Genomic DNA, 50751 nt, shown 5'->3' with positions numbered 1-50751 from the left:
CTGGCCCGGCAGTCCGGGGGAAACGGCGATCGTCTGGCAGCCCGGTCGACCGGGCTGCCAGACGATCGCCGTTTCCCCCGGACTGCCGGGCCAGGTCGGCCCGATCAGCAGCGGCTGATCGTGGAGTTGCTCAGGCCCACGTTGCCGACGGTCAGGTCGTCCGCGCAGGGGTTCTCCACGATCCGGCTGTTCACCAGAGTGAAGCTGCGCAGGGTGATGTCCCGGTTGCCGGGGAAGCCCAGGAGTTGTCGATGACGACGGCGCCCGTGGCGGCGACCCGTGGCGCGAGTTCCTTCGCGCTGCCCTGCCGGTCAGCCGCACCTCGCCGCCGCCGCTGATGGTGCCGCCGCCGGCCGCGATGTCGACCCCCCCTTGGCAGTTCTCGAATCAGGATCGCGTTGCTGCCGGTGTCGGCGATGCCCACCCGGTCGAAGGCGGCGCCGCCGGACTCCGAGACGCAGAAGATCCCCCGGCCGCCGCCGCGCGCCCGGGCGGTGCCCACCCGGACGTTGGTCGGGTAGCCGGAGCCGACCCGCCCGTTGCGTCCGTGGCGTTGCGCAGGAAGATCCCGTAGAGCGGGGTGCCGGTGAGGTGCCCGACCTCGACGTGACCGGTGCCGCGGGAGTAGATCGGCGCCTGGTCGCCGCCGCCCGAGCCGGTGACGTCGATGGTGCCGCACACGTCGATCGCGGTATGGCTCGGTAGGGAGATCCGCGAGCCGGCGCTGATCGAGCCGGAGCCCCGTACGACGACGCGCTGCCTGCTGGTCCGCCCGGCGGCGAGGTAATGGTAAGCGCTTTCCGGTGCCGTACGGAAGACCGCTTCGCTGTCGGGCCCCGGCCGCCGGGTCGTCGAGGGGGCTGCCAGGCCGCGCTGGCGGCCGAGGTCGGGGGGCGTCGGCCGATCGGGGGAGAGCGGGTAACGGTCAGGTCACGAGGGATTCCCAAGGGGTTCGCCACCTGCTTAGTCTTCGAGGCAGGAGGTCTGACCTCCATCCTCATACCTTTGAGCTGGCCAGGTGAGCTGCACGTGCAGGAAGTTGCCCCCCGCTACGACGGATACCGGTCGTTCGACTACCTGGAGCCCCAGGTCGACTACAAGGTCTTCGAGCTGGCGCCACAGCTCGGCCGGGTACCCGAACACGACCTCGGCCTGACCGACGAACAGCGCGCCCGGGCCTCCCGGCTGCTGCGCGAGCATGTGGCCATCTCGCTGCACGAGCACCCGAAGATCCTCCCGGCGGATGTCTCGCAGCTGCGCGACTACAACCGCACCGGCCGCAACTCCTTCGGGTTCGAAGGGCTCGCGCGCTCCGGGATGACCGCGGTGTTCGACAACTTCATGAACGGCACGGGCTGCGTCACCAGCGAGCACGCCTGGAAGTGGGACGACGTCATCTACGACATCGGCCTGCGTTTCGCCGACGTCGCCAAGCAGGACTACGTGGTGGTGGCGACCACCCTGGAGCAGATCCTCGCGGCCAAGCGGGAGGGCCGGCTCGCGCTGGTCGCCGGCCTGGAAGCGGCCACGATGATCGAGAACGAGCTGGACCGCATCGACATCCTGTACGGCTTCGGCGTCCGCCAGATGGGCATCGCCTACAGCCAGGCGAACATGCTCGGCAGCGGGCTCTCCGAGCGGGTCGACGGTGGGCTGACCCACTTCGGTCGGCGCGCGGTGGACCGGATGAACAAGCTCGGCATCGCCATCGACGTGTCGCACTCGGGCGACCGGACGTCGCTGGAGGTCGTCGAGGCGAGCCGCGTGCCGGTGTTCATCACCCACGCGGGGGCCCGGGCGGTCTGGGACACGCCGCGGATGAAGTCGGACGAGGTGATCCGGGCCTGCGCCGAGCGCGGCGGGGTGATCGGCATCGAGGCGGCACCGCACACCACCCTGTCCGCCGCGCACCCGCACCACTCGATCGAGTCGGTGATGGACCACTTCACCTACTGCGTCGACCTGGTCGGCATCGACCACGTCGCCTTCGGCCCGGACACCAACTTCGGTGACCACGTCGGGCTGCACGACAGTTTCACCCAGCACCTGGCGATCGGACAGGCACACGGCGCGGTGGACCACCCCCGGGTGCCCTACGTCTCCGGCATGGAGAACCCAGCGGAGTGCTTCAGCAACATCGCCGGCTGGCTGGTCAAGCACGGCTACTCCGATGACGAGATCGCCAAGGTCATCGGCGGCAACATCATTCGGGTTCTTCAGGAGGTCTGGTGAGCACGTCCCACACCCGCCGCCCCGGCCGCTGGCGCATCGCCGCCGCGATCGGCGTGGTGGCCGCGATCGGCCTGTCCGGCTGCGGCCTCAACGAGGACAACGCGTCCTCCACCAACACGTCCGGTGACGCCTCGGTGCTGCGTATCGGCACCACCACCGACGTCTCCAACTTCAATCCGCTCCAGTCGCTGAGCAAGACCGACTCCTGGATCCTCAACGCCATGTATCCGCACCTGCTGCGGATCGACGAGAACGCCAAGAAGGCGCCGGAGCTGGCCGAGGAGTACACCTACGAGGACGGCGGGAAGACCGCGGTCTTCAAGCTGCGTGACGACTTCACCTGGACCGACGGCAAGCCGGTGGTCGCGGAGGACGTCAAGTTCAGCGCCGAAATGATCATGAAGTACAAGCTGGGCAACGTCGCCGCCAAGCTGACCTGGGTCGAGTCGATCGAGGCGCCGGACGCGACCACGGTGAAGTTCAAGCTGTCCCAGCCGTACGCGCCCTTCGCCGAGGGCGTCGGCTTCTGGATGTCCATCGTGCCCAAGCACATCTTCGAGAACGCCGGCGACCTGTCGAAGTTCGCCAACGACTCGAACTGGGTCGGCGCCGGGCCGTTCGTGCTGGAGAGCGCCACCAAGGGCCAGCGCTACGTGATGAAGCGCAACGACAAGTACCCGCTGGCGCCCGGCGGCAAGGCGGCGGTCAGCCAGGTCGAGTACCGGATCTACCCGGACGTCAACACGATGATGCTGGCGCTGCGCAACGGCGACATCGACATGATGGGTACCCCGGTGCCCGCGTCGGCGGCGAAGACCTTCGCCAACGATGACAAGATCAAGCTCAACAAGGTCGGCGCGCTCGGCTTCGCCCACCTGACGTACAACATGAACAACAAGGACCTCGCCAAGCAGGAGGTCCGCCAGGCGCTGTCCATGTCGGTGGACACCAAGGCGATCATCGCCGCCGTGTTGCAGGGCGACGGGCAGCAGATGGCCGGCCCGATCTCGCCGATCTTCTCCGAGTACGACAACGCCGACCTCCAGCCGTACGCGTTCGACCCGGAGGGGGCGAAGGCGAAGCTGACCTCGGCGGGCTACAAGGACGGCAACGGCGACGGCTTCTTCGACGGCCTCTCCCTCGGCGTGGCGTGCGACCAGTCCAACGCCAACATCACCCGCGTGGTGCAGCTGTTCCGGGAGAGCGCGGCGAAGGCCGGGATCAAGCTGGAGAACCAGTGCGTGGAGCGGAACACCTTCCTGTCCCGCACCAAGAACGGTGACTACGACATCGACGCGTCCCAGTGGGGTGTCTTCGACAACCCGATGGACCAGCTGCGGAGCACGTACCTGTCGAGCAACCCGGGCGGCATCAACTACAACCTGCTCAAGTCGGACGAGATGGACCGGCTGATCAACGACGCGGCGGCCACCACCGACAAGGCGGCCTTCACCGAGAAGATCAAGAACATCGACCGGGTGGTGCACGAGCAGGCCTACCTCACCCCGCTGTACGTGGAGAACTTCCAGTTCGCCTACAACGCCAGCAAGTTCACCGGCTTCGTCGGGTCGCCGTCGGACCTGCTCGGCATGGTCACCGCGTACTCGCTGGCCCAGGTCAAGCCGGTCAGCTGACGGCGGGCTGACGAAAGAAGGGAGGGGGTCCCCGTGGCACGCTTCGTGCTCAGCCGGGCGTTGAAGGCCGTCTTGACCATCTGGATCGCGATCACCGCGACGTTCTTTCTGCTCCGGCTGCTTCCCGGGGACCCCACGACCCTGATGGTCGAGGGGGACATGACCCCGGAGATGCAGGCCGCGCTGCTCAAGACGTACGGCCTGGACCGGCCGCTGTCCGAGCAGTACGTGTCATACCTGCGCGAGCTGACCCAGGGCAACCTGGGCATCTCGTTCCGGCAGATCCAACCGGTGACCGACATCCTCGTCGAGCGGTTGCCGTGGACCCTGCTGCTGGCCGGCACGGCGTTCCTGCTCACCATCGCGGTCGGCATCCCGATCGGGGTCTACGCGGCGGTGCACCGGGGCCGCTGGCCGGACAAGGTGCTCCAGGTGCTCGGCATCGGCGGGCACGCGCTCTTCGTGCCGAGCGTCGCGATGCTGCTGATGGTCTACCTCGGCGCCCGACTCGGCTGGTTCCCGATCGGCGGGGCGATCGACCCGGACACCCGGGGCGTCGGCGCCTACCTGAGCCTGGCGCACCACCTGGTGCTCCCGGTGCTCTCACTGGTGCTCGTGCAGCTCGGCCCGTACGCGCTGACCCTGCGCACCAACATGCTCGAAGTGCTCGGCGAGGACTACATCCGGGCCGCCCGGGCCCGTGGCCTGTCCACCCGGCGGCGGGTGTGGAAGCACGGACTGCGCAACGCGATCCTGCCGGCGCTGACCCTGATGGGTCTGCAACTCGGCACGTTGGTCGGCGGAGCCGTGCTCACCGAGACCGTGTTCGCCTATCCCGGCGTCGGCCGGCTGATCTTCGAGGCGGTCGGGCAGCGGGACTACCCGGTGCTCCAGGGGGCGTTCATCATGCTCGCCGTCACCGTCGTGATCGCCAACGCCCTCACGGACCTGCTCTACGCCGTGCTCAACCCCAGGATCCGGCTGTGAGCGCGGGAAGCGGGCGGCGCGGGGCGGCCCCGGCGGCGGGACGCGGCCGTGCCGAGATGCCAGAAGCGGCGGAGCGGAGCCCCGCGGTCGTGACAGAAAGGGTGGCCCGATGAGCGCGCCGGTGTTGACCGAGCAGACCGTACCGGTCCGGGAGGCCGCCGTCGTCCCGGCCTGGCGCAGCTACCTGCGGCAGCCGTCGGCGCTGATCTCGGTGCTGGTCCTGGTGGTGATGGTGGTGCTCGCGATCGCCGCGCCGCTGATCGCCGACGAACCGAACGGCACCAGCGCCGACGTGCTCCAGTCCCCGTCCGGCGGGCACTGGTTCGGCACCGACGACCTCGGGCAGGACATCTTCGCCCAGGTGGTCTGGGGCACCCGCACCAGTCTGGTGATCGGCGTCGCGGCCTCGCTCATCGCGCTCGTGCTCGGCGCCGCGATCGGGCTGGCCTCGGCGTACTTCCGGCCGGTGGACGCGGCGGCCACGGTGGTCACCGACGTCATGCTGGCCCTGCCCACCCTGCCGCTGATGATCATGTTGGCGGCCGTGGTGAGCCCGAGTGTCTGGACGCTGACCGTCATCATCGGCGTCTTCGCCTGGCCCGAGGTGGCCCGGCTGATCCGCTCGCAGGGCCTGGTGGTCTCGGCGATGCCGTACATCGACGGCGCCCGGGTGCTGGGGGCCAGGGGCTGGCGGATCGTCACCCGGGAGATCCTGCCGGCGGTCATCCCGCTGATGGTGGTCAGCGTGCTGCTGACCGCGTCCCGGGCGGTCATCTCCGAGGCCGGCCTGAGCTTCCTCGGCCTCGGCGACCCGGACGCCTGGTCCTGGGGCCGGATCCTGCTCAACGCCCAGCGCAGCGGCGTGGTGGCCATCGCCTGGTGGCAGACGCTCTTCCCGTCGCTGGCGATCCTCTTCCTGGTGCTCTCCGCGACGGTCGCCGGGATGCGGTTCAACGACGTTCGTGACCCCCGCCGGAACGGAGGCTGACCCATGCGGCTGCCCGACACCTTCTACGCCACCGTCCGGGCCCGGCTCGGCGACGCGCTCGCCAAGCGTGACCTGGACGGCTTCCTGGCCACGACCCCGGCCGACGTGGCTTTCCTGACCGGCTTCTTCTACATCGCCACCGAGCGACCGGTCTACCTCTGGATGCCGCGCGAGGGCGACCCGCTGCTGGTCATCCCCCGCCTCGACGAGGAGTACGCGGCCCAGCAGGAGATCACCGTCGAGACGGTCACCTACGCCGAGTTCCCGGGCGTGGTCACCCCGGAGGAGACCCTCGCCGCCGCGCTGTCGGGCCGCCGGACCCGGCGGATCGGGGTCGGCGCGAGCCTGTCGATCGGCGCCCTCGACAAGCTGACCTGGGCCATCGGCGGCGCCAGCCTGGTGACCACCGACGCCGTGGCCCAGCTGCGGCTGTGCAAGTTCCCCGAGGAGATCCCGCTGCACGAGGCGGCGGCGCGGATCTGCGACGAGATGCTCGCCGCCGGCCGGGAGTTGATCGCCGACGCGCTGGCCCGGGGCACCGAGCTGCCCCGGGAGGACGAGATCGCCCGGCACGTCATCGGCTACGGCACCGACCGGATGTACGCCGACTACGACCGGGTCGTCTACACCACCAAGCTGGCCGGCGGGCTCGTCTACGCCGGACCCAACTCGGCGCTGCCGCACGGGTTGCCGACCCGGCGGCGCGTACGGCCGGGCGACACGTTGATCCTCTCGCTGGGCGCGGCGGTGGCGAGCCGGTTCGTGGAGAGCGAGCGGACCTTCGTCATCGGCGAGCCCACCGCCGAGCAGCGCCGCTACTACGAGGCGGACCGGGAGGCCCAGCAGGTCGGCACCGAGGCCATGCGCGTCGGGCGGACCTGCGCCGAGGTCAACCGGGAGTGCCTGGACGTGCTGCGCGGGCACGGGCTGGGTGACTACATCCGGCACCGGCAGGGCCACGGCATCGGGTTGCAGAACCACGAGGCGCCGTGGGTGGAGGACGGCGACGACACCGTCCTCGCGCCCGGCATGCTGCTCTCCAGCGAGCCCGGCGTCTACGTGCCCGGCCACGCCGGCTACCGCATCTCCGACACCGTCCTGGTCACCGACGCCGGCCCGCGCCGGCTGACCAGCTATCCGCGCGATCTCGCGTCCAACGTCATTGAGGGGGTCCGATGAAGATCAACGGTGCCGAGCTGGTGGTCGAGGCGTTCGGCCCGGAGGACGGGCCTGCGATGATCGTGCACCACGGCGCGCCCGGCCTCGGCTCCCGGTCTGAGCCGAAGCGGTCGTTCGGGCCGTTCGCCGACCGGATGCGGGTCATCGTCTTCGACGCCCGGGGCTCGGGGGAGTCCAGCGACGACGAGCCCTTCACCCACGAGCAGTGGGTGGCCGACGTGGACGCCATCCGGGAGCACTTCGGCCACGAGAAGATCGTGATGGCCGGCGGGTCGTACGGCGGCTTCATCTCGCTGGAGTACGCGATCGCCCACCCCGACCGGGTCTCCGCGCTGATCCTGCGCGACACCGCCGCCGACACCGCCCACGACCACCTGGCCGTCGAGCGGGCCCGAAACACCGACCGGACGGTGATCCCGCAGTGGGCCATCGACCGCATCGGCACCGGCCGGTTCGAGAGCAACGACCAGCTGCGGGACTACTGGCGGGCGATCCTGCCGCTCTACGACCACCAGCACGACCCGGCCAAGGACGCCGCCCGGCTCGCCCAGACCCGGTTCCACTACCGCACCCACAACGCCGCCTTCGGGCAGAACATGCCGCGCTACGACCTGAAGCCGAAGCTGGCGAGCATCACCTGCCCGACGTTGGTCGTCGTCGGGCGGCACGACTGGCGTACCCCGGTGGCGGCGTCGCAGGCGATCGCCGACGGGATCCCGGACGCGCGGCTGGTGGTCTTCGAGAACTCCGGGCACTCGCCGCAGCTGGAGGAGCCGGAGCTGTTCCAGCGGGTGGTGCGGGACTTCCTCGACGAGGCGGGGATCCGCTGATGGACCCACTGCTCCAGATCACCGACCTGCACGTGTCGTTCCCCGGGGCCACCGGGCCGGTGCACGCGGTCAACGGCGTGTCGCTGGCCCTGACGGCCGGGCGCACGCTGGCCATCCTCGGCGAGTCCGGATCGGGCAAGAGTGTCACCGCGCAGGCGGTGATGGGCATCCTGGACGTCCCGCCGGCCCGGGTCACCGGCTCGGTCACGTTGCGCGGCCGGGAGCTGCTCACCCTGGAACCGAAGCAGCGCGACCGGGTCAGCGGCGAGGAGATCGGCATGGTCTTCCAGGACGCGATGGCCGCGCTCAACCCGGTCTTCACCGTCGGCGACCAGCTCACCGAGTTGCTGCGGGTCCGCCGTGGACTGTCCCGCGCCGACGCCCGCCGCCGCGCGGTCGAGCTGGTCGACCGGGTCCGCATCCCGGCGGCGAAGGACCGGGTACGCGACTACCCGCACCAGTTCTCCGGCGGGATGCGGCAGCGCATCATGATCGCCCTGGCCATCGCGCTGGAACCGGCCGTGCTGATCGCCGACGAGCCCACCACCGCACTGGACGTGACCGTCCAGGCACAGGTGATGGAGTTGATCGCGGAGATCCAGCGGGACAGCGGCATGGCGCTGCTCCTGATCACCCACGACCTGGGCGTGGTGGCCGAGGTGGCCGACGACGTGGCCGTCATGTACGCGGGGCGGCTCGTCGAGCGGGGCACCGTCGAGCAGATCTTCGACGGCCCGGCCCACCCGTACACCGAGGGACTGCTCGCCTCGATGCCCCGCGTGGACCGGCGGGACGAGCAGCTCTACGCCATCCCGGGCGCCCCGCCCAACCCCGCCCGGCTGCCCACCGGCTGCCCCTTCCACCTGCGCTGCCACCGGGTCACCGACGAGTGCCGGACGGCGCTGCCCGCGCTGGAGCCGCTGCCCGCCGGCCGCGCCAGCGCCTGCCACCACCACGCGGAGGTGCTGCATGCCACCCAGCGATGACGTCGTGCTCCGGGTCGACAACCTGGTCAAGCACTTCCCGATCAAGGGCCGGGTGCCGCTGCGCAGCGGAGGCGTGGTCAAGGCCGTCGACGGGGTCTCGTTCGACCTGCGCCGGGGCGAGACCCTCGGCGTGGTCGGCGAATCCGGCTGCGGCAAGAGCACCCTGGCCCGGATGCTGGTCGGGCTGGAGCGGCCCACCGCCGGCGAGGTCCGCTTCGGCGACGCGGTGGTGCACCGGGCCCGGGGCCGCGAACTGCGGGCGCTGCGGCGCCGGATCCAGATCGTGCTCCAGGACCCGTACACGTCGCTCAACCCGCGCCGTACCGTCCGGGAGATCCTGCTCCAGCCGTACGAGATCCACCCCGACGTGCTGCCCAAGGCCCGTCGGCTGGACCGGATCCGGGAACTGCTCGACCTGGTCGGCCTCGACGCCAGCCTGCACCTGGACCGCTACCCGCACCAGTTCTCCGGCGGGCAACGCCAGCGGATCGGCATCGCCCGGGCGCTCGCCCTGCAACCCGACGTGATCGTCTGCGACGAGCCGGTCTCCGCGCTCGACGTGTCGGTCCAGGCCCAGGTGGTCAACCTGCTGGAACGGCTCCAGGAGGAACTGGGGGTGGCGTACGTCTTCATCGCCCACGACCTGTCGGTGGTGCGGCACATCTCCGACCGGGTCGCGGTGATGTACCTCGGCAAGCTGGTCGAGACCGGCCCCGGTGCGCCCCTGTACGACCAGCCCCGCCATCCGTACACCAAGGCGCTGCTGTCGGCGGTGCCGGTGCCGGAGCCGGCCCGGCGCGTCCAGCGGCAGCGGATCCTGCTGGCGGGCGACCCGCCGAGCCCGGTCGACCCGCCGTCCGGCTGCCGGTTCCGCACCCGCTGCTGGCAGGCCACGGACGACTGCGCCACCACCGAACCGCCGCTGGCCGGCGCCGGACACCCGGTCGCCTGCCACTACCCGTTGGCCGCGTGACGCGCCCGACGCCGTTCCACTAAGGAGTGAGTGAGCCTTGCTGCAGAACCCCGCCCCGCGGTACCAGGGACACAAGTCGTACTCGTACCTGGAGCCGCACTCGGACTACCGGGTGTTCGCTCTGTCCCCGGAGGTCGGCCGGGTGCCGGAGCACGACCTCGGCCTGACCGACGCGCAGCGGCAGCGGGTCACCCGCCTGCTGACCGAACACATCGCGATCTCGCTGCACGAGCACCCGGTCGTCCTGCCCGAGGACGTCCGTGAGGTGCGCGACTACAACCGCACCGCCCGGCAGCGCACCGGGTACGAGGGGCTGTCCCGCTCCGGGCTGACCGCCGTGTTCGACAACTTCATGGCCGGGGCGTCCTGCGTCACCAGCGAGAACGGCTGGAAGTGGAACGACCTGGTCTACGCCCTCGGCATGCGGATGAGTGACCTCTACAAGCAGGACTACGTGGTGCTGGCGACCTCGCTGGCCGACATCCACGCGGCCAAGCGGGACGGTCGACTGGCCCTGGTCGCCGGCCTGGAGTGCAGCAGCCCGATCGAGAACGAGCTGGACCGGATCGACATCCTCCACGGGTTCGGCGTCCGGCAGCTCGGCATCGCCTACAGCCAGGCGAACATGCTCGGCGGCGGGCTCTCCGAGCGCGTCGACGGCGGGCTGACCCACTTCGGCCGGCGCGCGGTGGACCGGATGAACAAGCTCGGCATCGCCATCGACGTGTCGCACTCGGGCGACCGGACGTCGCTGGAGACGATCGAGGCGAGCCGGGTGCCGGTGTTCATCACGCACGCCGGTGCGCGCGGGGTCTGGGACATCGCCCGGATGAAGCCGGACGAGGTGATCCGGGCCTGCGCCGAGCGGGGTGGGGTGATCGGCATCGAGGCCGCCCCGCACACCACCCTGTCGGCCGCGCACCCGCACCACTCGCTGGACTCGGTGATGGACCACTTCACCTACTGCGTCGACCTGGTCGGCATCGACCACGTCACGTTCGGGCCGGACACCATGTTCGGCGACCACGTTGGCCTGCACAACGTCTACGCCGGCAACTACGCGCACGACTCGGGCAAGCGACCCGATCACCCCCGCGTGGAGTACGTGGCCGGTGTGGAGAACCCCGGCGAGGCGTTCGGCAACATCGTCGGCTGGCTGGTCAAGCACGACTACTCCGACGACGAGATCGCCAAGGTGATCGGCGGCAACACCATCCGGGTGCTCGAACAGGTCTGGTGACCGGGGGCGGCGGCGTGCGTCGGCGCAGGACGACTACTACTACACTCCGTACGGCCGCAGCGGCGCGGCGCGGAGCGAAGAGGTGAAGGTGGATGGCTCGGCGTGAGACCGCGCTCCAGACCGCACAGAGTCGGCTGATGGAGCTGATCGGCAACGAGTTCCGGGCGGGGGACAAGCTGCCCAACGAGCGCGAGTTGGCCGATCTGCTGGAGGTCAGCCGCGCCACCGTGCGGGAGGTCCTCGGCCAGCTCGCCGCCGAGGGCGTGGTGAAGCGCACCTGGGGCATCGGCACCTTCGTGCACGAACCGGCCGGCCGGGTGCCGGTGTCGCTCGGCGACGTCACCGCCCTGCGCGACCGGATCACCGCCTCCGGCCACCGTCCCGCCCTCACCGACGCCAAGGTCAGCCGGGCCACCTGCCCGGCCGACTGCGCCGAGGTGCTCGGCCTGGCACCGGGCGATCCGGTGTGGAGGGTCGATCGGCTCTTCGCCGTCGACGAGGTGCCGGCGGTGTGGATCTGCGACCACCTGCCGTTGCGCGTCGCCGAGCACGATCTCGATCCGTCCGGCCTGGTCAGCATCGACCTGGACATGTTCGAGTTCCTGGCCAGCGCGACCGGCATGCCGGTGCGCCGGGCCGAGATCGAGTTCGCCGCGGTGCTCGCCGACGAGGTGGCGACGACCCGGCTCGGGGTGTCTGCCGGGCATCCGCTGATCAGCGCGACCCAGATCGGTTACACCGCCCAGGACGTGGCCCTGTTCCACGGCCACATCACGGTCCGCACCGACGTGTTGACCCTGCGGATCAGTCGGGGAGGCTGATCCGCCGGCGCGCCACACGGGACCGACGCGGTGCCGGCCGTCGCCACGGTCGGCACCGCGCCGTGTCGGTGACGCCCGCACCTGTCCGTCCCGTCGTCCCGGCGGGCGTCCCCACCACGTGAGGAGAACCTGTGACCGGCACCAGCACGATCGCTGTCCACGGCGACGACGGGTTGAGCCAGGGCGGGGCGGTGTCGCCGCCGATCGTGCAGAGCGCCACCTTCAGCGCCGAGTCGGACGAGCGGTTCGCCGCCGTCGCCACCGAGACCCGCGGCCACGCCTTCTACACGCGTTACGGCAACCCGAACCATGCGCAGGTGGCCGCCGTGGTCGCCGAGTTGGAGGGCGCCGAGGCGGGCATGGTCACCGCCTCCGGGATGGGCGCGATCAGCACGATCGCCCTGGCACTGCTCTCCGCCGGGGACCACGTCATCGTCCAGCGCAGCACGTACGGCGGCACGACGTCCCTGGTCACCGGCCTGTTGGCCCGGTTCGGGGTGACCTTCACCCAGGTGGACCAGACCGACACCGACGCCTTCGTCCGGGCGCTGCGCCCGCAGACCCGGCTGGTCCTGGTGGAGACCCCGAGCAACCCCCTGCTCGAGCTGACCGACCTGGCCGCCGTCGTCGAGCTGGCGCACGCCAACGACGCGCTGGTCGCGGTCGACAACACCTTCGCCACGCCGGTCAACCAGCGGCCGGCGGACTTCGGCGCCGACCTGGTGTGGCACAGCGGGACGAAGTACCTCGGCGGGCACTCCGACGTCTCCGCAGGGGTGATCGTCGGCTCCGCGGAGCTGATCGACCGGGTCTGGCAGACCGCCATCGTCACCGGCAGCACCCTCGGCCCGATCGACGCCTGGCTGCTGCTGCGGGGCATCCGGACCCTGTCGCTGCGGGTGGACCGGCACAACGCCAACGCCCTGGCGTTGGCCCGGGCGGTCGAGGGCCACCCGGCCGTGCGGCGGGTGCGCTACCCGGGGCTGCCGACGCATCCCCAGCACGAGCTGGCCGGTCGGCAGATGACCGGCTTCGGCGGCGTGCTCGGCATCGAGCTGCGCGACGGGCGGGCGGCGGCCGGGCTGCTGGACGGCCTCCGCCTGGCCAAGCGGGCAGCCAGCCTGGGCAGCGTCAGCACCCTGGTGGTGCACCCGCGTTCGATGTGGGCCGGGATCGTGGACGCCGAGCAGTTGGCCGCCACCGGCATCGACGAGGGCCTCGTCCGGGTCTCCACCGGCATCGAGGACACCGAGGACCTCGTCGCCGACTTCCTGGCGGCCCTCGAGGCGGCGGACCGGCCGGAGTAGCGCCCGGATCGGCCACAGCGGCGTCGGGGCCCGCCGGAACGGCGCCCCGACCGGCCGCGCCGGTCAGCGGTCCGGACTCCCGGCCGGCGCCATCACGCGCAGGGCGTTGGCGTCCAGACCGATCCGGATCGGCGTACGGCCGCACAGCTCGCCGTCGACCTCGACGCGGGCCGGCCGGTCGGTCTCCAGCCACAGCTCCCCGACGGCGAGGAACGGCTCGTCGCCGACGGAGCGCCGGTGCCCGGTCGCCGCGTTGCGGGCGGTGTCCCGCACCAGCCCCCGGCGGTTCGCGCCGCCGACCGGGTACGCGACCAGCAGCCGGTCGTCGGCGTCGGCGTCGGCGGCGATCGGGCGGCCGGCGTGGAAGCCGCCGTTGGCCACGTACACCTGGTGGGTGACGAACTCGTGCCGGGTGTCCCCGGCACGGACGGTGACGCGCAGCGGGCGGTGCCGGGCCAGCAGGGCCAGGGCGGTGAGCGGGTACGCCAGCCGGCCGATGATCCGCTTCAGGCGCGGTGGCGTGCGCAGCATGATGTCGGCGGAGAGGCCGACGCCGACGTGGTTGGTGAACGGCAGGTCGCCGGCGAGGCCGAGGTCGACGTCGATCACCGTGCCACCGGTCAGCACGTCGACGGCCCGGTCGAGGTCGAGCGGGACGCCGACGGTGCGCGCGAAGTTGTTGGTGGTGCCCAGCGGCAGCAGGCCGAGTGCCATGTCGCGGTGGGCGAGCAGCCGCGCGGCGGTGCTGAGGGTGCCGTCGCCGCCGCCGGCCACCAGCAGGTCCGGCCCGAGCTCGACGGCCGCGGCGAGGACGCGTTCGAGCTGGCCGGGCTGGTCGACGGGGTGGTCGCCGAGCAGCCGGAAGCCGGCGGTCGTCAGCCGCGCCCGGGCCTGTTCGTGCAGTTGGCGGCCCCGGCGGGAGTGGGCGTTGACGACGAGGACGGCCCGCCGGTCCCGCCGGATGGCCGCGCCCAGTTCCTGCTTCGTCCGCATGGGCCTCGACCCTATCGGCATCCCGCCGGATGGCCCACATCACTTCACGCGATAAAACATTGCAGAAACTGCAAGTTCGCTTGTAGCTTCTCCGCGTGACATCCGCCGGAACCCAACCCGCCCCCGGTCGGCGCGACCGCAAGAAGCGCCGCACGCGGGCCGCGCTGGCCGAGGCGGCCCTGCGCCTGGTGGCCGAGCGCGGCCTGGCCCAGGTGACGGTGGAGGAGATCAGCGAGGCGGTCGACGTCTCGCCGCGCACCTTCTTCAACTACTTCGCCTGCAAGGACGACGCGCTGGTCGGCGACCAGGTGGAGGACGCGAAGCGGGTGGTGGCCCGACTGGCCGCCGTACCGCCCGAGGTGCCGGTGCTGACCGCACTGCGGACCGCGCTCGACGAGGTGATCGACGAGGTGCGCGCCGAGCGCGAGCTGTGGTGCCTGCGGATGGAGGTGGTGGCGCGCAACCCCGCGCTGCTGCCCCGCCTGCTGGCCGGCAACACCGAGATGGAACGGGCCATCGTCGAGGTCGTCGCGGCGCGGGTCGGCGTCGATGCCGACCACGGCTACCCGGCACTGGTCACCGCCGTGACGGGCGCGGCGCTGCGCACCGCGATGACCAGGTGGGCCGCCCAGCCCGAGCGGCCGGACCTGGCCGACCTCGTCGACGAGGCGTTCGCCGCCATCGCCGCGGGGCTGCCGCAACCCCAGGGGTCCTGACCCCGCAAGCTCCTTTCGGGAAGGTGCCCGGAAGGTCCGTGAAACCCGTACCCGGTAAGGAAGGTCAATGACCGTCACCGTGCCCGCCGAGACCCCCGAGGTCGGCGCCGGCCGAATGTCCCGCCGCGAGGTGCTCCAGGCACTCTCCGGCCTGATGGTCGGCATGTTCGTGTCGATCCTCGCCTCCACGGTCGTGGCGAACGCGCTGCCGCGCATCATCGCCGACCTGAACGGCACCCAGACGGTCTACACGTGGATCGTCACCACCGAACTGCTGGCCATGACGGCGACCGTCCCGCTGTGGGGCAAGATGGCCGACCTCTACAGCAAGAAGCTGCTGATCCAGCTCTCCCTCGGCCTCTTCGCGGTCGGCTCGCTGATCGCCGGGCTGACCCCGAACGTCGAGGTGCTGCTGGTCAGCCGGGTCGTGCAGGGCATCGGCGCCGGCGGCATGACCGCCCTGGCCACCATCGTGATGGCGGCCATGATTCCGCCCCGCGAGCTGGGTCGCTACGCCGGCATCTTCGGCGCCGTGTTCGGCGTCGGCACCATCGCCGGTCCGCTGATCGGCGGCGTGCTCGTGGACACCTCCTGGCTCGGCTGGCGCTGGTGCTTCCTGATCGGCGTCCCGTTCACCCTGCTCTCCGTCTTCCTGCTCCAGCGCACCCTGCACCTGCCGGTGACCCGCCGGAAGGTGAAGATCGACTGGCTCGGCGCGCTGCTCATCACCTCCGGTGTCTCCACCGTGCTGGTCTGGTCGTCGCTGGCCGGCAACAAGTTCGCCTGGGCCTCGGGCTGGACGGCGCTGATGGTCGGCGGCGGGCTCGCCCTGTTGGCGCTGGCCGTCTGGGTGGAGTCCCGCGCGGACGAGCCGATCGTGCCGCTGGACATCTTCCGCAACCGGACGGTCTCACTGACCACCGTCGCCAGCGTCCTGGTCGGCGTGGCGATGTTCGGCGGCACCGTGTTCCTGTCCCAGTACTTCCAGCTCTCGCTGGGCAAGTCGCCGACGGTGGCGGGGCTGATGAGCCTGCCGATGATCCTGGGCCTGCTGGTCTCGTCGACGGTCGCCGGCCAGCTGATCACCAAGTACGGCCGCTGGAAGCGTTACCTGGTGGCCGGCGCCGCCGTGATGGTCGTCGGCATGCTGCTGCTGGCCACCATCGACGCCGACACCAGCATGCTGCTGCTCAGCGTCTACATGGCGGTGCTCGGCGTGGGCGTCGGCATGCTGATGCAGAACCTCGTGCTCGCCGCGCAGAACGACGTGCCCGCTAACGAGCTGGGCGCGGCCACCTCCGTGCTGACCTTCTTCCGCAGCATGGGCGGCACGATCGGCGTCAGCGCGCTCGGCGCGGTGCTGGCCAACCGGGTCGCCACGCTGAGCGCGGAGAAGCTCGGTCCGCTGACCGGCGGTGCCCCGGGGGAGGGCTCCACGGAGGTGCCCGACCTGTCCACCCTGCCCGAGCCGGTGCTGAAGATCGTCCAGGACGTGTACGGGACCGCCACCGGCGAACTGTTCCTGGTGGCCGCCCCCTTCGCGGTGCTCGCCCTGGTGGTGGTGCTGTTCATCCGGGAGAAGCCGCTGCACACCCTCAGCGGTGAGGAGCGGCGCATCCGGGAGGAGGCGGCTGCCGCCGCACCCGGCGCGCACTGAGTCACCCCTCCAGGGGGCGGTCCGGCCCGTGCCGGGCCGCCCCCTCGGCGAACCCCCCTACGGCTACCGGCACCGGTCGGCGTACCGACGGCCAGGCCGCCGGGATGCGTTCCAGCACCCCGCCGGCGAAGACGTCCCGCAGGCCGAGCGGCTTGAGGTGGACGTACCCGATGTGGCAGTCGCAGACCGCGTTGCCGCACGGCCGTGGCCGCAGGGCCGAGCGCCACGACCCGTCGTAGAGGTTGCCGATCGGCTCGTCGATGAAGTGGCAGCGGCGCACCGTGCCGTCGCCGCGTACGGAGATCGCCGTCTCTCCCGCGTGGCACGGCCGGTCGAGCGACACGTGCGGGCGGACGCTGTAGCCGAACAGCGGATCCAGCTCCGTCCAGGTCGCCTCCTCGCCCGCGTCGTAGCGCCGGCCCTCGGCGGCGTTCACCCACAGGTAGACCCCGTCGGGCAGGGCGGCGCGCAGCGCCCGCGCCTCGGCGAGGTGCTCCGGCAGGCCGACCACCCCGACCGAGTACCGGATGCCCAGCTCGGACAGCCGGGCGCAGCGGCGCAGGAAGCGGCCCCGGTCGACCTGACCGGGGTGGTAGGTGGTCCACAGCGCGGCGGCGCCCGGGTCGGCGTCGGCCAGCCAGTCCACCCGGGCGGCGAGGTTGGTCTGGATGACCACCCGGTCGACGTGCGGCAGGTGGGACAGCGAGACCATCGCGTCCCGGTACCAGCTGCGGGTCAGCCCCTCGCCCCACGGGGTGAACAACACCGACAGCCGTACGTCGGTGGTGGCCGCCACCCAGCCGGCGAACCGCTCCAGCGCCGTCCGGTCGGCACGCAGCAGCTCCGGCGGGTCGTGCCGCTTGGCGAACGGGCAGTACGGGCAGTCGTAGTTGCAGCTCGCCAGGGGCCCCCGGTAGAGGATCGCCAGGTTCACCTCGGCACGTACCCGGTCATCGCGTCGCGTACCCGGGCCGAGGTCAGCCACGGGCCGATCGCGTCGGAACGGGCCAGCCCGGCCGGGGTCAGCCGCAGCCCGCCGTCGCCGGCCCACCCCCGCTCGACCAGCCGGCCCAGCTCCGGGAAGTCGTCGCCGGGCGGGCGGCCGAAGCGGGCCCGGTAGGCCACCGGATCGACCCCGTCGGCGCGCAGCAGCGACTTGAGCAGCCACCGGCGGCGCTGCTCGGCGTCGTCCAGGGTGAACCCGAACTCGGCGTACCGGAAGTCGTCCGCCGGGCGGGCCAGGTAGTCGTCGAGCACCGCCCGCACCTGCGACACGCCCACCGCGTAGTCGAACGAGTAGTGCAGGGACGTCGTGTAGGAGCGGGCGCCGCAGCCCAGGCCCACCATGCCGTCGTCCTGGCAGCAGTAGTCCGGCCCGTCCGGGGTGGGCGCGTCGGCCCGACGGAACTGCCGCATCGACTCCTGTCGGTACCCGGCCGCGCCCAGCGCCTCCACCGCCTGCTCGTAGAGGGCGAGCCGCTGGGCGTCCCAGTCCGCCCGGCCGTGCGCCCGCCGCCCGAGCCCGGTCAGCGGACGCACGTAGAGCGGGTAGAGGTACAGCTCCTCCGGCCGCCACGCCAGCGCCGCGTCGAGGCTCTCCCGCCAGGTGTCGGCGCTCTGCCCGTCGATGCCGTAGATCAGGTCGATGTTGAGCACGGGGATGCGGGCGTCGCGGATCGCGGCCAGGGCGGCCTCCACCTCCACGCGGCGCTGCGGCCGGCCGGCGGCGCGGGCCTCGGCGTCGAGGAAACTCTGCACGCCGATGCTGACCCGGGTGGTGCCGTGCGCGGCGAGCACCGCGAGCCGGTCCGGCGTCGCGGTGGCCGGCGAGGTCTCCACCGACAGCGGTACGCCGGGCAGCCGGGCCCCCATCGCCGTGGCGATGCCGAACAGCTCGGTCAGCTCGTCGGCGCTCAGGTAGGTGGGGGTGCCGCCGCCGAAGGCCGCGCGGGCGTAGCCGGCGTCGCCGCCCAGCGCGTCGGCGAGCCGTCCGGCCTGCCGGCGCAGCTGCCGCAGGTAGGCGGTCACCTGCTCGGCCGGCGCGTTGGCGCGGGTGAACAGGTTGCAGAACCCGCAGCGCATCTCGCAGAACGGCAGGTGCACGTAGAGGAAGAGCGCCTCGCGCGCCTCGGCCCGCCACACGTCCGCCAGCAGCGGCCGGGGCCGCAGCGGCCGGTACGAGGTCTTGTGCGGGTACGCGTAGAGGTACTGCTCGTACGGCGAGCCGTCGAGGCCCGTGTCGGTGCTGGTCACCATTCCCCCGGTTGCAGGACGAAGTGGGCGTACGGGACGGTCCACACCACGTCGTGGCCGATCCGGTGGCCGGTGTGGCCGTCCTCCCCGTAGGCCGTGCCGTGGTCGGAGCAGACGATCGCGAACACCGGTCGGCCCCGGCCGGTGAGCAGGGCGAACAACCGGTCGATCCGGCCGTCGACGTATTCCAGGGCGGCGCCGTGGCTGGCCAGGTCGTCGGCCTCGGCACCGGGCAGGTGGTGCCGGTTGGGCTGGTGCAGGGCGGCGACGTTGAGGAACGTGAACAGCGGCTGGCGTGCCGGCACCCGCGGCAGCACCTCCGCCAGCCGGTCGAGCTGGGCGTCCAGGCAGGTGGGGGAGGTGACCCCGAACTCCGGATCCCAGTGCGCCTCGGCGAACAGGCCCGGCAGCACCGCCCCGAGCGGGCTGCGCCGGTTGAAGAACCCGACCCCGCCCAGGCAGAGCGTGTGGTAGCCGACGCCGGCGAGGGCGGTCGGCAGGTCGGGGGCGTCGAACACCCAGGTGTCGGCGCCGGACGTCTCGCTGCCGGGGAACGCCGCCGCGTACAGCCGCTCGTGCCGGCCCGGGGCGACCGGGGTGGGCAGGAAACCGGCGAAGAACGCGTGGTGCGCGGCGTAGGTGAAGCTGGCGGGGGAGTGCCGGCGCTCCCACCGGCCGCCGGGCAGCGCCCGGGCCAGGTGCGGGGTGCGCCCCCGCGCCGCCAGGTCGGCGGCGACGTCGTGGCGCAGCGTGTCGAGGGTGAGCAGGAGCAGGTCGTGGCTGCCGATCAGGCTCCGCACGAGAGCATCTCCCGCCCCGCCGCGCCGACGTGCGTCGCCTCCCGATCGGTCGCGCCGACGCGCACCGGCTCCCGATCGGAGGCCGACCGCCAACGCGTCCACCGGCCGTCGGTCAGGGCGCGCACCTGCTCGGCGTACGTGTCCCGGCCGTCGGTGAGCACCCCCGGCAGCAGGTCGCCGAAGGCGTTGACCTCGGCCACCGCGTGCCGCCGCCAGCCGACGAGGAACATCAGGTCGATGCCGACCTGGAGCGTGCGGGGAAAACAGCCGGCGACCCGTTCGCAGGTCTCCATCGCCGCCGCCCAGGCGGCCGGCCCGGCCGCCGCGCGCAGCTCCGCGAGATCCCCACGCGCGTTGCCGAGGTGCAGGTTGGTCAGCGGCCCCCGGGCGGCGCGCACCACGACGTGGGTGGGCCGCCCCGCGACCGTCACCACCCGCACGTCGACCACCCGGTCTCCGATCCCGGCCTTGGGCAGCCACCGCTCCACGTGCAGGCCATCTCCGGCGATCCGGTCGACGATCGCGGCGACCTCCGTCTCGTCGGTGTAGCGGCGCGGGCGCAGCGAGTTGAACAGCGCGTCCGGGGTCGCCTCGATCGTGGTGACCGCCTGCACCCGCCGCCCGGCCACCGCCAGCGCGACGACCCCGGCGGCGGACGAGCCGTGCGCGGGCTTGACGAACACCCGACTCCAGCGGGTCTCCGCCATCGCCGCCCGCAGCGACTCCCACCCGTGCACGGGTGGCAGCGCGGCCGGCACCGGCACCCCGGCGGCGGAGAGCCGCGCGTGGCAGCGCCGCTTGTCGCACAGCACCGCCACGTCCGCCGGATCGCTGAGCAGCTCCGCGCCGCCGGCGGCGACCCGGCCGAGGCCCCGCAACAGCCCGGCGTACGTGTCGGCCAGGCCGATCAGCTCGCCGTGCCGGGCCGGGGCGGCGGACCGGCGCAGTAGGCGGCCCACCTCGGCGTCCTCGCCGGGCGAGTCGACCCGTACCAGCGTGCCGGCCGTCGGCGGCGCCGCCCCGGTCAGCACGTCGGCCCAGGGCAGCACCGCGGGCCGGGGCAGGCCGGCATCGAGGACCGCCCGGGTGAACAGGTCGACCCGGCGGTTGTCGGGGTTGCCGACGACGGTCAGGCGCATGTCACTCCGACACCGCCGTGTAGCGGTAGCTCTCGTCGTCGTACTCGTCGGGCTCCTGCTGGTCCGACACGTCCACCCGGACGCCCGGCAGCGCGGCGGTCACCGACGCGGCCGCCTCGTCGGACAGGTAGTGGTGGTGCAGGTCCAGCTCCGCCAGGTGGGTCAGCGGCTGCCCGGCGAGCAGGGCCGCCGCGCCCTCGTCGCCGAGGGTGCCCAGCGACAGGTCCAGCCGTTCCAGCCGGGGCACCACCGGGGCCGCCGCCAGCGCCCGGGCGAGGTCGTCGGCGATCTCCGCGTTGCGCAGGCCGAGCCGGCGCAGCCCGGGGAACCGCTCGCCGGCCAGCAGCGGGGCCAGGTCGGCCACCTCGGCGTCGCCCCCGTAATCGGGGGTGCCGAGCCACAGCTCCAGGTCGGTCAGCGCGGGCAGTTCGGAGTCGAGCACCGCGCCGACGAACGCCCGGGGCAGCCCGCCGCTCTGCACCGCCAGCTCCCGCAGCCGCGCGTGCCGCACCGGGGAGAAGGCCAACTCCTCACCGCCGCGAACCGTCAGCGACTCCAGCTGCGGGTACGCCGTCAGCAGCGGGCTGACGTCGCCGACTTTCATCCACGAGACCTCGCACTCCTCGCTGGTCATGTCGCCGAGGAACAGGGCGCGCAGGGCGGGCAGCCGCGACGCGGACGCGCAGAGCTGCGCGATCGGGGCGGGGTGGAACGCCGCGTAGCCCCAGGCGCCGATCACGAGGGACTCCACGGACGGCCCGGCCTGCGCGACGAACCGGTCGAACGCGACCCGGAACTCCTCCGAGAGCTGGTCCGCCACGGCCGTCTGGTCGAAGTGCCAGACGGAGAACCGCCACGAGACCGGTCCGTCCACGGTGGGCAGGGGGCCGTCGACGGGGACGTCGACGACCGGTCGGCCGGCGAAGTGGCGGGCGTGGGAGCCGAAGGCCACCGCCGGTCACTCCCCGACTTCGGTGTAGCGGTACAGGTGGCCGTCGTACTCGTCGGCGACCTGCGGGTCCGCCAGGTCGACCCGCACACCCGGCAGTGCGGCGGTCACCGACGCGGCCGTCTTCTCGGAGAGGAAGTGGTGGCGCAGGTCGAGCCGCGCCAGGTGGGTGAGGGGCTGGCCGGCCAGCAGAGCCTCCGCGCCCTCGTCGGTCAGTGTGCCCATCGACAGGTCGAGCACCTCCAACCGGGGGACGACCGGTGCGGTGGCGAGGGCCGCCGCCACCGCGTCGGCGATCTCGGCGTTGCACACCGCGAGGTGCCGCAGGGCGGGCAGACCGGTGCCGGAGAGCACCCCGGCCAGGTCCTCGGCGCTCGCGTCGCCGCCGTAGTTCTCCCGGCCGAGCCACAGGTCCAGCCGGTGCAGGGCCGGCAGCTCACACGCGCCGACGGCGCGGACCACCCCGGCCGGCAGCCCGCCGGACTCGAACCGAAGCTCCCGCAGCCCGGTGTGCCGGATCGGCTCCAGCCGCAGGCCCTGTGCCCCGCGTACCCACAGCACCTCCAGCGCCGGGTATGCCGTGAGCAGCCCGGTGACGTCGCCGTGGGTGAGCCAGGAGATCTCGCACTGTTCGTAGGTGAGGTCGGCGAGGAAGACCGCCCGCAGCCCGGTCCACTCCCCGGCAGCCTCCACCAGCGGCTCGATCGGCAGCGGCCGCTCGTACGCCTCGCCCCACTCGCCGATCACCAGGGCGCGCACCGCGTCGGCCGGCACCTGCTCGCGCAGCGCCGCGACCAGGTCGGTGAGCTCCTCGGGCGCCGCGTCGTGGTCCTCGACCTCCAGCCGCCAGGCGACCGCCGACGGATCGTCGGGAAGTGTCATTCCCGGGGTGAAGGGCACTACCGGTAATCCGACGAACGACGACACGTGCGAGCTGATCACGCCTACCTCCGGTCCGACTGGTGCAGCGGCGGCGCGACCGTAACAGGTGAGCCCGACAGGATGATCAGCGAGTCGCCGTGCCGGACCGGTCCCGCCGTGGTGGAACCGGACGACGGGCGGCCGGTCGGGTCACAGCCCGAAGAACGCGAGGTAGGCGTCGATCTGGTGGGCGAGCATCGGCTCGCCGGGATGCGCCCGCAGGCCCCGGGCCCGCGCCTCGGCCAGCAGGACCGTCTCGGCCGGAGTCATGATGATGTCGGCGACCACGGCGCCCGCCGGCAGGTCGGCCACCGCGAACGGCGGCGGGTCGTCGGGGCGCAGTCCCAGGGGCGTGGCGTTGACCGCGAGGTCGGCGTCGGCCAGTCGCGGTCGTGCCGTCGCGTCGACCCGGCCGGGGTACGCGGCCCACAGCCGCCGTCGCAGCGTCTCCAGTCGACCCGGATCGGTGTCACTGAGCCACAGTTGCGCCACACCGGCGTCGAGCAGGGCCACCGCGATCGCGCTGCCCGCCCCGCCCGCGCCCACCACGCACGCCCGGCGGCCCCGGGGGTGGTGCCCGGCCTGTGCCAGCCCGCGGACGAACCCGTCACCGTCGAAGGTGTCCGCCGTCCACGTCCCGTCGGGCTCACGCCGCAGCGCGTTGGCGCTGCCGGCCAGGCGGGCGCGGTCGCTGGCCCGGTCCGCCAAGTCCAGCGCGGCGGCCTTGTGCGGCACCGTGACCAGCATCCCGTGCAGGTTCGCCACCCGTTGCAGCCCGCGCACCACCTGGCTGAGGTCTGCCGGCGCCACGTGGACCGGGACGAGCACCGCGTCGGTACCGCGCCGGGCCAGCACCGGGTTGAGCAGCCCGGGGGCGCGTACCTGCGCGATCGGGTCGCCGAGCAGCGCGTACACCCGGGTGGTCCCACGTATCTCGGTCATGGGGTCGGCTCCGCGGGGCAGGGGTCGTCCGGCGGGGCCGGACCGGGGTGGTGCCGACCCTACGCGAGGGTGGAGTCCACCCCGACGTGGGCCGTCGCCGCGACGGCCGGCCACGCGGTTGGCAACCGGGGCCGGCCGTCGGCGCGGGTCAGGACGTGCTGGACGCCGTCGGAAGGGCGTCGATCCGGCGGGAGAGGGACAGCAGGGAGTATCCGATCAGGGCGAGCACCACCCCGAGGCCCATCACCATCGCCGCGATTCCGAAGGACACGACCGACGTGAACAGGGAGGACCGGAGGAACGAGCCGGTCATGACGGTCTGCCGGGTGGGGTCCTCCCGGTCGAGTTCGGCGTAGGTCTTGCCGCCGCTGGCCTCCAGCGAGTGCTTCTCGATGACCTCGGCCTCCGCGTACGCGGTCAGCGGGCCGTCGATCTTCTCACCGGCGAACCAGTCCGCGTCGTCGGAGACGGTGATGCGCTCGTCGGCGAGTTGGCTCTGCACGGTGAACCAGGTGGCGGCCCCGCCGATCAGCATGATCACACCGGCGACGATGACCAGGATCGACAGCAGCCGGACGGTGGAGCCGACGGCACGGGTCTTCACGGCGGTGTCGGTCATGATGTCTCCTCTTCTGCGCCGCCGGGTGGACGTCCCGGGGCACGGGGGGTGGAAGTTGCCCCCCAGTATCGACAGGCCGGCTGCGTACCGCACGCCGCGCCTGGGGCTGGTGACCTGACCGACGCGGCGGCGCCGACGTCACCGAGGACCGGCCGGCGGCGGCGCCAGGCGGAGAGCGCCGGCACCGCGGGCGGCCCCCGGCCGGGCGGCGTGCTGTGGGCGTCGGATCGGCGCAGAGGCGGGGCGCGTGGCGGGGCCCACATCATTCGCGCCATGTATGGCGCCTCCTGTCGCTTTTATCCATCGGCCGTTCGGTTGATGTGCTGGCAGCCGTTGGTCTAGGGTGGGGACCACGGCGGCCGCCGGTTCCCGGCGCGCCGCGCCTGCGGGACAGGAAGGGCAGCATGATCACCACGACCACCGCGCCGACCACCACCGACGCCGTCACCAGCACGGTGACCGCCGACGAGACCCGCGCGAGCGAGCTGATCGTGGCCCTCGCCGCCCTGCCGGAGGGGCATCCCGACCGGCCGGCGCTGCGTGCGCGGGCGATCGAGGCGTGGCTGCCGCTGGCCCGCCACCTCGCCTTCCGCTACACCGGGCGTGGTGAGCCCAACGGTGACCTGGCCCAGACCGCGGCCCTCGGGCTGATCAAGGCCGTGGACCGGTTCGACGCCTCCCGGGGCGTCGACTTCGCCGGCTACGCCATCCCGACGATCCTCGGTGAGATCAAGCGCCACTTCCGCGACCGCACCTGGAACATCCGGGTGCCGCGCCGCCTACAGGAACTGCGGCTGCGCATCTCCGAGGCCAACGGCACCCTCACCCAGACGCTCAACCGCGCGCCGACGGTCGCCGACATCGCCGCCCACCTCGACATCACCGAGGAAGAGGTCCTGGAAGGGCTCGAAGGCGCCCGCGCCTACAACGCCGTCTCCCTGTCCACCCCCATCGGCGACGGCGACAGCGCCACCGAGCTCGGCGACACCCTCGGCGCCGAGGACGGCGAGTTCGAGCTGGCCGAGCTGCGGGCCTCCCTCGGGCCGGCGCTCGCCACCCTCGACGAGCGGGAGCAGAAGATCCTCACCCTCCGCTTCTACGGCAACCTCACCCAGAGCGAGATCGCCACGCGGGTCGGCGTCTCCCAGATGCACGTCTCCCGCCTGCTCGCCCGCGCGTTGGGCAAGCTACGCGGCCAGCTCGAGGGCAGTCACTGACGGATTCCCAGTCCGCACCCCGGGGCGCGTTCCCGACGGCAACTTCGCCGTCCGGCACGCGCCCCGGCTCTCGTGGCCTGTCTTCCAATGTGCCGTGTCAGGGTCGGTACCACCGCCTGCGTGCGGTGTCGGGCGTCGTGCCCTGTGGCCGGCGGGGCAGCGGTGCCACCATCAGCTGATGGTGGATGTCGATGCGTTTCGGCGTGGGGCACAGGCCCGGGCGGCGGTGATGACGGCGCGGCTGCGCCGGTTGGTGACCTGCGAGTCGCCACCGGGGGCGGGCCCGGAACTGGCCGCCTGCGCCGACCTGCTCCAGGCGTGGGGCGACGCCGCGCTGGGCCGGCGGGGACGTCGCGTGATCCTCGACGGGCTGCCGCACCTGCTCTGGGCGGCTGCCGACCAACGTGTGCTGCTGCTCGGCCACTACGACACGGTGTGGCCGGCGGGCACCATCCGGGAGTGGCCCTTCACGATCACCGGGAGCACCGCGACGGGCCCCGGGGTCTGCGACATGAAGGCCGGGATCGTGCAGATGCTCGCCGCGCTGGAACTGCTGCCGGACACCTCGCGGGTCGGGCTGCTGCTCACCTGCGACGAGGAGAGCGGGTCGAGCACCTCCCGGCCCCTGATCGAGGAGCAGGCCCGGCGCTCCGGGACGGTGCTCGTCGGCGAGCCGAGCACCGAGGGCGGCGACCTGAAGGTGGCGCGCAAGGGCGGATCCGTCTACCGGATCACGGTGCGCGGCCGGGCGGCGCATGCCGGCGTCGAACCGCACCGGGGCGTCAACGCCGGCGTCGAACTCGCCCACCACGTCCTCGCGGTGCAGTCCTTCGCGGCGGGGGAGACGAGCGTGACCCCGACGGCCCTGTCCGCCGGCACGATGACGAACGTGGTGCCCGAATCCGCCGTCCTCTGCGTCGACGTGCGGGCCTGGACCCGGGAGGAACTGCACCGGGTGGACCGGCTGGTCCGGGAGCTGACGCCCCGGCTGCCCGAGGCGCGGTTGGCCGTCAGCGGCGGAATCAACAGGTACCCGATGCCAGCCTCCGTGTCGACGCCGCTGCTGCGGATCGCGCAGACCGTGGCGGCGGAGCTCGAACTCCCGGCCGTACGCGGCGTCGCCGCCCCGGGCGCCTCCGACGCCAACTTCACCGGCGCCCTCGGCGTACCGACCCTGGACGGTCTGGGCGGGGTGGGTGGCCTGCCGCACGCGCGCGGCGAGTACGTCGACGTCGCCCGGATGCCGGAGCGGACCGCGCTGCTGGCCGCGTTGACGGCCCGGATCCTCGCCACACCCGGAGCGACCGAGCCCGCCGAGGGGCGCCGACCGCTCGGCGCGGTGCCCGCCGGGCAGGGCTCGTCGGCGGACGGGTGAGCCGGCCCGAGCGTCCCCCACTCGGGGCCGAAGTGCGCACGGTTGCGTAAACACGAACCGCGTCGCTGGGCGATGCTGGACCGGTCGATCGCGCGGGGAGGCGCTCATGGCTGCAACGACCGGTGACCTCGGACACGACTCGCCCATGAAGGGGGAGATGCTACGGACGGCGCGCACGTTCGCCGACCGGATGGCTGCCAGACGCTCCATCCGGCACTTCTCGCCGCAACCGGTGCCGATGGAGGTGATCGAGGAGGCGATCCGCGCGGCGGCGACCGCGCCGAGCGGCGCCAACCTGCAACCGTGGCGCTTCGTCGTGGTCACCGAGGCGGCCCGCAAGCGCCGGCTGCGGGAGGCCGCCGAGGCCGAGGAGCGTGAGTTCTACGCCCGCCGCGCGTCGGCACAGTGGCTGGAGGCGCTCGCCCCGATCGGTACGGACTGGCACAAGCCCTTCCTGGAGGTGGCGCCGGTCGTGATCGTGGTGTTCGAGGTGCACCAGGGCCCCCGGACCCCGAGGCCCTACTACGTCAAGGAATCCGTGGGCATCGCGGTCGGCATGCTGATCACGGCGCTGCACCACGCGGGCCTGTCCACCCTGACGCACACGCCCAGCCCGATGCGCTTCCTCAACGAGGTGTGCGACCGGCCGCCGGAGGAGCGCCCGTACGTGGTCATGCCGGTCGGGTATCCGGCACCCGACGCGACGGTGCCGAACCTGGTGCGCAAGCCGCTGCCGGAGGTCCTGATCCGACGGTGACGGCTGCCGTTCCTCCAGGCCGGCCTCGGCTGTTACGAGATATCACCGTCTCCGTCAAGAATCAATGACCCGTACGCCACGAAGCGCCGCACGTTGGAAGATGCCGTATCCCTCCACGGCGACCAAGCTTCTCATCGCAACTCCTGTGACGGACCGACCGGTCATCCCGCCGGCTGACGGCGCGTCCGGGTCATCGCGGATTCGTGGGCCCCGCCCCGTCCCCGCCCGGGCCGCCGCTCTCGGCCGCTGGTCCGTGCCCGGCCCCGACCAGAAAGGGTGTACATGTCCGTGGATTCGATGGAGGTCGCTGGCCTCCGGGACGCATGGGTCAGGCTCGGGGACACGGAGCTGACCTCACGCCTGCTCGTCGGCATCGAGCAGTACATGTCGCCGTCGGTGATCCGCCAGGTGCTCGAGGCGACCGGTTCGCAGGTCTTCATCACCACCGTGGACCCCGACAACAACCGTTCGAGTCTCCTGCTCTCCGACCTGGCCGACGAGATCGCCATCGACAAGTACCTGTGGATCGGCACGACCTCGTTCGCCCGGTCGGCCGAGAGCGCGTGGAAGACCGTACGCATCCTGCACGACGCCTACGGCATCACCGTGTTCAAGCTGGACGTACGCGGCCGGACGAACGAGCCGGACAACCGCGCCACCGTCGAGGTCGCCGCCCAACTGCGCGAGCAGGGCTGGGCGGTGATGCCGTTCATCCTGCCCGACCTCGCCGTCGCGAAGGAGCTGGAGGCCCTCGGCTGCGCGGCGCTGCGCGTGATGAGCGCCCCCGTGGCCTCCGGCCACGGCATCCCGAACCCCCGCCCGATCCGCCAGATCATCGACGCGGTCGGCATCCCCGTGGTCGTCGAGGGTGGCCTGGGCAGCGCCCGGCACGCCACGCTGGCGATGGAGCTCGGGGCGGCGGCGGTGCTGGTCAACACCGCCCTCGTGAAGGCCCGGGAGCCGATGTTGATGGCGCAGGCGATGAAGCACGCCGTGGAGGCCGGCCGGCTGTCGTACCTCGCCGGCGCCATGCCCGGCGACGAGATCCCCCACTGACCGAGGAGCCGACCGTGGCAGTCGAGGTGTGCATCCCGACCGTGTTCCGCAACTACACCAGTGGCAGCAAGTACGTGACCGCCGACGGGGAGACCGTCGCCGAGGTGCTGGCCGACCTCGAGGCCCGGCACCCCGGGCTGGGCGGACGCGTGATGGGGGAGGACGGGCAGCTCCGCCGCTTCGTCAACCTCTACGTCAACGACGTCGACGTGCGTACCAGCGGGATGCTCGACTCCCGCCTGCGCGACGGCGACTCGCTGACCATCCTGCCCGCCGTGGCGGGAGGCTGATGTCGTCCGGACCGGTCCCCGTCTTCGCCGGTGTGCTGTTCGACCTGGACGGTGTCCTGATCGACTCGACCGAGGCCATCCTGTCGCTCTGGCGGGGACTGGCCGCCGGGCACGGTCGGGCACTGTCCCCGTCGGCGATCCGCGACGACGTGCTCGGCTGCTCCCCGGAACACTCGGTCTCGGCGCTCTTCGGCGACCTCGCCCCCGGCACCCGGGAGGAGATCCTGCGCCGGGTGCGGGCCGCCGAGACCGACCTCGCCTTCGTGGAGGTGCCGGGTGCCCGGGAGATCCTGGCGGCGCTCGGCGGCGCCGGTGTCCGCCTCGCACTGGTCACCGGCGCCTCCGCGCGCCGGGCCCGCCGGGTGGTCGACCACCTGGGCGTCGCGTCGGCCTTCGACGCCATGGTCACCTGGGGCGACACGGCACGCGGCAAGCCGGCGCCCGACTGCTACCTGCTCGCGGCGCGCCGGCTCGGGCTGGCACCGGCGGACTGCCTCGTCGTCGAGGACGCGCCCAGCGGCGTACGCGCGGCGTCGTCCGCCGGGGCGGTGACCGTCGGCGTCGGCGACGCGCCAACCCTGCGGGCCGTCGGCGCGACCTGGACCACGCCGGACCTCGCCGCGCTGAGCGTCGCCCGGCGCGGCGCCGGGGTCGAGCTGCGGCTCGCCGGCGTCCCGATCGCGGGCCTGTCGACCGCGGTGGGGCCGGCGACCCTGCCGGCGACCCTGCCGGGGACGCCAGCGGGGACGCCGGCGTGAGCGCCGGCCGCCCGCTGCGGGTCTTCTTCGCCACCTCCGAGGTGGCGCCCCTGGTCAAGGTCGGCGGTCTCGGGGACGTCGCCCGGGCCCTGCCGCGGGCGCTGGCCGGACGGGGCCACGACGTCCGGCTGTTCCTGCCCGGCTACGCCGGGCTGCCGGACGGCCGCCGGGTCGGCACGGTGGCGGTCGCGGCGGGCGCGTCGCGCGCCGAGTTCACCGTCGACGACCTGGGCGACCACGACGGTGTCCGGTACCTCACCCTCCGGACGCCGCAGCATCCCGACTGGGAGCGGCCGGAGGGGTACGTGGAGAAGGACCTGTCGTCCTTCGTGCTGTTCTCCCGCGCGGTCGCCGAGCTGGCCGTCCGGTCGGCGACCCCGCCCGACGCGGTGCACTGCAACGACTGGCACGTCGGGCACGTCCCGGCGTACCTGCGTACCCTCGACGCGGCGCCGCGGACCGTGATGACCATCCACAACCTCGCCTACCAGGGGTTGTTCCCGCACGACAAGGCCGACGAGCTGGACCTGACCCGCTACGGCACCGGCAACCTGCTGGCCCAGGGCATCCGGTACGCCGACGCGGTGACCACCGTCAGCGGCCGGTACCGGGACGAGACCCTCGCGCCCGCCCACGGCGTCGGGATGCAAGGGTTGCTGCGGGCCCGGGGCGAGGACTACCACGGGATCCTCAACGGGGTCGACTACGACGACTTCGACCCCGCCACGGACCCGCACCTGCCGGCCCCCTTCGACGTGCGCGACCTCGCCGGCAAGGCGGTGGCGAAGCGCGTGCTCCAGCGACGCAGCGGCCTGGACACCGATCCGGACGTGCCGCTGTTCGCCTTCGTCGGGCGGCTGGTGGACCAGAAGGGCGTCGACCTGCTGCTGGAGGGCATCGACGAGATCGCCGCCCTCGGGCTGCAACTCGTCGTCGTCGGCGTCGGGGCCGAGTACGAGCGGGCGATGCACCGCGCCGCCCGCTACCACCCGAACGTCGCCTACCACCCGGACAGCGGCGAGGCCGTCGCCCGGCTCGCGTACGCCGGCTCGGACGCCTTCCTCGCCCCCTCCCGGTTCGAGCCGTGCGGGCTGGCCCCACTGATCGCGCTGCGGTACGGATCGGTGCCGGTCGTGCGGCGGGTCGGCGGCATGGCGGAGACGGTCGCCGCGACGGGGCTCGGCTTCTCCTTCGACGGCTACCGCGCGCCCGACCTGGTCGCCCTGCTCGCGGAGGTGGTCGCGCGCCGCGCCGACCGGGGGACGTGGGCGCGGCTGCGGGAGCGCGGCATGCGGGCCCGGTTCTCGTGGGACGAGGCCGCCGGGCGGTACGAAGAGTTGTACGTGCGCGTGCCGGTCGGCGTCGGCGCCCCGGCACAGGGGACAGGACGGGAGGACGACTCGGGTGCCGGTCAACCGACGTAGCGGGATCCTGCTGCATCCCAGCTCACTGCCGGGCCGGTTCGGGGTGGGTGAGTTCGGGCCGGCCGCGATCGAGTGGCTGGACTTCCTCGTGGCCGCCGAGCAGAGCGTGTGGCAGGTGCTGCCGCTCAACCCCGTCGGCGCGGACGGCTGCCCGTACCAGGCCTGCTCCACACTGGCCGGCAGCCCGCTCTACGTCAGCGTGGACCGGCTGCGCGACGAGGGCCTGCTCACCGCCGCCGACCTGGCCGCCGTGCCGGAACTGCCGCAGGACACCGTGGACTACCCGGCGGCGAGCGCCGTCAAGGCCGACCTGCTGGCCCGGGCGTACGCCGCCTTCACGCCGACCGCCGACAGCGAGGCGTTCGCCCGGGAGCAGGCGTGGTGGCTGGACGACTACGCCCGCTACATGACGCTACGGGAACGGCACGGCGGGCCGTGGACGAGCTGGCCGGCGCCGCTGGCCCGGCGGAACCCGGCCGCGCTGGCCCGCCTCGACGACACCGCGCGGGACCGCCTCGACTACTACCGTTTCGAGCAGTACCTGTTCGCCTCGCACTTCGCCGCCGTCCGCGACCACGCCCGGGAGCACGGCATCAAGCTGATCGGCGACGTGGCCATGTTCGCCGGCACGGACAGCTGCGAGACGTGGGCCGCCCCGGAGCTCTTCCAACTGGACGCGGACGGCCACCCGACCGCGGTGGCCGGGTTCCCGCCCGACGAGTTCAGCGCCGACGGCCAGGTCTGGGGCAACGCGCTGTACCGCTGGGACCTGATGGGGGAGGACCACTACGCCTGGTGGGTCGACCGCGTCCGGCGGATGACCCAGCTGTACGACATGATCCGCCTCGACCACTTCCGGGGCTTCCTGCGCTACTGGGCCGTGCCGGTGGGCCAGCCGGCGAGCAGCGGGCGGTGGCGGGCCGGGCCGGGCCCGTCGCTGTTCCAGGCGATCCGCAAGGAACTCGGCGAGGTGGTGATGCTGGCCGAGGACCTGGGGCCCGCCTCGGCGCAGGTGCAGCAGTTGCGCGTCGACGCCGGCATCCCGGGCATGCGGCTGCTCCAGTTCGCCTTCGCCGGGGACGAGAACCAGCATCTGCCGCACCACTACCCGACCGACTGCGTGGCCTACACCGGGACGCACGACAACGACACGACACTGGGCTGGTGGGAGGAGTCGAGTGCCGACCAGCGGCTGCGGGTGGAGCGCTACCTCGGCGGCGTGCCGGACGGCATCTGCTGGTCGATGGCGCGGGCCGTCTTCGCGTCGGTGGCCGAGCTCGCCGTCCTGCCGTTGCAGGACGTGCTGGAGTTGGGCCCGGCGGCCCGGATGAACGTCCCGGGGCAGGCCGAGGGGAGCTGGCGGTGGCGGTTCCGGATGGAGGCGCTGACCCCCGGCCTGGAGTTCCGGCTGCGGCGGTTGACCGAGACGTACGGCCGGGACCGGCGGGCGTCCACCCGCCGCGCCAGGGGGTTCACCGGCTGATGGCGGCACCCACCTCCACGTACCGCCTCCAGTTCGGCCCCCACCTCGGCCTCTCCGACGCCGTCGGCCTGACCGACTACCTGGTCGCCCTCGGTGTCGGGGCGCTCTACGCCTCCCCGCTGCTCGCCGCGACACCCGGCTCGACGCACGGCTACGACCTGGTGGACCCGACGCGCGCAGACCCGGGACGGGGCGGCGAACCGGCGCGGCTCGCGCTCGCCCGCCGGCTCGCCGAGGCCGGGCTGGGCTTCGTGGTCGACGTCGTCTGCAACCACATGGGCGTCGCCGACACGGCGGCGAACCCGTGGTGGTGGGACGTGCTGCGCCACGGGGCGTCCTCCCCGTACGCCCGGTACTTCGACGTCGACTGGTCGGCCGGCCGGCTGTTGCTGCCCGTGCTGGGTGACGACGGCGACGGCGGCGTGGCCGCGGAGGGGGAGCTGAAGGTCGCCGACGACGCGCTGGTCTACCACGAGCACCGGTTCCCGCTGGCGCCCGGCACCGGGCAGGGCACGGTGGCGCAGGTGCACGGCCGCCAGCACTACCGGCTGGTGTCCTGGCGTCGGGGGGCGGCCGACCTGACGTACCGGCGGTTCTTCAACATCGACACCCTGGCCTGCCTGCGCACGGAGGACCCGGAGGTGTTCGGGGCGCTGCACGCCGAGACGCTGCGCTGGGTGCGGGAAGGGCAGGTGGCCGGGCTGCGCGTCGACCATCCGGACGGCCTGGCCGACCCCTCGGGGTACCTGCGACGGCTGCGCACGGCGGTGCCCGGGGCGTGGATCGTCGTGGAGAAGGTCCTGGGCGTCGGCGAGGAACTGCCGGCGGGCTGGCCGGTGGACGGCACCACGGGCTACGACGCCCTGGCCGAGATCTGCGGCGTCTTCGTGGCCCCGGCCGGCCGGGAGCGGCTGGTCGAGGTGGCCGGCCTGACCGGCACCGCGCTGACCGACGTCGTGCGCGAGGCGCGCGAACAGGTCGTCGCGACGATGCTGGTCGCCGAGGCACGACGGGTGGAGGGACTCGTCGCCGCGCTGCTGCCCCGCTGCCCGGCGGCCGACCGCGCGGATGCCGTCCGGGCCCTGCTGGTGGAGTTTCCCGTCTACCGGTCCTACCTCCCGCAGCACCGCTGGGCGTTGGACGAGGCGGTCGAGCGGGCCGCCCGACGGCGCCCCGGCCTGCGCGAGGTCCTCACCGCCGTCCGGGACGAGATGGTCGCCCGGCCGACCGGCCCGCTCGCGGTGCGGGTGCAGCAGGCGACCGGCCCGGTGATGGCCAAGGGCGTCGAGGACACGGCGATCTACCGGCACAACAGCCTGGTCGCGGTCAACGAGGTGGGCGTCGACCCGGGCCGGTTCGGCGTGTCCCCGGATGAGTTGCATGCGGCGAACACGGCCCGGGAGGCGGGCTGGCCGGCCACCATGACCACGCTGTCCACCCACGACACCAAGCGCTCGGAGGACGTACGGGCCCGCCTGGCGGTGCTCAGCGAGCTGCCGGAGGCGTACGCCGACCGCTTCCGCCGCTGGTCCGCCCGGCAGCCGTTGGGCGATCCCCTGCTCGAACCGCTGGCCTGGCAGACCCTGCTCGGCGCCTGGCCGATCGGTCCCGAGCGGCTCTCCGCCTACCTGCTCAAGGTCGCCCGCGAGACGCGGGTCCGCACGAACTGGCTCGACCCGGACCCGGACTACGAGGAGGGCGTCACGAGCTGGCCCGCCCGGGTGCTCGCCGACGGGACGCTCGCGGCGGAGGTCCGCGCCTTCGTCGACCGGATCGCCCCGCCCGGCTGGTCGAACTCGCTGGGCCAGAAGCTGCTGCAACTCGCCGGCCCCGGGGTGCCCGACGTCTACCAGGGCACCGAGCTGTGGGACTACTCGCTGGTCGATCCGGACAATCGCCGCCCGGTCGACTTCGCGGCCCGGCGGCGGCTGCTGGCCGGGATCGACGCGGGACGTACGCCGCCGGTCGACGACACGGGGGCGGCCAAGCTGCTGGTCACCTCGCGGGTGCTGCGGCTGCGTCGGGACAGCCCCCGGCTGTTCCGGGGTTACCGCCCGGTCCACGCGGAAGGGGGCGCGGCGGAGCACCTGGTCGGCTTCTCGCGCGGCGGTCACGCCGGCGTCGTGGCGCTGGCCACCCGGCTGCCGGTGCGGCTCGCCGAACGGGGCGGATGGGCCGACACGGTGGTGCCCCTGCCCGGCGGCGCCGACGGCTGGGTGGACGTGCTCACCGGTGAGCCGGTCCGTTCGTCGGCGCCCCGCGTCGGGGACCTGTTCGGCCGCCTGCCGGTGGCACTGCTCGTCACGGAAGGACGATCATGAGCGTCGACGTGGGAACGGCCGGCCGGCGGCGGTCGATGGCGGCCCTGCTCGGTGGGGTGGCCGCCACCAACACCTCCATGGTGGGGGCCAGCACGGCGTCCACGCTGATCGGCGCGGAACGGCTGACCGAGACCTGGAGCGGCGTACCGAACGCGGCCGGCGTGCTGGGCACCGCGGCCGGCACGCTCTGGCTGGCCGCGCTGATGTCGCGCCGGGGCACCCGCTCCGCGCTGGCGCTGGGCTACCTGGTCGCGATCGTGGGCGCGGCGGTGGCCGGCGCGGCGGTGGCCTGCGGGCAGGTGCTTCTGCTGATCTTCGGCATGGCGCTGCTCGGCGTGGGCAACGGCGGGGCGCAGCTGTCGCGGTACTGCGCGGCGGACCTGTACCCGCCCCGCCGGCAGGGACTGGCCGTCGGGGTCGTCGTCTGGGCGGGCACCGTCGGTGCGATCTTCGGGCCCAACCTGCTGGATCCGAGCGCGACCGCCGCCGGCCGGCTGGGCCTGCCGGACCTGGCCGGGCCGTTCCTCGTGGCCATGCTGGCGGCCGGCATCTGCGTGCTCGCCTCCACCGCCATGCCCCGGTCGCGCACCGCGGCCCGCCAGGGCGCCACCGATCCGACCCCCGCGCAGGTGTGGCGGCACCCGGTGGTGTCCGTCGCGCTGGTGTCCATGATCGCCGGGCAGCTGGCGATGGTCGCGCTGATGACCATGACGCCGCTGCACATGAGCAGCAACCACCACGGCCTCACGGCGGTGGGGGTGGTGCTGAGCGGCCACATGATCGGCATGTTCGCCCTGGCGCCGCTCTCCGGCTACCTCTCGGACCGCTTCGGTGGCCGGGCCGCGATCCTGACGGGCATCGGCACGCTGGTCACCGCCGTCGTGGTGGCGTCGTGGCCGGCGGCCCACGGCAGCGGCCTCACCCGCCTGGTGGTCTCGCTCTTCCTGCTCGGCTGGGGCTGGAACCTCACCTTCGTCGGCGGCAGCGCCCTGCTCACCCAGGCGCTGACCCCGGACGCCCGGCGGGCGGTGCAGGGCCGGGTGGACGCTCTCGTGTGGGCCGCCTCGGCCGTGGCCAGCGTGGTCGCCGGGGTGGTGCTGGCGACCGCCAACTACGTGGTGCTGGCGGTCGCCGCCGGGCTCGTGTCCCTGATCCCGGTGCCGATGCTGCGCCGCCGGCCACCGGCGGACGAGCCGGCGACGGCCGCCGAGCACGCCGACGCGGTGCGCTGACCGGCGCGGCACGTGCGAAGGTGCGACCGCCGGGCGCGGCGGACGATGCTGGGTGTGGCGCGGGCCGGCGCACCGCCCGGTACCGGCCGCGTCCCTGGGGCGTCGGCGCCCGGTCGGTGCCGCCGGCGCCGGCCGACCCGCCACCCTCCCGCTGGACGCTAGGAGAACCTGATGACAGTCGCGTTGGAACGTGCCGGCGTCACGACGTTCCGGGGACGCCCGGTCACGCTGCTCGGGCCGGAGGTGCGGGTGGGCGACCCGGCGCCGGCCTTCACCACGCTGGCCAACGACTTCTCGCCGGTCGACCTTGCCGCGTCGGCCGGTACGGTGCGGATCCTGTCCGTGGTGCCGTCGCTCGACACCGGCGTCTGCGACCAGCAGACGCGGCGGTTCAACGAGGAGGCCGCCGCCCTGCCGGGGGTGACCGTGCTGACCATCTCCGTGGACCTGCCCTTCGCGCAGGCCAGGTGGTGCGGCGCCGCCGGCATCGAGGGGGTCCGGACGGCCTCGGACCACCGCGACCTGTCCTTCGGGCTCGCCTACGGTGTGGTGATCGCCGAGTTCCGGCTGCTCGCCCGGGCGGTCTTCGTGGTCGACGCGCAGGACCGCGTCGTCCACGTCGAGTACGTGCGCGAGGTCGGCGAGCACCCGCGGTACGACGAGGCGATCGCCGCGGCCAGGTCGGCGTCGTCGCGCTGAGCCGCCCGGGCCGCCCGCCCACCCCCGCGCGGACGCGGTGACCACGACGCCGGTACGTCGTGGTCACCGCGTAACCCTGTCCCGGCCCCGGATGTGGCCCGGACACCCGAACACGGCCCGCCGGCTCGGCTCATGGCCGGCGCGACGGGCCGTGTTCCCGGTGGACGAGGCGACCTCCGTGGGCCTCGGGATCCGCCTCAGCCGCGGTCGCGTGCCGTGGGGCGGGCCGGCGTCGGGCCCGACGGGGCGGCGGCGGAGCCGGCCGGCTGCCTGCCCGCCCGCAGCACGCGCAGCATCACCGAGGGGCGCATGATCGCCTGCGGCGGGTCGATCAGCCCGGCCACCCGCAGGAAGGCGTCCGTGACCCGACTGTCCCGGGTCGCGGCGGCGTGCACCCGGGCGATGTAGGCGTTGGCCATCCGCACCTTGAGCGGGCGCGGACCCTCCACCCGCGGGTGGGCCAGGTCGCCGCCGGCCGCGACCTCCCACGGGGCGTCGAGCTGTCGGGAGATGTCGGCGAAGAAGGCCCGCGGCCGGGGCGTCCCACCGTCGGCGAGGTGCCGGCGCAGGATCAGCGCCTCCAGGGCGGCGACCGTCATGCCCTGGCCGTAGACCGGGTTGAACGTGCAGACCGCGTCGCCGACCACGAGCAGCCCCTCCGGTAGCCGGGGCAGCCGCTCGTAGCGGCGCCGGACGCTGGCCGGGAACCGGAACGAGGCCGGCTCGTCGAGGAACTCCGCGTCCCGGATGGCGTCGATGATGTCGGGCACGGGCAGCGAGGCCGCGTACGCCAGGAAGCCCTCCCGGTCGGTCGGGGGCTCGTCGCCGAGGATGCCGGTGAGCGAGAGCAGCCCGGCGTCGCCGCCCAGGGTGGCGAGAAACGCGCCGCGCGGGTGGGCGGGGGTGGCCACCGGGTTGATCGAGACATCATTGTGGAACGGGTCGTGGGAGAAGCGGAACCGCGCGCTGGTGTAGGTGAGCCCGATCTTGATCCGTTCCTCCGGCACCGGGCCGTGGCCGAGTTCGGCCAGCCAGGTGGGGGTGCGGGAGCCGCGCCCGGTGGCGTCCACCACCAGGTCGGCGTCGAGCAGTTCGGCGGCGTCGGCGGCCCGGTGGTGGATCCGTACGCCGGTGATGCGCGTGCCGTCGGCGGTGGCGACCGGGGCGACGACGTCGGCGTCCTCGACGAGCCGCACCCCCGACAGGGCCAGCACCCTGCGCCGCACCAGCGCCTCGATGCCCGGCCGGTCGCCCCCGATCACCAGCAGGCCGGTCTCGGCGGGGCTGAGCCGGTGGCCGTTGAAGTACCACCGGATATGGGTGCCGAGGTCACCCGAGCGCATGCCGGCCCGGGCCACCTCGTCGGTGAAGCCGGGGAAGAGTTCCTCGATGGCCTGCTGACCCCGGGCGAGCAGGCCGTGCAGGTGCCGTCCCTGCGGGGCCCCGCGGCGTGGCCCGGTCACCCCGGCGAGCCGGTCCCGGTCCACCAGGACCACCTCGCGGTACGCCTCGGCGAGCACGCTCGCGGCGAACAACCCGGCCATGCTCGCGCCGAGGACGACGGCCCGGCCTCTCGCGGTGTCGCTCATCGTGTGGTTCCTCTCGGTTCGCCGCCGGGCGGACGTCCCACCCGGTACAGGGGTGCCGGTCTGCGGGTCGCGCTCATTCGGCGGGTACGGCGGGGGCGGTCTCGCCGGCCTTCGGCTCCCACTGGACCGCCGGGCGGGCCGCCGGTCGCTGCTCGCGTACCGTCCGTGGCGCCTGGGCCCCAGGGTCGACCGGTGCCCGACCCAACCAGGGGCGCAGCCTCATCGCCGGGCGCTCCACCAGGTAGAAGCTGAGCGTCGCCGTCACCACGCTGGCGCCGGCCACCGCGGCGGTCACCAGCCAGAAGTTGCCCGTGCCCAGCGGCGTGCCGGTCAGGTCGTAGTAGACCCAGAGGTAGAAGACGTGCCAGAGGAAGACCCCGTAGGAGACCCGCCCGAGGAAGCGCAGCACGGGGTTGGACAGCGCCGCCCGCATGTAGCCGGGCCGACCAGCCGGCAGGGTCAGCGGCGCCACCAGCAGCAGGGAGATGGTCAGGTAGAGGGCGTGGTCGACCATCGCCGGGCCGAGCGGCGGGTAGTTCATCTCGTTCGGGCCGCCCAACGGGGAGCAGGCCGCCGCGTAGGCCAGCACCGCGCCGATCCACGCGGCGCCCGGGTGCCGGATGAGGAACCGGTACGCGGCCGGCGTCCGCTCGGGCGCCACCTCGGCGACGGCGGAGAGGGTGGCCAGGGTCATGCCGAGCGCCAGGTAGCCCATGTACTCGGTCGGCCAGAGGTGCTGCATCGGGAAGGCGCCCATCGAGGGCAGGTGGTGGTAGGCGGCGAAGCCGGCGCCGGTCAGCACGATGGCACCCAGCGGCAGCAGCATCCGCCTCGCCCGGGCCCCCGGGTCGGCGGCGCGTACCGCCCAGCGGCGCAACGCCCAGGCCAGCAGCGGCAGGGTGAGGTAGAACGCGACCTCGGTCGCGAGGCTCCACGTCTGCTCCATGCCCGTGGGCATCGCGTTGGGCTGGTAGACGTGCAGCACGAGCAGGGGGCGCAGCACGTGCCACAGCCCGGTGACGGCGTCGGCGTTGAGCACCAGCAGCGCCGTTCCGGCCAGCACCCAGTACGCCGGCAGGATCCGCAGGGCCCGCCGCCAGAAGTACGGCTTCAGCGCCATCGACGGCCGGTCGGTGAGGGTGGCCAGTGCGAAGGGCCGGTAGAGCACCAGCCCGGAGAGGACGAAGAAGATCGGCAGGCTGACGTCCATGGTGTTCAGGATCGGCCCGGCGACGGGGTTTCCGGCCGCGCCGTACATCTCGGAGGCGATCACCCCGGTGCTCAGTGCGATGTGGGTCAGCATGACCATCACGGCGGCGACGCCGCGCATGCCTTCCAGCTCCGGGAAGAAGATCCTCGGCCGCGCCCGCTCGCCGGTGGCCGGTGTGGCCCTCGGCGCGTCGCCTCGCACTGCTGTCATCGTCCGCTCCTCACACGCCCGTACTGTCCGAAAAGGATCTGGTTGAGCCTTTGCTTCGGCCGACCCGGGCGCCCGGCGCGTCCGTCCGCTCCACTGTCGGATCGTGCGGCTCGCGTTCGGCGCGGCGCATCTTCCACCGTGCGCAGCCCGCAGTTCGGGCCGGTGGGATGAGCGCACGACGGGAGATGCGGCGACCGGTGCGGCCGGACGACGATCCTGACTGGACCAGGGACCACCGGTGATCGCCGGATCTGCGGCGGGCCGAGCGGCGGAAGGGGACAGGGTGGGCGACAGACGTACGGCAACCGGTGGAGCAGGGCGCCGTCGGACGATCACCGCGGCCCCGGGCGTGGTGGCCCTGGCCGCCGTGCTGGTGATCACCGGACAGCCGGCCCACGCGGTCCCGGGCGGCGGCACCGCGCCCGCACCGGCGCCGGCACCCGGCAACCAGCCCGACCACCGCGTCACGCTGATCACCGGGGACCGGGTCACCGTCTCCCCGGACGGCGCACGGGTCACCGTCGCCGCCGGGCCGGGCCGGGCCGGCACCCGCTTCACCAGCCACCGCGCGGGCGGGCACCGCACCGTCGTTCCGGAGGACGCCCGCCCGCTGGTCGCCGCCGGCCTGCTGGACCGGCGCCTGTTCGACGTCACCGCGCTGGTCCAGGCCGGCTACGACGACGCCCGCAGCCCCGGGCTGCCGCTGATCGTGTCGCGGCGCGGCGCCGACCCCGCGGCCGGTCTCACCGGGCCGGGACTGCGCACCACCGGCCGGTTCGCCACGGCCGGTGCGAGTGCGGTGACGGTGGCCAGGGCGGACGCCGTGTCGGCCTGGTCGGCGATCCGTGACCAGCAGGTCGGGATCGAGCGGATCTGGCTGGACACCCCGTTGGCCCCGGCGCCCGTGCCGGCACCGTCCACGACGCCGGCCCCGCCGGCGGGTGACGCGGGAGCGACCGTGGCCGTGCTGAGCACCGGCGTCGACGCCGAACGGGCCGGGCCGGCCGCGCGGGTGGCCGACCGGAAGGTGTTCGTCGGCGCGACCGCCGGGGACCGGAACGGACACGGCACGCGGGTCGCCGCCGCCGCGCCCGGCGCGACGCTGCTCGACGGCAAGGTCTGTGACGACGGCGGGCGGTGCCCGGAATCGGCGATCCTGGCCGGACTGGAGTGGGCCGCCGGGCGGGCCGACGTGGTCGACCTCCGCCTCGGCGGCGCGGGGCTGCGCGGCACGGGCCCGCTCGGCCGGGCGATCGACCGGATCGGCGACCGCACCGGCACCCTCGTGCTGACCCCCGCCCCGGAGGGGCCCGCCACGCAGGCCGGGCCTTCCGCGCTGGCCGGGCCCGCCACGCAGGCCGGGCCTTCCGCGCTGGCCGGGCCTTCCGCGCTGGCCGGGCCTTCCGCGCTGGCCGGGCCTTCCGCGCTGGCCGGGCCCTTCGCGTTGGGCGGGCACGTCGCGCGGGACTCCGGGGCCGGGGTCGTCTCCGCCGCCGAGCGGCCCGACCGGCGCGCTACCGGGCTGCCGCCCACCGGCGCGGTGACCGGCGCGGCCCTGCTCGCCCGGCGTCACCCGGGCTGGGAGCCGGACCGGCTCCGCGCCGCCCTCGCGGCGTCCGGGGTGGACGGCGCGCTCGACGTGGCGGCGCTGGCCCGGCGGACCGTACTACCCGCCACGGCACTGCTCGCCTTCGGCGTGCAGCGGTGGCCGCACACCGACGACCGGCCGCGGCAGCGGTCGCTCAGCTGGCACAACCACGGCGACCGGCCCGTCGAGCTTCGCCTCGACGCGGCGCTGACCGGCCCCGAGGGGGCCCCCGCCCCCGCCGGGGCGCTACGGCTCGGCGCGGCCACGGTGACCGTGCCGGCGGGCGGGTCGGCGAGCGTCACCGTCACCGTCGACACCCGGCACGACGGGCCCGACGGCCGCTACGCCGGCACCGTCACCGCCACCCCCGTCGGCGCGCCCGACCTGGCAGTCCGCTCCCGGGTCGAGGTGGAGAAGGAGGTCGAGAGCCACACCCTCACCGTCCGGCACCTCGGTCCCGACGGGCGGCCCACCGGCCGGGCGGAGACGATGCTGCTCGACCTCACCGGCGAGCTGCGGGCGCTGCTGTACGGCGAGGACGGCGTCGCCACCACCCGGCTGCCGAAGGGCCGGTACGTCCTCGTCGGCGACGTGGTCGACTTCGGCGACGCCGGCTCGACCTGGCACCGCCTGGTCCAGCCGGAGCTGACCCTCGACGGGGACGTGACGGTGACCGTCGACGCCCGGCGTGCCGCCCCGGTACGCACCACCGTCCCCCGTCCGGACGCGCGGACCGCCCTGGTCGACCTCGGCTTCGAGCGGCACGCCGAGGACGGGACCGGATTCAGCCTCGCGCTGGCTCTCGACGGCTTCGACGGCCTGCGCTCCGGGCAACTCGGCCCGGACCTGCCCGCCGACCGGATGACCGGCTACCTCCACTCCACCTGGGCGGTGCCCGGCCCGGCTGGCGACTTCCGGGACAGCCCGTACAGCTACGGGCTGCTCGACACCCGCCCGGGCGGCTTCTTCACCGGCTTCCGGCGGACGGTCGCCGACCGGGACCTGGCCGCGGTCGACGTACGGCTGGCGGCGCAGGTGCCGGGCCGCCGGGCGACCAAGGCCACCTTCGCCACCGCGCCCGGCGTCGCCGGGACCCTGGCCCCGCTGCTGCCGTTCAGCCTTCCGGCGCGCACGACGCACCTGCTGGAGGGCGGCGACACCCAGTGGAGCGGCGCCTTCGGCGAGAACGTTCCCGGCGCGGACGGGCTGCCCACCGAGGTCACGGCCCTCGGCCAGGGATACCGGTCCTACCAGGCCGGGCAGCGGTACACCGACCGGTGGAACGCGGCGGTGTTCGGGCCGATGTTCGACTTCGCCGGTCATGCCGGCCGGCGCGGCGACACCGTGTGGTTCGGCATCCCCATGTACTCCGACCAGGACTCGCACCGGGGCGGCTCGCTCACCGACACGGCGTCGACCCGGATGTACCGCGACGGCCGGCTGGTGGCCGAGTCCGGCGCCGGGAACCTGGAGACCGAGGTGCCGCCCGGGCCGGCGACGTTCCGGGTGGAGAAGCGGACCGCCCGGCCGTCGTACTCCGGCATCTCGACCAGGGTGGACGCGACGTGGACGTTCCGGTCGGACACCGCCGGCGAGGCCGGGGAGTCCTTCCCGCTCTGGGTGGTCCGGTACGCCCCGACGGTCGACGACCACAACCTCGCCCGCTGGGCGCCGGTGACCCTGCTGCCGGTGTCGGTGATGTCCCAGCCGGAGGCCCGTGTGGGTCGGGTCCGACAGCTCACCGTGCGGGTCTCCGTCGACGGGGGCCGCAGCTGGCGGCAGGCCCCGGTGGTGCCGGCGGGCGACGGCGGCTACCGGGCGGTGGTGCGTGCGCCGAAGGGGACCCGGACGGTGTCGCTGCGCGCCACCCTGGTCGACTCGCACGGCAACCGGGTGGAGCAGACCATCGTCGACGCGTACCGGTTCGCGCGGTGAGCCGGTACGGCACGGGCAGGCCGGCCGCTCCCGCGCCCGGGAGCGGACGGACCGGCCGGACAGGAGGAGGCATGGCAACGCTACCCAGGTGGGCCTCGCTGACGCTGGCCGTCGCACTCGCCGTCGGCACGGTGGGGTTCGGTCCGACCGCCGCCGCCGCTGCGGGTGCGGCGGCGCCGGAGAGTTGCGTGAGCGCCCCGAGCACGCCGGAGAAGAGCCCCACCGGCGTGGCGGTCCGGAGCGTGGCGACCAACGACTGCACCGTCTACGCCATCTTCTGGCTGATGCGCTACGAGTCCACCGACACGGGCTGGCGGACGGTGCTGGAGCGCTGGATGGACCCGGGGACGGTGAACCGGCTCGACTTCCCGTGCCGGGCCAGCGGCACCTGGAGCTACCGGGCCGTCGTCTGGGACCCCAACATGATGGGCTACCTGACCTCTCCCGAGGCCCGGATCACCTGCTGAGACGCCCCGCAGGCGCACGTCCGGACGCCCGCGGCGTACCGGTGACACGAGGAGGAGGAACGCACATGTCCGCACGCAATGCCGCCGTCGTGAGCGACGAGACGGCCGTACGGGACGTCGCGCGACGCATCGTGACGGCCTGGGCGGCCAACGACGCCGACGCGTTCGCGGCGATCTTCGTCGAGGACGGCACGCTCATCGGTGACGCCTACATGAAGGGCCGGAAGGAGATCAGCTCCTACATGGCCGCCGGGTTCGCCGGGCCCTACGCCGGGACCCGCGTCCTCGTCGAGCCGCTCGACGTCCGTTTCCTGACCGACGACATCGCGCTGCTGGTGACCCAGGGCAGCGTGCTCCTGGAGGGGGAGACGGAATTCGTCGCCGAGCGCGCCTTCCTCGCCACCTCCACGGTGGTCCGCGTGGACGGCGGGTGGAGCATCGCCGCGTACCAGAACTCCAAGGGCACCGCCGCCCGCTGACGACCCGTACGCGGTGACGGGTCGCCCGGCTACGACTCCACCTGCACCCGGCCACGGGACCGCGCGGGTTGCGTCGGCGCGTCCGGGCGGCCCGCCGCCCGGTGCCGGCCGTGGCCGCCGGTGCCGGGCGTCCGCCCAGGTCGGCCCGTTCAGGCGGGGCGGGGGAGACCGGCCACCAGCGTGCGGTAGGCCCCGTCGGGGCTCAGCGCCGTGCCCCGGTCGAACTCTTCGGTGAACGCGGTCGGGCCGAGCGCGTCCCGCGCCGCACCGGTGATCCGGTCGACGTCGCCCCGTTCCCCGGCCGGCAGCGGCGCACCCACCGAGGCCCGCGCCACGGCCGCCGCGCCGAGCAGCCGGGCGGCGTCGGCGTGCCGGCCGTCGAGCGTCGCCGTCCCGGCCAGCCCCTCCAGCGCGAGCGCCTGCGCCCGGGGATCGCCGATGGCGGTGGCCACCTCGAAGGCCTCGGCGTGCAACCCGTGCGCGCTCCGGGCGGCGCCGCGCTGCTCGGCGACGAAGCCCAGCTCGGCCAGGAGCAGCGCGCGTACGACGTCGGCGTCCAGACCCGGCTGGCGGGTCCACTCCAGGACGCCCCGCAACAACTGTTCGGCGGCGTCCAGCCGGCCCTCGCGGCGGGCCCCGAGACCGAGGCCGATCTGCGCGTACAGCTCCCCGGGCTTGAAGTTCTGCTCGGCGGCCAGCCGCAGCGCCCGCTCGTGGAACTCCCGGGCCCGGTCGTAGTCGCCGGTGAGCAGCGCGATCCGGCCCAGGCCGGAGAGCCGGTCGGAGGCCTCCAGCCACAACCCGAGCTCCTCGGCCATCCGCAGCCCGTCCCGGTGCAGCCTGGCCGCCTCCGGGTAGTCGCCGATCGCCTCCGCCCGCGAGGTGAGCGCGAAGGACGCCTGGAGCTGGCCCCACCGGTCGCCCAGCTCGCGGAACAGCGCCACGCTCCGCGCGCCGTCGCGGCTGGCCGCCTCCAGGTCACCGCGGGACTGGGCGTGCCCGGCCCGCAGGCTCAGCGCGGTGGCCACCCCCCACCGGTCGCCGAGCCGCTCGAACTGTGCCAGCGCGTCGTCGACCAGCTCCTGGCTGGTCGTGACGTCCCCCGTGTTGAGCAGTGCGAGCCCGAGGAAGCAGGCGGCCCGGGCCCGTCCCGCCGGGTCCTCGTCCGGCGGCCAGCCGGCCAGTGCCGGGGCCACCTGCGGGGCGTGGTCGCCGCCGGCCTCCAGCAGGGCGAGCCCCGCCCGCCAGCAGGTGGCCGCCGCCCGCACCGCGACCGGGACGGACGCGGGCACGGCGAGCGCCGCCTCGATCGACCGGCGCGCCTCGCGTAGCCGGCCACGCAGGTACCGGTACCAGGCCAGCGAGGTCGTCAGCTCCAGCGCGCCGGCCGCGTCGCCGTCGGCCAGCGCGCCGTCCAGCGCGCGGCGCAGGTTGGCCGTCTCCTGGTCCAGCCGCGCCAGCCAGCGCCGCTGCGCCGACCCGCGCAGCTCGTCGTCGGCCCGCCGCGCGAGATCGACGTAGTGGCGTCGGTGGCGCCGGCGCACCACCGCCACCTCGTCGGCCTCGCGCAGCCGCGCCAGGCAGTACTCGGCGACCGACTCGAGCAGCCGGTAGCGCGGCTCGCCGGCACCCTCGGTCATCACCACCAGCGAGCGGTCCACCAACCGTGCCAGCAGCCCGAGCACCTCGTCGGCGGGCAGGTCCCGGTCGGCGCAGACCGCCTCCGCGGCCTCCAGGGTGCAGCCGTCGGCGTGCGCCGCGAGGCGCCGCAGCACCACCCGCTCCGGCTCGGAGAGCAGCTCCCAGCTCCAGTCGATCATCGCGCGCAGGGTCTGCTGGCGCGGCGGAGCGCCGCGGTGACCGCCGGAGAGCAGCCGGAACCGGTCGTCGAGCCGGGTGACCAGCCCGTGTACGCCCAGCGCGCGCACCCGGGTGGCGGCCAGCTCCAGCGCGAGCGGGACCGCGTCGAGGCGGCGGCAGAGCTCGGCGACGTCGCGGGCGTTGGCCGCGTCCAGGGCGAAGCCGGGGGCGGCCGCGGTGGCCCGGGCGACGAAGAGCTGCACCGCGCTGGAACGGGCGAGCACCCCGGGCTCGGTGACCTCCGGGTCGGGCAGCTCCAGCGGGGGTACCGGCCGGACCCGCTCGCCCGCCACACCGAGCGGATCCTGGCTGGTGGCCAGCACGCGTACGCCCGGGGCATGCGGCAGCACCCGCTGGGCCAGCTCGGCGACAGGCTCCACGACGTGCTCGCAGTTGTCGAGAACCAGCAGCAGGGACCGGCCACGCAGGACGTCGACGAGGCGGTCGGCGGGGGTGGCCGGGGCGCCCGTGGGCCCGCGGTCGGCCCCGGTGGCCTCGCGGATGCCCAGCACCGCCAGCAGCGACCCGGCCAGCGCGGCGGGGTCGTCCGGGCGCAGCGAGGCCAGCTCGACCAGCCACACCCCGTCCCGGTACGCCTCGACGAGTTGGTGGGCCGCCTCGACCGCCAGCCGGGTCTTGCCCACGCCGCCGGGACCGACGAGGGTGACCAGCCGTTCGACGCGCAGCAGATCATGGACGTGGCGGACGGCCTCCGCCCGCCCGACCAGTGAGGTCAACGGGGCCGGCAGGTTGGTCCGCGGCGTCAACCGGCCGGGACCTGGCCGGCGCGGCACGGCCAGCGGATCGTCCGCGCCGCTCAGAACGCTCAGGTCACCGAGGCCACTCAGGTCACCGGAGCCGCTCAGGCTGCCCGTACCGCTCGGGTCGCTCCGGTCGCTCGCACCGCTCGGGTCGTTCCCGCCGCGGGGGGCGCTCGCGCCGCGGGGGTCGCTCGCGCCGCGGGGGTCGCTCGCGCCGCGGGGGTCGCTCGCGCCGCGGGGGTCGCTCGCGGCACTCGTGTCGCCCAGGCCACGAGGATGGTCCGGGCCACGAGGATGGTCCGGACCACGGGGATGGTCCGGGCCACGGGGGCGGTCGGGGCCGGTGGGGGAGCCGGCGCGGCCGGTGGCGGGCGGCGTCGCCGCCTCCGGCGGGTCGGCGAGCAACGCCGGATCGTGCGCCAGGATCGCCCGGTGCAGCGCCACCAGCTCGGGACCCGGATCCAGGCCCAGCTCGTCGGCGAGCTGCCGACGGAAGCGCGAGTAGCTCTCCAGCGCCTCGCCCTGCCGCCCGGCCCGGTAGAGGGCCCGCAGCGCGAGGGCGCGGGCCCGTTCCCGGAACGGGTGCAGGGCCACCAGGTCGGCGAGCTCCCCGACCAGCAGTTGGTGCTCGCCCAGGGCGAGGCGGGCCTCGGCCCGCTCCTCGACGGCCACCAGCCGCTGCTCCTCCAACCGGGTGGACAGCGGGCGGACGAAGGGCTCGTCGGCGAAGTCGGCCAGCACCGGGCCACGCCACAGCGCCAGGGCCTCGTCCAGCAGCGCGACGCGGGCCGACCAGGCGGCCGTCCCGGTGGCCCGCCCGACCAGCGCGCCGAACAGGTCGGCGTCGGTCTGCCCGGGCGCGGTGCGCAGCAGATAGCCGGGCGGTCGGGACACCACCAGGTCCCTGCCGCCGGCCTCCGCGTCGTTCAACGCCCGCCGCAGCTGCCAGACCTTGGTCTGCAGGGCGCCGCTGGGATTGGCCGTCGGTCGCCCGCCCCACAGGTCCTCGACCAGCCGGTCGACGGGGACGGGCCGGCCCTGGTGCGCCAGCAGGTCGGCGAGCAGGACACGGACCTTCAGATCGGGCACGGTGACCGGTGCGCCGCCCGTCGTCCAGACCGCCAGCGGACCGAGGAGCCCGAAACGCATGGCGTCACCGTAGCGCAGCGCACCGACGACGGGCGGTCACGTCGCGGCGCGGCGGCGCGGCGACCGGGAGTGGACCGGGAGCGCACCGGGAGTGGACCGGGAGTGGCGGGCGGCACAGTGGGACCCGCGACGGATCCGGCCCGGCGACGCGAGGGAGGCACACCGGAGTCGTGCGCGACCGCGTGCGCGGGCCCGATCGGCCTGGCCCGGTGGACCGCGCGGGCTGGCCGGAGGGCGAGCCCCGGCATCGCGGAAGCGTGCCCAGGCGTTCGGCCGGCGTCGTCCCGTGCGGCGGCCCGCGCCACCTCCGTGAGCGCAGCGTCCACGCCCGCCGCCGCTCCCGGCAGGGGGCGTCCGTGACCCACGAATGGAGAGACACATGAATCTGCCGACGATCGTGTCGCAGTCGGAATGGGAGGCCGCCCGGGAGCGGCTGCTGGTCAGGGAGAAGGAATCGACCCGGGCCCGGGACGCGCTGGCCGCGGAGCGCCGCAGGCAGCCGATGACGCGGATCCACAAGGAGTACGTCTTCGAGGGCCTGGGCGGCAAGGCCAGCCTGGCCGACATCTTCGACGGACGGCGTCAGCTGATCGTCTACCACTTCATGCTCAGGCCCGGGGAGTCGCACTACTGCGAGGGGTGCTCGATGTTCGTCGACAACCTCGGTCACCCCGCCCACCTGAACGCCCGGGACACCACCCTGGCGCTGGTCTCACGGGCGCCGCTGGCCGAGATCACCCCGCTCAGGGACCGGATGGGCTGGACGCTGCCCTGGTACTCGTCGTACGGCACCGACTTCAACACCGACCTCGGGCTGACCAGGAAGGAGGGGGAGTCCTTCGGGCTGAGCGTCTTCCTGCGGGACGGGGACGACGTCTACCGCACCTACTTCACCTCCGAGCGGGGGGTGGAGGCGCTCGGTAGCAACTGGACCCTCCTGGACCTCACCCCGCTGGGCCGCCAGGAGACCTGGGAGGACACCCCGGACGGGCGGCCGCAGGAGGAGCCGTACGGCTGGTGGCGGTTGCACGACGAGTACGACAACTAGGCGCCGCAGGCGATTCGGAGGAAGGACCACGATGGATGTGAACGCGAGCGAGGCGGAAGCGAGAGCCGGCCGGCGCGAGTGGATCGGCCTGGCCGTGCTCACCCTGCCCACCCTGCTGCTGTCGCTGGATCTGAACGTTCTCTACCTGGCGTTGCCCCACCTGAGCGCCGATCTGGCGCCGGACGCCGCCCAAACGCTCTGGATCATGGACATCTACGGCTTCATGATCGCCGGTTTCCTGGTGACCATGGGGACCCTCGGTGACCGCATCGGGCGACGCCGACTGTTGATGATCGGCGCGGCGGCCTTCGGGGTGGCGTCGGTGATCGCCGCCTACTCCACCAGCGCCGAGATGTTGATCGCCACCCGCGCGCTGCTGGGGGTGGCCGGCGCGACCCTGATGCCCTCCACGCTGTCGCTGATCAGCAACATGTTCCGCAACGCACAGCAGCGCACGATGGCCATCGGGCTCTGGATGAGCTGCTTCATGATCGGCGCGATCATCGGGCCGCTGATCGGTGGCCTGATCCTCGAGTCGTTCTGGTGGGGCGCGGTCTTCCTGCTGGGCGTACCGGTGATGATCGTGCTGCTGGTGGCCGCGCCGCTGCTGCTGCCGGAGTACCGCAACCCGGACGCCGGCCGTCTCGACCTGTTCAGCGTGGTGCTGTCGCTGGCCACCATCCTGCCGTTCGTCTACGGCCTGAAGGAGCTGGCCAAGGACGGCCTCGGCGTCCGGCCCGTCCTGGCGATGGTCGCCGGTGTGGTGATGGGCGTCATCTTCGTCGCCCGCCAGCGCCGCCTCACCAGCCCGCTGCTCGACATGCGGCTGTTCAGCAACCGGACGTTCAGCGCGGCCCTGGGCATCATGCTGCTCGGCGGGTCGACCATCGGCGGCATCGTGCTTCTCTTCACCCAGTACGCCCAGCTCGTCGAGGGCCTGTCCCCGCTGCGGGCCGGGCTCTGGATGCTGCCGTACGCGGTGTCCATGCTGGTCGGCTCGATGCTGGCACCGATGCTGGCGCAGCGGTTCTCGCCGGGCTACGTGGTCGCCGGTGGCATGGCGATCGCCGCGGTCGGCTTCGCGCTGCTGAGCCAGGTGGGCCCCACGGGCGGCCTCGGCCTCGCGGTGACCGGCCTGGTGATCGTCTACCTCGGGTTCGGTCCCGGTGCCGTGCTGGGCACCGACCTGATCATCGGGGCGGCCCCGCCGGAGCGGGCCGGCTCGGCGTCGTCCATGTCGGAGACGAGCACCGAGCTGGGGGTGGCGTTCGGCGTCGCGGTGCTGGGCAGCATCGGCACCGCCGTCTACCGCAGCGAGATCACCCCCGCCCTCCCCGCCGACCTGTCGGCGGAGGTCCGGGAGACGGCCGGCGAGTCGCTGGCCGGCGCGAGCGCGGTGACCGGGCAGCTCTCCGAGCAGGCCGGCGGCGCGTTGCTCGAGGCGGCCAGAGCCGCGTTCACCACCGGCTTCAACATGGCGGGCACGGTCAGCGCGGTGCTCGCGGTGATCCTGGCCGTGCTCTCGGCACTGCTGCTGCGCCGGGTGCGCCCGGCGGCCGAGGAACCGGTTGTCGATGCCTCGGCGGTCCCGGCCGACGGCACCGACGAGGCGCCCGCGTCGGCCCGGCACTGACGGACCGACGCGGCGCGACCGTGCGGCCGGGGTGGAGCGCTCCA

General features: G+C 73.7%; 41 protein-coding genes. 29 read left to right on the top strand and 12 right to left on the bottom strand.

What is annotated here, in order from left to right; translation table 11 throughout:
• Nucleotides 1-1005 precede the first annotated feature (1005 nt).
• From AB0D32_RS29355 to AB0D32_RS29305, 11 genes are all read left to right on the top strand, one after another.
• Nucleotides 1006-2232, top strand: a complete 1227-nt coding sequence (locus AB0D32_RS29355; protein WP_357097161.1) for a membrane dipeptidase — start codon at nt 1006-1008, stop codon at nt 2230-2232.
• Nucleotides 2229-3866 carry an ABC transporter substrate-binding protein gene (locus tag AB0D32_RS29350; protein ID WP_357097159.1) on the top strand — a complete coding sequence of 546 codons (1638 nt, stop codon included), beginning with the start codon at nt 2229-2231 and terminating at the stop codon, nt 3864-3866. The genes AB0D32_RS29355 and AB0D32_RS29350 overlap by 4 nt, the downstream gene beginning before the upstream one ends.
• A 33-nt stretch (nt 3867-3899) precedes the next feature.
• Complete coding sequence (locus AB0D32_RS29345; protein ID WP_357097157.1) at nt 3900-4853, top strand: ABC transporter permease; 954 nt, start codon at nt 3900-3902, stop codon at nt 4851-4853.
• Nucleotides 4854-4962: 109 nt separating this feature from the next.
• Entirely contained in the window at nt 4963-5841 is an 879-nt protein-coding gene (locus tag AB0D32_RS29340; protein ID WP_357097155.1) for an ABC transporter permease, read from the top strand.
• Nucleotides 5842-5844: 3 nt separating this feature from the next.
• Nucleotides 5845-7020, top strand: coding sequence for a Xaa-Pro peptidase family protein (locus AB0D32_RS29335; protein WP_357097153.1), 1176 nt, complete (start codon nt 5845-5847; stop codon nt 7018-7020).
• Nucleotides 7017-7850: an alpha/beta hydrolase gene (locus tag AB0D32_RS29330; protein ID WP_357097151.1), complete on the top strand. Its 834-nt coding sequence runs from the start codon at nt 7017-7019 to the stop codon at nt 7848-7850. Before AB0D32_RS29335 ends, AB0D32_RS29330 begins: the two co-directional genes overlap by 4 nt.
• Nucleotides 7850-8836 (top strand): ABC transporter ATP-binding protein, encoded by a 987-nt coding sequence (locus AB0D32_RS29325; RefSeq protein ID WP_357097149.1) that lies wholly within the window; start codon nt 7850-7852, stop codon nt 8834-8836. Before AB0D32_RS29330 ends, AB0D32_RS29325 begins: the two co-directional genes overlap by 1 nt.
• Nucleotides 8820-9809, top strand: a complete 990-nt coding sequence (locus AB0D32_RS29320) for a dipeptide ABC transporter ATP-binding protein (RefSeq protein WP_357097147.1) — start codon at nt 8820-8822, stop codon at nt 9807-9809. Before AB0D32_RS29325 ends, AB0D32_RS29320 begins: the two co-directional genes overlap by 17 nt.
• 37 nt (nt 9810-9846) lie before the next feature.
• Entirely contained in the window at nt 9847-11049 is a 1203-nt protein-coding gene (locus AB0D32_RS29315; RefSeq protein WP_357097145.1) for a membrane dipeptidase, read from the top strand.
• A 92-nt stretch (nt 11050-11141) separates the two neighbouring features.
• The gene (locus tag AB0D32_RS29310) at nt 11142-11870 is read left to right on the top strand and encodes a GntR family transcriptional regulator (RefSeq protein WP_357097142.1); all 729 of its coding nucleotides are present in this window, start codon (nt 11142-11144) and stop codon (nt 11868-11870) included.
• Nucleotides 11871-12001: 131 nt separating this feature from the next.
• Entirely contained in the window at nt 12002-13177 is a 1176-nt protein-coding gene (locus AB0D32_RS29305; protein WP_357097140.1) for a PLP-dependent aspartate aminotransferase family protein, read from the top strand.
• Nucleotides 13178-13240: 63 nt separating this feature from the next.
• On the opposite strand, the gene AB0D32_RS29300 is transcribed toward AB0D32_RS29305, so the two are convergent.
• Nucleotides 13241-14170 carry a diacylglycerol kinase family protein gene (locus tag AB0D32_RS29300; protein WP_357097138.1) on the bottom strand — a complete coding sequence of 310 codons (930 nt, stop codon included), beginning with the start codon at nt 14168-14170 and terminating at the stop codon, nt 13241-13243.
• A 95-nt stretch (nt 14171-14265) separates the two neighbouring features.
• On the opposite strand from AB0D32_RS29300, the gene AB0D32_RS29295 reads away from it, so the two are divergent.
• Nucleotides 14266-14886, top strand: coding sequence for a TetR family transcriptional regulator (locus tag AB0D32_RS29295; protein WP_357097136.1), 621 nt, complete (start codon nt 14266-14268; stop codon nt 14884-14886).
• A 67-nt stretch (nt 14887-14953) separates the two neighbouring features.
• Complete coding sequence (locus AB0D32_RS29290) at nt 14954-16543, top strand: MDR family MFS transporter (protein WP_357097134.1); 1590 nt, start codon at nt 14954-14956, stop codon at nt 16541-16543.
• A 1-nt stretch (nt 16544) separates the two neighbouring features.
• On the opposite strand, the gene AB0D32_RS29285 is transcribed toward AB0D32_RS29290, so the two are convergent.
• The 8 genes from AB0D32_RS29285 to AB0D32_RS29250 all read right to left on the bottom strand — a co-directional run bounded on the left by AB0D32_RS29285 (nt 16545) and on the right by AB0D32_RS29250 (nt 24166).
• On the bottom strand, nt 16545-17477 hold the full coding sequence (locus tag AB0D32_RS29285) for an STM4011 family radical SAM protein (RefSeq protein WP_357097133.1): 933 nt from the start codon (nt 17475-17477) through the stop codon (nt 16545-16547).
• Complete coding sequence (locus tag AB0D32_RS29280; protein WP_357097130.1) at nt 17474-18796, bottom strand: STM4012 family radical SAM protein; 1323 nt, start codon at nt 18794-18796, stop codon at nt 17474-17476. Before AB0D32_RS29280 ends, AB0D32_RS29285 begins: the two co-directional genes overlap by 4 nt.
• On the bottom strand, nt 18793-19596 hold the full coding sequence (locus tag AB0D32_RS29275) for an STM4013/SEN3800 family hydrolase (RefSeq protein WP_357097128.1): 804 nt from the start codon (nt 19594-19596) through the stop codon (nt 18793-18795). Before AB0D32_RS29275 ends, AB0D32_RS29280 begins: the two co-directional genes overlap by 4 nt.
• The gene (locus AB0D32_RS29270; RefSeq protein WP_357097126.1) at nt 19584-20735 is read right to left on the bottom strand and encodes an STM4014 family protein; all 1152 of its coding nucleotides are present in this window, start codon (nt 20733-20735) and stop codon (nt 19584-19586) included. Before AB0D32_RS29270 ends, AB0D32_RS29275 begins: the two co-directional genes overlap by 13 nt.
• Nucleotide 20736: 1 nt before the next feature.
• The gene (locus tag AB0D32_RS29265; protein WP_357097124.1) at nt 20737-21687 is read right to left on the bottom strand and encodes an STM4015 family protein; all 951 of its coding nucleotides are present in this window, start codon (nt 21685-21687) and stop codon (nt 20737-20739) included.
• A gap of 6 nt (nt 21688-21693) precedes the next feature.
• Nucleotides 21694-22566 carry an STM4015 family protein gene (locus AB0D32_RS29260; protein ID WP_357097122.1) on the bottom strand — a complete coding sequence of 291 codons (873 nt, stop codon included), beginning with the start codon at nt 22564-22566 and terminating at the stop codon, nt 21694-21696.
• A gap of 189 nt (nt 22567-22755) precedes the next feature.
• Nucleotides 22756-23547 carry a shikimate dehydrogenase gene (locus tag AB0D32_RS29255; protein WP_357097120.1) on the bottom strand — a complete coding sequence of 264 codons (792 nt, stop codon included), beginning with the start codon at nt 23545-23547 and terminating at the stop codon, nt 22756-22758.
• A 148-nt stretch (nt 23548-23695) separates the two neighbouring features.
• A complete protein-coding gene (locus tag AB0D32_RS29250; RefSeq protein WP_357097118.1) occupies nt 23696-24166 on the bottom strand; it encodes an aromatic ring-opening dioxygenase LigA in 471 nt (156 codons plus the stop codon).
• A 404-nt stretch (nt 24167-24570) separates the two neighbouring features.
• On the opposite strand from AB0D32_RS29250, the gene AB0D32_RS29245 reads away from it, so the two are divergent.
• From AB0D32_RS29245 to tpx, 11 genes are all read left to right on the top strand, one after another.
• Nucleotides 24571-25383: a SigB/SigF/SigG family RNA polymerase sigma factor gene (locus AB0D32_RS29245; RefSeq protein WP_357097117.1), complete on the top strand. Its 813-nt coding sequence runs from the start codon at nt 24571-24573 to the stop codon at nt 25381-25383.
• A 178-nt stretch (nt 25384-25561) separates the two neighbouring features.
• On the top strand, nt 25562-26758 hold the full coding sequence (locus tag AB0D32_RS29240; RefSeq protein ID WP_357097115.1) for a M20/M25/M40 family metallo-hydrolase: 1197 nt from the start codon (nt 25562-25564) through the stop codon (nt 26756-26758).
• A 157-nt stretch (nt 26759-26915) separates the two neighbouring features.
• Nucleotides 26916-27515, top strand: coding sequence for a nitroreductase family protein (locus AB0D32_RS29235; RefSeq protein WP_357097164.1), 600 nt, complete (start codon nt 26916-26918; stop codon nt 27513-27515).
• A 282-nt stretch (nt 27516-27797) separates the two neighbouring features.
• Nucleotides 27798-28571 carry a thiamine biosynthesis protein ThiG gene (locus AB0D32_RS29230; RefSeq protein WP_357097113.1) on the top strand — a complete coding sequence of 258 codons (774 nt, stop codon included), beginning with the start codon at nt 27798-27800 and terminating at the stop codon, nt 28569-28571.
• A gap of 14 nt (nt 28572-28585) precedes the next feature.
• Nucleotides 28586-28861: a MoaD/ThiS family protein gene (locus tag AB0D32_RS29225; RefSeq protein ID WP_357097111.1), complete on the top strand. Its 276-nt coding sequence runs from the start codon at nt 28586-28588 to the stop codon at nt 28859-28861.
• Complete coding sequence (locus tag AB0D32_RS29220; RefSeq protein WP_357097109.1) at nt 28861-29619, top strand: HAD family phosphatase; 759 nt, start codon at nt 28861-28863, stop codon at nt 29617-29619. Before AB0D32_RS29225 ends, AB0D32_RS29220 begins: the two co-directional genes overlap by 1 nt.
• Nucleotides 29616-31043, top strand: a complete 1428-nt coding sequence (locus AB0D32_RS29215; RefSeq protein ID WP_357097107.1) for a glycogen/starch synthase — start codon at nt 29616-29618, stop codon at nt 31041-31043. Before AB0D32_RS29220 ends, AB0D32_RS29215 begins: the two co-directional genes overlap by 4 nt.
• Entirely contained in the window at nt 31024-32526 is a 1503-nt protein-coding gene (malQ, locus tag AB0D32_RS29210) for a 4-alpha-glucanotransferase (RefSeq protein WP_357097105.1), read from the top strand. Before AB0D32_RS29215 ends, malQ begins: the two co-directional genes overlap by 20 nt.
• Nucleotides 32526-34847, top strand: coding sequence for a malto-oligosyltrehalose synthase (gene treY, locus AB0D32_RS29205; protein WP_357097103.1), 2322 nt, complete (start codon nt 32526-32528; stop codon nt 34845-34847). The genes malQ and treY overlap by 1 nt, the downstream gene beginning before the upstream one ends.
• Entirely contained in the window at nt 34844-36079 is a 1236-nt protein-coding gene (locus AB0D32_RS29200) for an MFS transporter (RefSeq protein ID WP_357097101.1), read from the top strand. The genes treY and AB0D32_RS29200 overlap by 4 nt, the downstream gene beginning before the upstream one ends.
• Nucleotides 36080-36250: 171 nt before the next feature.
• On the top strand, nt 36251-36778 hold the full coding sequence (gene tpx / locus AB0D32_RS29195; RefSeq protein ID WP_357097099.1) for a thiol peroxidase: 528 nt from the start codon (nt 36251-36253) through the stop codon (nt 36776-36778).
• 197 nt (nt 36779-36975) lie between these two features.
• Here tpx and AB0D32_RS29190 read toward each other — a convergent pair whose 3' ends face one another.
• Together AB0D32_RS29190 and AB0D32_RS29185 are read right to left on the bottom strand one after the other, a co-directional pair.
• A complete protein-coding gene (locus tag AB0D32_RS29190) occupies nt 36976-38367 on the bottom strand; it encodes an FAD-dependent oxidoreductase (protein ID WP_357097097.1) in 1392 nt (463 codons plus the stop codon).
• 73 nt (nt 38368-38440) lie between these two features.
• Entirely contained in the window at nt 38441-39787 is a 1347-nt protein-coding gene (locus tag AB0D32_RS29185; RefSeq protein WP_357097095.1) for an acyltransferase, read from the bottom strand.
• A gap of 283 nt (nt 39788-40070) precedes the next feature.
• On the opposite strand from AB0D32_RS29185, the gene AB0D32_RS29180 reads away from it, so the two are divergent.
• The 3 genes from AB0D32_RS29180 (at nt 40071) to AB0D32_RS29170 (ending at nt 44256) form a co-directional block, all read left to right on the top strand.
• On the top strand, nt 40071-43310 hold the full coding sequence (locus AB0D32_RS29180) for a hypothetical protein (RefSeq protein WP_357097093.1): 3240 nt from the start codon (nt 40071-40073) through the stop codon (nt 43308-43310).
• Nucleotides 43311-43381: 71 nt separating this feature from the next.
• Nucleotides 43382-43777, top strand: a complete 396-nt coding sequence (locus AB0D32_RS29175; protein WP_357097091.1) for a hypothetical protein — start codon at nt 43382-43384, stop codon at nt 43775-43777.
• 65 nt (nt 43778-43842) lie between these two features.
• Nucleotides 43843-44256, top strand: coding sequence for an SgcJ/EcaC family oxidoreductase (locus AB0D32_RS29170; protein WP_357097090.1), 414 nt, complete (start codon nt 43843-43845; stop codon nt 44254-44256).
• 149 nt (nt 44257-44405) lie between these two features.
• Here AB0D32_RS29170 and AB0D32_RS29165 read toward each other — a convergent pair whose 3' ends face one another.
• On the bottom strand, nt 44406-48026 hold the full coding sequence (locus AB0D32_RS29165; RefSeq protein WP_357097088.1) for a BTAD domain-containing putative transcriptional regulator: 3621 nt from the start codon (nt 48024-48026) through the stop codon (nt 44406-44408).
• Between the two features lie 379 nt (nt 48027-48405).
• Between AB0D32_RS29165 and AB0D32_RS29160 the strand changes: the two genes are divergently transcribed.
• Nucleotides 48406-49074 carry a DUF899 domain-containing protein gene (locus AB0D32_RS29160; RefSeq protein WP_357097086.1) on the top strand — a complete coding sequence of 223 codons (669 nt, stop codon included), beginning with the start codon at nt 48406-48408 and terminating at the stop codon, nt 49072-49074.
• 31 nt (nt 49075-49105) lie between these two features.
• Complete coding sequence (locus AB0D32_RS29155) at nt 49106-50707, top strand: MFS transporter (RefSeq protein ID WP_357097084.1); 1602 nt, start codon at nt 49106-49108, stop codon at nt 50705-50707.
• Nucleotides 50708-50751: the final 44 nt, after the last annotated feature.

This window comes from Micromonospora sp. NPDC048170 (assembly GCF_040652795.1).
Taxonomy (GTDB): domain Bacteria; phylum Actinomycetota; class Actinomycetes; order Mycobacteriales; family Micromonosporaceae; genus Micromonospora.
Note: the sequence above shows the minus strand (reverse complement) of the source record. Positions and strands in the feature narration are given on the sequence as shown.

Bases quoted from the DNA above. Each gene is read 5' to 3' on its own strand.
- AB0D32_RS29290 (WP_357097134.1), top strand. From the start codon at position 14,954: ATGACCGTCACCGTGCCCGCCGAGACCCCCGAGGTCGGCGCCGGCCGA.
- AB0D32_RS29235 (WP_357097164.1), top strand. From the start codon at position 26,916: ATGCTACGGACGGCGCGCACGTTCGCCGACCGGATGGCTGCCAGACGC.
- tpx (WP_357097099.1), top strand. From the start codon at position 36,251: ATGACAGTCGCGTTGGAACGTGCCGGCGTCACGACGTTCCGGGGACGC.
- AB0D32_RS29325 (WP_357097149.1), top strand. From the start codon at position 7,850: ATGGACCCACTGCTCCAGATCACCGACCTGCACGTGTCGTTCCCCGGG.
- AB0D32_RS29165 (WP_357097088.1), bottom strand. From the start codon at position 48,026: ATGCGTTTCGGGCTCCTCGGTCCGCTGGCGGTCTGGACGACGGGCGGC.
- AB0D32_RS29155 (WP_357097084.1), top strand. From the start codon at position 49,106: ATGGATGTGAACGCGAGCGAGGCGGAAGCGAGAGCCGGCCGGCGCGAG.
- AB0D32_RS29250 (WP_357097118.1), bottom strand. From the start codon at position 24,166: ATGACCGACACCGCCGTGAAGACCCGTGCCGTCGGCTCCACCGTCCGG.
- AB0D32_RS29335 (WP_357097153.1), top strand. From the start codon at position 5,845: ATGCGGCTGCCCGACACCTTCTACGCCACCGTCCGGGCCCGGCTCGGC.
- AB0D32_RS29300 (WP_357097138.1), bottom strand. From the start codon at position 14,170: ATGCGGACGAAGCAGGAACTGGGCGCGGCCATCCGGCGGGACCGGCGG.
- AB0D32_RS29230 (WP_357097113.1), top strand. From the start codon at position 27,798: ATGTCCGTGGATTCGATGGAGGTCGCTGGCCTCCGGGACGCATGGGTC.
- AB0D32_RS29160 (WP_357097086.1), top strand. From the start codon at position 48,406: ATGAATCTGCCGACGATCGTGTCGCAGTCGGAATGGGAGGCCGCCCGG.
- AB0D32_RS29310 (WP_357097142.1), top strand. From the start codon at position 11,142: ATGGCTCGGCGTGAGACCGCGCTCCAGACCGCACAGAGTCGGCTGATG.
- AB0D32_RS29260 (WP_357097122.1), bottom strand. From the start codon at position 22,566: ATGACACTTCCCGACGATCCGTCGGCGGTCGCCTGGCGGCTGGAGGTC.
- AB0D32_RS29240 (WP_357097115.1), top strand. From the start codon at position 25,562: ATGGTGGATGTCGATGCGTTTCGGCGTGGGGCACAGGCCCGGGCGGCG.
- AB0D32_RS29220 (WP_357097109.1), top strand. From the start codon at position 28,861: ATGTCGTCCGGACCGGTCCCCGTCTTCGCCGGTGTGCTGTTCGACCTG.
- AB0D32_RS29330 (WP_357097151.1), top strand. From the start codon at position 7,017: ATGAAGATCAACGGTGCCGAGCTGGTGGTCGAGGCGTTCGGCCCGGAG.
- AB0D32_RS29255 (WP_357097120.1), bottom strand. From the start codon at position 23,547: ATGACCGAGATACGTGGGACCACCCGGGTGTACGCGCTGCTCGGCGAC.
- AB0D32_RS29320 (WP_357097147.1), top strand. From the start codon at position 8,820: ATGCCACCCAGCGATGACGTCGTGCTCCGGGTCGACAACCTGGTCAAG.
- AB0D32_RS29270 (WP_357097126.1), bottom strand. From the start codon at position 20,735: ATGCGCCTGACCGTCGTCGGCAACCCCGACAACCGCCGGGTCGACCTG.
- AB0D32_RS29340 (WP_357097155.1), top strand. From the start codon at position 4,963: ATGAGCGCGCCGGTGTTGACCGAGCAGACCGTACCGGTCCGGGAGGCC.
- AB0D32_RS29200 (WP_357097101.1), top strand. From the start codon at position 34,844: ATGAGCGTCGACGTGGGAACGGCCGGCCGGCGGCGGTCGATGGCGGCC.
- AB0D32_RS29170 (WP_357097090.1), top strand. From the start codon at position 43,843: ATGTCCGCACGCAATGCCGCCGTCGTGAGCGACGAGACGGCCGTACGG.
- AB0D32_RS29245 (WP_357097117.1), top strand. From the start codon at position 24,571: ATGATCACCACGACCACCGCGCCGACCACCACCGACGCCGTCACCAGC.
- treY (WP_357097103.1), top strand. From the start codon at position 32,526: ATGGCGGCACCCACCTCCACGTACCGCCTCCAGTTCGGCCCCCACCTC.
- AB0D32_RS29175 (WP_357097091.1), top strand. From the start codon at position 43,382: ATGGCAACGCTACCCAGGTGGGCCTCGCTGACGCTGGCCGTCGCACTC.
- AB0D32_RS29185 (WP_357097095.1), bottom strand. From the start codon at position 39,787: ATGACAGCAGTGCGAGGCGACGCGCCGAGGGCCACACCGGCCACCGGC.
- AB0D32_RS29190 (WP_357097097.1), bottom strand. From the start codon at position 38,367: ATGAGCGACACCGCGAGAGGCCGGGCCGTCGTCCTCGGCGCGAGCATG.